53 protein-coding genes, 1 tRNA gene and 1 riboswitch (2 of these 55 only partly in view) are annotated in these 55,730 nt (G+C 71.7%); of the genes, 23 read left to right on the forward strand and 31 right to left on the reverse strand.

What is annotated here, in order from left to right:
* Positions 1–324, forward strand: the final stretch of a protein-coding gene (gene rlmB, locus ACWIGU_RS17525; RefSeq protein WP_454401800.1) for a 23S rRNA (guanosine(2251)-2'-O)-methyltransferase RlmB. It extends 621 nt beyond the left edge of the window; 324 of the gene's 945 nt are visible here — the last part of the coding sequence; its start codon lies off the left edge, out of view; the stop codon is at positions 322–324.
* A 91-nt stretch (positions 325–415) separates the two neighbouring features.
* Positions 416–2,077, forward strand: coding sequence for a DoxX family membrane protein (locus ACWIGU_RS17530; RefSeq protein ID WP_454402374.1), 1,662 nt, complete (start codon positions 416–418; stop codon positions 2,075–2,077).
* Positions 2,078–2,184: 107 nt separating this feature from the next.
* On the opposite strand, the gene ACWIGU_RS17535 is transcribed toward ACWIGU_RS17530, so the two are convergent.
* The 3 genes from ACWIGU_RS17535 to ACWIGU_RS17545 all read right to left on the reverse strand — a co-directional run bounded on the left by ACWIGU_RS17535 (position 2,185) and on the right by ACWIGU_RS17545 (position 4,793).
* Positions 2,185–2,931 (reverse strand): nucleotidyltransferase family protein, encoded by a 747-nt coding sequence (locus tag ACWIGU_RS17535; protein ID WP_454401802.1) that lies wholly within the window; start codon positions 2,929–2,931, stop codon positions 2,185–2,187.
* Positions 2,932–2,975: 44 nt separating this feature from the next.
* Entirely contained in the window at positions 2,976–3,431 is a 456-nt protein-coding gene (locus ACWIGU_RS17540) for a hypothetical protein (protein WP_356273882.1), read from the reverse strand.
* Between the two features lie 222 nt (positions 3,432–3,653).
* Entirely contained in the window at positions 3,654–4,793 is a 1,140-nt protein-coding gene (locus tag ACWIGU_RS17545) for an ABC transporter ATP-binding protein (protein WP_454401804.1), read from the reverse strand.
* Positions 4,794–5,012: 219 nt separating this feature from the next.
* Here ACWIGU_RS17545 and ACWIGU_RS17550 point away from each other — a divergent pair.
* Positions 5,013–5,087, forward strand: a tRNA-Thr gene (locus tag ACWIGU_RS17550).
* Positions 5,088–5,148: 61 nt separating this feature from the next.
* Here the strand turns inward: ACWIGU_RS17550 and ACWIGU_RS17555 are convergent.
* Both ACWIGU_RS17555 and ACWIGU_RS17560 read right to left on the reverse strand, forming a co-directional pair.
* On the reverse strand, positions 5,149–6,570 hold the full coding sequence (locus ACWIGU_RS17555) for an NAD(P)/FAD-dependent oxidoreductase (protein WP_454401806.1): 1,422 nt from the start codon (positions 6,568–6,570) through the stop codon (positions 5,149–5,151).
* Between the two features lie 11 nt (positions 6,571–6,581).
* A complete protein-coding gene (locus ACWIGU_RS17560) occupies positions 6,582–7,310 on the reverse strand; it encodes a rhomboid-like protein (RefSeq protein ID WP_454401808.1) in 729 nt (242 codons plus the stop codon).
* Between the two features lie 26 nt (positions 7,311–7,336).
* Here ACWIGU_RS17560 and ACWIGU_RS17565 point away from each other — a divergent pair, with 26 nt between their 5' ends.
* Entirely contained in the window at positions 7,337–8,218 is an 882-nt protein-coding gene (locus tag ACWIGU_RS17565; RefSeq protein ID WP_454401810.1) for an aminoglycoside phosphotransferase family protein, read from the forward strand.
* 82 nt (positions 8,219–8,300) lie between these two features.
* Positions 8,301–8,774 carry a GNAT family N-acetyltransferase gene (locus ACWIGU_RS17570; RefSeq protein ID WP_100595690.1) on the forward strand — a complete coding sequence of 158 codons (474 nt, stop codon included), beginning with the start codon at positions 8,301–8,303 and terminating at the stop codon, positions 8,772–8,774.
* Positions 8,775–8,817: 43 nt separating this feature from the next.
* Here ACWIGU_RS17570 and ACWIGU_RS17575 read toward each other — a convergent pair whose 3' ends face one another.
* Positions 8,818–9,822, reverse strand: coding sequence for a zinc-binding dehydrogenase (locus ACWIGU_RS17575; protein ID WP_454401812.1), 1,005 nt, complete (start codon positions 9,820–9,822; stop codon positions 8,818–8,820).
* Between the two features lie 88 nt (positions 9,823–9,910).
* Positions 9,911–11,086, reverse strand: coding sequence for an FAD-dependent oxidoreductase (locus ACWIGU_RS17580; protein ID WP_454401814.1), 1,176 nt, complete (start codon positions 11,084–11,086; stop codon positions 9,911–9,913).
* 118 nt (positions 11,087–11,204) lie between these two features.
* Here ACWIGU_RS17580 and ACWIGU_RS17585 point away from each other — a divergent pair, with 118 nt between their 5' ends.
* Positions 11,205–11,906 carry a pentapeptide repeat-containing protein gene (locus ACWIGU_RS17585; protein ID WP_454401816.1) on the forward strand — a complete coding sequence of 234 codons (702 nt, stop codon included), beginning with the start codon at positions 11,205–11,207 and terminating at the stop codon, positions 11,904–11,906.
* A 31-nt stretch (positions 11,907–11,937) separates the two neighbouring features.
* Here ACWIGU_RS17585 and ACWIGU_RS17590 read toward each other — a convergent pair whose 3' ends face one another.
* From ACWIGU_RS17590 to ACWIGU_RS17600, 3 genes are all read right to left on the reverse strand, one after another.
* Positions 11,938–12,447: a hypothetical protein gene (locus ACWIGU_RS17590; protein WP_356273939.1), complete on the reverse strand. Its 510-nt coding sequence runs from the start codon at positions 12,445–12,447 to the stop codon at positions 11,938–11,940.
* A 122-nt stretch (positions 12,448–12,569) separates the two neighbouring features.
* A complete protein-coding gene (locus tag ACWIGU_RS17595) occupies positions 12,570–13,211 on the reverse strand; it encodes a response regulator (protein ID WP_454401818.1) in 642 nt (213 codons plus the stop codon).
* Positions 13,208–14,341, reverse strand: a complete 1,134-nt coding sequence (locus ACWIGU_RS17600; RefSeq protein ID WP_454402376.1) for a sensor histidine kinase — start codon at positions 14,339–14,341, stop codon at positions 13,208–13,210. Before ACWIGU_RS17600 ends, ACWIGU_RS17595 begins: the two co-directional genes overlap by 4 nt.
* Before the next feature lie 340 nt (positions 14,342–14,681).
* Between ACWIGU_RS17600 and ACWIGU_RS17605 the strand changes: the two genes are divergently transcribed.
* The gene (locus ACWIGU_RS17605; protein ID WP_454401820.1) at positions 14,682–15,236 is read left to right on the forward strand and encodes a GlcG/HbpS family heme-binding protein; all 555 of its coding nucleotides are present in this window, start codon (positions 14,682–14,684) and stop codon (positions 15,234–15,236) included.
* A gap of 75 nt (positions 15,237–15,311) precedes the next feature.
* The gene (locus ACWIGU_RS17610) at positions 15,312–16,694 is read left to right on the forward strand and encodes a M1 family metallopeptidase (RefSeq protein WP_454401821.1); all 1,383 of its coding nucleotides are present in this window, start codon (positions 15,312–15,314) and stop codon (positions 16,692–16,694) included.
* 37 nt (positions 16,695–16,731) lie between these two features.
* Here ACWIGU_RS17610 and ACWIGU_RS17615 read toward each other — a convergent pair whose 3' ends face one another.
* The gene (locus tag ACWIGU_RS17615; protein ID WP_454402378.1) at positions 16,732–18,288 is read right to left on the reverse strand and encodes a M4 family metallopeptidase; all 1,557 of its coding nucleotides are present in this window, start codon (positions 18,286–18,288) and stop codon (positions 16,732–16,734) included.
* A 429-nt stretch (positions 18,289–18,717) separates the two neighbouring features.
* Positions 18,718–19,293 (reverse strand): TerD family protein, encoded by a 576-nt coding sequence (locus tag ACWIGU_RS17620; protein WP_100595698.1) that lies wholly within the window; start codon positions 19,291–19,293, stop codon positions 18,718–18,720.
* A gap of 180 nt (positions 19,294–19,473) precedes the next feature.
* Here ACWIGU_RS17620 and arfB point away from each other — a divergent pair, with 180 nt between their 5' ends.
* Positions 19,474–19,911, forward strand: coding sequence for an alternative ribosome rescue aminoacyl-tRNA hydrolase ArfB (arfB, locus tag ACWIGU_RS17625; RefSeq protein WP_356273952.1), 438 nt, complete (start codon positions 19,474–19,476; stop codon positions 19,909–19,911).
* Positions 19,912–19,940: 29 nt separating this feature from the next.
* Here the strand turns inward: arfB and ACWIGU_RS17630 are convergent, their stop codons facing one another.
* A complete protein-coding gene (locus ACWIGU_RS17630) occupies positions 19,941–20,579 on the reverse strand; it encodes a flavin reductase family protein (protein ID WP_454401823.1) in 639 nt (212 codons plus the stop codon).
* 333 nt (positions 20,580–20,912) lie between these two features.
* On the opposite strand from ACWIGU_RS17630, the gene cdgB reads away from it, so the two are divergent.
* Positions 20,913–22,619 (forward strand): diguanylate cyclase CdgB, encoded by a 1,707-nt coding sequence (gene cdgB / locus ACWIGU_RS17635; RefSeq protein ID WP_454401825.1) that lies wholly within the window; start codon positions 20,913–20,915, stop codon positions 22,617–22,619.
* A 98-nt stretch (positions 22,620–22,717) separates the two neighbouring features.
* Positions 22,718–23,680, forward strand: coding sequence for a carbohydrate-binding protein (locus tag ACWIGU_RS17640; protein ID WP_454401827.1), 963 nt, complete (start codon positions 22,718–22,720; stop codon positions 23,678–23,680).
* 61 nt (positions 23,681–23,741) lie between these two features.
* Here the strand turns inward: ACWIGU_RS17640 and ACWIGU_RS17645 are convergent, their stop codons facing one another.
* The 3 genes from ACWIGU_RS17645 to ACWIGU_RS17655 form a co-directional block, all read right to left on the reverse strand.
* Positions 23,742–24,674 (reverse strand): 1-phosphofructokinase family hexose kinase, encoded by a 933-nt coding sequence (locus tag ACWIGU_RS17645; protein WP_454401829.1) that lies wholly within the window; start codon positions 24,672–24,674, stop codon positions 23,742–23,744.
* A gap of 84 nt (positions 24,675–24,758) precedes the next feature.
* On the reverse strand, positions 24,759–25,904 hold the full coding sequence (nagA, locus tag ACWIGU_RS17650) for an N-acetylglucosamine-6-phosphate deacetylase (protein WP_454401831.1): 1,146 nt from the start codon (positions 25,902–25,904) through the stop codon (positions 24,759–24,761).
* A complete protein-coding gene (locus ACWIGU_RS17655; protein ID WP_454401833.1) occupies positions 25,904–26,851 on the reverse strand; it encodes an ROK family protein in 948 nt (315 codons plus the stop codon). The genes nagA and ACWIGU_RS17655 overlap by 1 nt, the downstream gene beginning before the upstream one ends.
* A gap of 208 nt (positions 26,852–27,059) precedes the next feature.
* Here ACWIGU_RS17655 and ACWIGU_RS17660 point away from each other — a divergent pair, with 208 nt between their 5' ends.
* The 3 genes from ACWIGU_RS17660 (at position 27,060) to otsB (ending at position 29,552) form a co-directional block, all read left to right on the forward strand.
* On the forward strand, positions 27,060–28,322 hold the full coding sequence (locus ACWIGU_RS17660; RefSeq protein ID WP_454401835.1) for an ABC transporter substrate-binding protein: 1,263 nt from the start codon (positions 27,060–27,062) through the stop codon (positions 28,320–28,322).
* Positions 28,323–28,410: 88 nt separating this feature from the next.
* A complete protein-coding gene (locus tag ACWIGU_RS17665) occupies positions 28,411–28,629 on the forward strand; it encodes a DUF3263 domain-containing protein (protein WP_454402380.1) in 219 nt (72 codons plus the stop codon).
* Positions 28,630–28,682: 53 nt separating this feature from the next.
* On the forward strand, positions 28,683–29,552 hold the full coding sequence (gene otsB / locus ACWIGU_RS17670) for a trehalose-phosphatase (protein ID WP_454401836.1): 870 nt from the start codon (positions 28,683–28,685) through the stop codon (positions 29,550–29,552).
* Here otsB and ACWIGU_RS17675 read toward each other — a convergent pair.
* From ACWIGU_RS17675 to ACWIGU_RS17685, 3 genes are all read right to left on the reverse strand, one after another.
* On the reverse strand, positions 29,549–30,964 hold the full coding sequence (locus tag ACWIGU_RS17675) for an alpha,alpha-trehalose-phosphate synthase (UDP-forming) (protein WP_454401838.1): 1,416 nt from the start codon (positions 30,962–30,964) through the stop codon (positions 29,549–29,551). The two genes, otsB and ACWIGU_RS17675, sit on opposite strands and share 4 nt — an antisense overlap.
* Before the next feature lie 110 nt (positions 30,965–31,074).
* Positions 31,075–33,183, reverse strand: coding sequence for a DUF7927 domain-containing protein (locus tag ACWIGU_RS17680; protein WP_454401840.1), 2,109 nt, complete (start codon positions 33,181–33,183; stop codon positions 31,075–31,077).
* Positions 33,184–33,220: 37 nt separating this feature from the next.
* On the reverse strand, positions 33,221–34,168 hold the full coding sequence (locus ACWIGU_RS17685; protein ID WP_454401842.1) for a glucosyl-3-phosphoglycerate synthase: 948 nt from the start codon (positions 34,166–34,168) through the stop codon (positions 33,221–33,223).
* Between the two features lie 180 nt (positions 34,169–34,348).
* A riboswitch (SAM riboswitch) is annotated at positions 34,349–34,480 on the forward strand.
* Between the two features lie 17 nt (positions 34,481–34,497).
* On the opposite strand from ACWIGU_RS17685, the gene thrC reads away from it, so the two are divergent.
* From thrC to groL, 4 genes are all read left to right on the forward strand, one after another.
* Positions 34,498–35,784 carry a threonine synthase gene (gene thrC, locus ACWIGU_RS17690; RefSeq protein WP_454401844.1) on the forward strand — a complete coding sequence of 429 codons (1,287 nt, stop codon included), beginning with the start codon at positions 34,498–34,500 and terminating at the stop codon, positions 35,782–35,784.
* Positions 35,785–35,822: 38 nt separating this feature from the next.
* Positions 35,823–36,098, forward strand: a complete 276-nt coding sequence (locus ACWIGU_RS17695) for a MoaD/ThiS family protein (RefSeq protein ID WP_100595710.1) — start codon at positions 35,823–35,825, stop codon at positions 36,096–36,098.
* A gap of 451 nt (positions 36,099–36,549) precedes the next feature.
* Positions 36,550–36,753 (forward strand): cold-shock protein, encoded by a 204-nt coding sequence (locus ACWIGU_RS17700; RefSeq protein ID WP_005315736.1) that lies wholly within the window; start codon positions 36,550–36,552, stop codon positions 36,751–36,753.
* A 349-nt stretch (positions 36,754–37,102) separates the two neighbouring features.
* Complete coding sequence (groL, locus tag ACWIGU_RS17705; RefSeq protein WP_100595711.1) at positions 37,103–38,728, forward strand: chaperonin GroEL; 1,626 nt, start codon at positions 37,103–37,105, stop codon at positions 38,726–38,728.
* Positions 38,729–38,800: 72 nt separating this feature from the next.
* Here groL and ACWIGU_RS17710 read toward each other — a convergent pair whose 3' ends face one another.
* Together ACWIGU_RS17710 and ACWIGU_RS17715 are read right to left on the reverse strand one after the other, a co-directional pair.
* Positions 38,801–39,076, reverse strand: coding sequence for a hypothetical protein (locus ACWIGU_RS17710; RefSeq protein ID WP_454401847.1), 276 nt, complete (start codon positions 39,074–39,076; stop codon positions 38,801–38,803).
* Between the two features lie 53 nt (positions 39,077–39,129).
* On the reverse strand, positions 39,130–39,666 hold the full coding sequence (locus tag ACWIGU_RS17715) for a hypothetical protein (RefSeq protein ID WP_454401849.1): 537 nt from the start codon (positions 39,664–39,666) through the stop codon (positions 39,130–39,132).
* 770 nt (positions 39,667–40,436) lie between these two features.
* Here ACWIGU_RS17715 and ACWIGU_RS17720 point away from each other — a divergent pair.
* Positions 40,437–40,898, forward strand: coding sequence for a suppressor of fused domain protein (locus ACWIGU_RS17720; protein ID WP_454401851.1), 462 nt, complete (start codon positions 40,437–40,439; stop codon positions 40,896–40,898).
* Positions 40,899–40,980: 82 nt separating this feature from the next.
* Here the strand turns inward: ACWIGU_RS17720 and ACWIGU_RS17725 are convergent, their stop codons facing one another.
* From ACWIGU_RS17725 to ACWIGU_RS17735, 3 genes are all read right to left on the reverse strand, one after another.
* Positions 40,981–42,516: a PTS transporter subunit EIIC gene (locus ACWIGU_RS17725; RefSeq protein WP_454401853.1), complete on the reverse strand. Its 1,536-nt coding sequence runs from the start codon at positions 42,514–42,516 to the stop codon at positions 40,981–40,983.
* Between the two features lie 117 nt (positions 42,517–42,633).
* Positions 42,634–43,587, reverse strand: coding sequence for an N-acetylmuramic acid 6-phosphate etherase (gene murQ, locus ACWIGU_RS17730; protein ID WP_454401855.1), 954 nt, complete (start codon positions 43,585–43,587; stop codon positions 42,634–42,636).
* 76 nt (positions 43,588–43,663) lie between these two features.
* Positions 43,664–44,584 carry a MurR/RpiR family transcriptional regulator gene (locus ACWIGU_RS17735; RefSeq protein WP_266671766.1) on the reverse strand — a complete coding sequence of 307 codons (921 nt, stop codon included), beginning with the start codon at positions 44,582–44,584 and terminating at the stop codon, positions 43,664–43,666.
* A gap of 130 nt (positions 44,585–44,714) precedes the next feature.
* Here ACWIGU_RS17735 and ACWIGU_RS17740 point away from each other — a divergent pair, with 130 nt between their 5' ends.
* Complete coding sequence (locus ACWIGU_RS17740; RefSeq protein ID WP_454401857.1) at positions 44,715–45,080, forward strand: hypothetical protein; 366 nt, start codon at positions 44,715–44,717, stop codon at positions 45,078–45,080.
* A complete protein-coding gene (locus ACWIGU_RS17745) occupies positions 45,077–45,352 on the forward strand; it encodes a DUF4031 domain-containing protein (RefSeq protein WP_454401859.1) in 276 nt (91 codons plus the stop codon). The genes ACWIGU_RS17740 and ACWIGU_RS17745 overlap by 4 nt, the downstream gene beginning before the upstream one ends.
* Here the strand turns inward: ACWIGU_RS17745 and ACWIGU_RS17750 are convergent.
* The 4 genes from ACWIGU_RS17750 to ACWIGU_RS17765 form a co-directional block, all read right to left on the reverse strand.
* Entirely contained in the window at positions 45,300–46,028 is a 729-nt protein-coding gene (locus tag ACWIGU_RS17750; protein ID WP_454402382.1) for an MFS transporter, read from the reverse strand. The two genes, ACWIGU_RS17745 and ACWIGU_RS17750, sit on opposite strands and share 53 nt — an antisense overlap.
* A 130-nt stretch (positions 46,029–46,158) precedes the next feature.
* Positions 46,159–46,659: a GNAT family N-acetyltransferase gene (locus tag ACWIGU_RS17755; protein ID WP_454401860.1), complete on the reverse strand. Its 501-nt coding sequence runs from the start codon at positions 46,657–46,659 to the stop codon at positions 46,159–46,161.
* Positions 46,660–46,690: 31 nt separating this feature from the next.
* A complete protein-coding gene (locus ACWIGU_RS17760) occupies positions 46,691–47,341 on the reverse strand; it encodes an HD domain-containing protein (RefSeq protein ID WP_454401862.1) in 651 nt (216 codons plus the stop codon).
* A 32-nt stretch (positions 47,342–47,373) separates the two neighbouring features.
* On the reverse strand, positions 47,374–47,598 hold the full coding sequence (locus ACWIGU_RS17765) for a hypothetical protein (protein ID WP_454401864.1): 225 nt from the start codon (positions 47,596–47,598) through the stop codon (positions 47,374–47,376).
* 265 nt (positions 47,599–47,863) lie between these two features.
* On the opposite strand from ACWIGU_RS17765, the gene ACWIGU_RS17770 reads away from it, so the two are divergent.
* Positions 47,864–49,903 (forward strand): HelD family protein, encoded by a 2,040-nt coding sequence (locus tag ACWIGU_RS17770; RefSeq protein ID WP_454401866.1) that lies wholly within the window; start codon positions 47,864–47,866, stop codon positions 49,901–49,903.
* A gap of 28 nt (positions 49,904–49,931) precedes the next feature.
* On the opposite strand, the gene ACWIGU_RS17775 is transcribed toward ACWIGU_RS17770, so the two are convergent.
* Both ACWIGU_RS17775 and ACWIGU_RS17780 read right to left on the reverse strand, forming a co-directional pair.
* The gene (locus tag ACWIGU_RS17775; RefSeq protein WP_454401868.1) at positions 49,932–50,627 is read right to left on the reverse strand and encodes a copper homeostasis protein CutC; all 696 of its coding nucleotides are present in this window, start codon (positions 50,625–50,627) and stop codon (positions 49,932–49,934) included.
* Between the two features lie 144 nt (positions 50,628–50,771).
* Complete coding sequence (locus tag ACWIGU_RS17780; RefSeq protein ID WP_454401870.1) at positions 50,772–51,710, reverse strand: hypothetical protein; 939 nt, start codon at positions 51,708–51,710, stop codon at positions 50,772–50,774.
* A gap of 194 nt (positions 51,711–51,904) precedes the next feature.
* Between ACWIGU_RS17780 and ACWIGU_RS17785 the strand changes: the two genes are divergently transcribed.
* Complete coding sequence (locus ACWIGU_RS17785; RefSeq protein ID WP_454401872.1) at positions 51,905–54,241, forward strand: heavy metal translocating P-type ATPase; 2,337 nt, start codon at positions 51,905–51,907, stop codon at positions 54,239–54,241.
* A 60-nt stretch (positions 54,242–54,301) separates the two neighbouring features.
* Here the strand turns inward: ACWIGU_RS17785 and ACWIGU_RS17790 are convergent, their stop codons facing one another.
* Positions 54,302–55,730, reverse strand: the 3' portion of a protein-coding gene (locus tag ACWIGU_RS17790) for a DNA repair helicase XPB (protein WP_454401874.1). 224 nt of this gene lie beyond the right edge of the window; 1,429 of the gene's 1,653 nt are visible here — the last part of the coding sequence; the start codon falls outside the window, past its right edge — the gene reads right to left on this strand; its stop codon occupies positions 54,302–54,304.

Genomic DNA, 55,730 nt, shown 5'->3' on the forward strand with positions numbered 1-55,730 from the left:
GCCTGGAAGACGTCCGCGGGCGCGGCGGCCCGTACGCCCGTCGCCCGCGCCACGAACCTGACGCGCGCTCTCGAGGGCTACAAGAAGGCCGGCATCGCCATCGTCGGTCTCGCGGCCGACGGCGAGCACACCGTCGGTGACCTCGAAGCCCTCGGCGGGCCCGTCGTCATCGTGGTCGGCAGTGAGGGCAAGGGCCTGTCCCGCCTCGTCGGCGAGACCTGCGACTACCGCGTGCGGATCCCGATGCCGGGCGGCACCGAATCCCTCAACGCCGGTGTCGCGGCAGGCGTCGTCCTGTACGAGGCGGCCCGCCGCCGCTCCTGACCGGGTGTCCGGGCCGCGATCTTGACGCGGTCCGGACATTTGCACGCGGTCAAGGCAGTGTCCTAAACACACATCACTCGGTTAGATGAGTGTGGACACCAGAACACCCCGCACACCTACGGGGGACCGCTCGCCCGGATTCGGCCCCGGATTCGATTCCGGATTCGACGACGGTCCCGCGCTGAGCATGGTGAAGGTGCCGTGCGATCCCGCGCAGGTCGTCGTCAATCACGCGAGTTTCCGCGTGCAGCTCCCCCGGGCACAGCAGACGCAGTCCCCCCGCATCGCCCGGCACCTGGGCTCGCTGGACCAGACCGCTCGCATCCCCGTCGTCGGCGCAGCCGCCGCGCGCCGCCGCGCCCCCGTCGTCTGGAGCGGCCGGTCCGCGCCCGGCGACCCCGGGGCCACCGGTCTCCTCCAGGCGGCCCGCAGAGCAGGCGAAGGCACGCTGCCCCGGCACGACTTCGAGGGCGGGGACGGCGGCGCCACCCAGGTCATCCCGCGCATCGACCTCGACAGCGACCTCAGGGACGACGCCACGGGCGAACTGCCCACGGTCACCGCACAGGGCACCCGCCTCCTCCCGAAGATGCGTCAGTCCGGCAGCGCCTTCGAAGAGCCGTCGTACGAGGAACCTCGTTACGACGACGGCGAGTTCGGCGACGACGAGTTCGACGACGGGGCCGGGAGCAACGCCTCCCGGCGGCACGGTTCCGACCCGGTGCGGCACGCGTACTACCCCGGCCGCCGGATGAACCTCGGCGTCGTCCTCCTCCCGCTGCGCGTCTTCCTCGGCTTCATCTCCATGTACGCCGGCATGGGCAAGCTCTGCGACCCCGTCTACTTCGACGGCGGCGACCGCGGCTCCATGGTCAAGTGGCTCAATTCGCTGCACCCGTGGGCCCTCGCCGAACCCCTGCGCGACTTCGCACTCCAGCACCCCGTCGGCGCCGGGCTGTGCATCGCCTTCCTCCAGGTCGTCGTCGGCGTGCTCACCGTGCTCGGCCTCTGGCAGCGCGTCGCGGCCGTCTTCGGCGTACTCCTCTCGGCCGCACTCATCGTCACCGTCAGCTGGAAGACGGTGCCCGCCTACGACGCGCCCGACATCATCTACCTGGCCGCCTGGTCCCCGCTGATCATCGCGGGCGCGCCCGTCTACTCCATCGACGGACGCCTCGCGGGCGGCGCCTGGCGCCGGCTCGGCCCGCGCGCCGAACTGTGGGAGCTGCGGCGGTACGTGCTGCGCCGCGGCACCGTCGTGACGACCGTCGTCGTCGGCCTGACCCTGCTCATCGGCTCGCTGCTCGGCGGCGCCGTGCGCGACGCGGGCCGCGTCACCGCGCCGGGTCCCGGAGAGGCCCCGCGCAACGAACTGCCCGGCTCCCCGCTCCCGTCGGAGCCCGGCCGCAAGCAGCACCGCTCGCAGAGCCCTTCGGCGTCCAACGCGCCTACGCAGGGCGCCACTTCGGCGAAGCCGTCCGGCGCCGCGAGCTCACCGGGATCCGCCCCGGCCGCGGATACCGCCAGTGGAGCTGGTCGGCCCAGCCAGACGCAGGGCACCGGCCAGGCGCCCCCGCAGTCGGCCCCGCCGGCCCAGCAGCAGCCCCCGGCGTCCAGCAGCGGGCCCGCCTCCAGCGGCGGCACGGGCACCGGCGGCGGCACCGGTACGGGCGGCGGCACCGGCGGGTCGGGTGGTTCAGGCGGCGGCGGGGACGACAAGGGGGGTCTCCTCGGCGGAGTACTCGGCGGCTGACCACACCCCGTAGACACCTGAAGGGGCCCGCACACGCCTTGTGTGCGGGCCCCTCCCGTATCGGGACATCCGGAGATGGAGAGATCGAGAGATCAGGAACGGCGGGCTCAACGTCCCAGCGCGGACAGCTCCTTGGCGGCCTCGGTGAGGTCCTTCGCCGTGTCGATGGCCCTCCAGTACGCGCCCTGCGGGATGGGGAAGCCGGCCAGGCGCTTCGCGCGGGCCAGGCGCGGGAACGTGGTGCGCTCGTGGTCACCGAGGTCCGGGAGCAGGCCCGTGAAACCGGGGGAGAAGACGTAGACGCCCGCGTTGATCAGATACGGGGACGGCGGGGCCTCGACGAAGTCCGTGATGTGGCCGAACGCGTCGGTCTCCACGGCACCCCACGGGATGCGGGGGCGGGCCAGGGCGAGGGTGGCGGTGGCGTCGCGCTCGGCGTGGAAGTCCGCCATCTCGCGCAGCGAGAACCGGGTCCAGATGTCGCCGTTCGTCGCGTACCAGGGCCGGTCGGGGTGCGGCAGGTGCGCGGCGGCGTACTTGAGGCCGCCGCCACGGCCGAGGGGTTCCTTCTCGACCACCGTGGTGACACGCAGCGGGAGTTCGGCGCCGTCGAGCCACTCCTGGAGCACCTCGGCGAGATGCCCGCAGGAGACGACCGCGTCCGTCACGCCCTCTTCGGCGAGCCAGGCAAGCTGATGGCCGATGATCGGGGTCCCCGTGCCGGGGATCTCGACCATCGGCTTGGGCCGGTCGTCGGTGTAGGGCCGCAGGCGCGAGCCCTGGCCGCCGGCCAGGACGACGGCCTGTGTGGGGTGGTGCCGGCTGTGCGGGTCCGGGGCCTGGGCGCTCGTCATGCCCGCACTGTACGTCGGCCCCTTCCCGGCCGGCCGTGAGGGCGTCAGCCGCGCGCTGCCGTGGCGACGCCCGTCGCGAACGCGGTGTCGCAGACGGGGCGGGCGAAGGACTGGGCGCGGGAGGGCCCGTAGGCCTGCACGGCGGCGCGGCCCAGGGCGCGGGCGATGGAGACGCAGTGCTTGGCGAGGGACGGCCGCTCGTGCATCTCCTGCTGGAGGTGGGTGAGGGCGATACCGGGGTCCTTGTCCTGGAGTTCCAGCAGCAGCTTGTCGCGCAGGACGTCCTGGGGCGCGCGCGACTTGGCGCGCGCGGAGACGTTCTGCGAGGAAGCGGTGAGGATCGAGTCCGGTGAACTGCCGGACCAGTTCACTCGGGTGACCGCGAGTGTGCCGGAGAGCACCAGCATCACCGGCAGGACGAGAGCGAGGGTGCGGCCGACGCGGCGGGCGGGGCCCCGGCCCCGGCGCGGCTTCTGGGTGTGGTTGGCGGAGTGCGTCACGCGTGTGAGCGTAGCGGTCGGTGATGATTTGGCGACATTTAGTCACTCGGTCGAGGGATGGGTAATCCCGTTTTGTTTCACGCGTGTTGACGTACAGGGGTCGAAATGACGGGTGTGCCGGGGTATTTGTCGACAACGCGGCCTGCGTTCCGGGTGGGGGAGCGGCCGGGAACGCGAGGAGCCCCGCACCGAAGTGCGGGGCTCCACTGCGGAACGGGGGTGTCAGTCGGTGAGGCGCTCACCGGTCGACGAGGAGAAGACGTGGGTCTCGCCCGGGCGGGGCACGACGTGGAGCTGGGTGCCCTTCTCGGGGACCTGGCGGCCGTTGACCCGGACGACGAGGTCCTTGGCCTCGCCACCGACCTGCGCGGTGCCGTAGACGTAGCCGTCGGCGCCGAGTTCCTCGACGACGTTCACCGAGACGGCGAGGCCGGCCGGGGCGTCCGCGGTGTCCTTGGAGAGGGACTTCGCGGCCTCGCCGCCGCCCGCCTCGACGATGTCGAAGTGCTCGGGGCGGACACCGACGGTGACGGTGCGGTCGCCGGCGTCGGAGGCGGCCTTCAGCGCGTCGCGGTTCACCGGCACGACCGAGTTGCCGAACTTCACGCCGCCGTCGGTGATCGGGACCTCGACCAGGTTCATGGCGGGGGAGCCGATGAAGCCGGCGACGAAGAGGTTGGCCGGGCGGTCGTACATGTTGCGCGGGGTGTCGACCTGCTGCAGCAGACCGTCCTTGAGGACCGCCACACGGTCACCCATCGTCATGGCCTCGACCTGGTCGTGGGTGACGTAGACGGTGGTGATGCCGAGGCGGCGCTGGAGCGAGGCGATCTGCGTACGCGTGGACACACGGAGCTTGGCGTCGAGGTTCGACAGCGGCTCGTCCATGAGGAACACCTGCGGCTCACGCACGATGGCGCGGCCCATGGCCACACGCTGGCGCTGACCGCCGGAGAGGGCCTTCGGCTTGCGGTCCAGGTACTCGGTGAGGTCGAGGATCTTCGCGGCCTCTTCGACCTTCTGCCGGATCTCGGCCTTGTTCACGCCGGCGATCTTGAGGGCGAAGCCCATGTTGTCGGCGACGGACATGTGCGGGTAGAGCGCGTAGTTCTGGAACACCATGGCGATGTCCCGGTCCTTGGGCGGCAGGTGGGTCACGTCGCGGTCGCCGATGCGGATCGCTCCGCCGTTCACGTCCTCGAGACCCGCGAGCATGCGCAGGGAGGTCGACTTGCCGCAGCCGGACGGGCCGACGAGGACGAGGAACTCGCCGTCCTCGATCTCGATCTCCAGGCCGTCGACGGCCGGCTTGGTGGAGCCCGGGTAGATCCGGGTCGCCTTGTCGAACGAAACAGTTGCCATGGCTGTGAAGCCCCCTTCACCGGCAGGAACGTGCCGGACGATCCGAGTAAAGGTGGTGATCCGCTACGGCTGATGCCGCAGTGGTTTAGTCCACACGGGTGAACTGTTTCTGGACGGTACCTGTCCGGTGTCGGGTCTGTCAGTAGCCGGAGCGAAGTGACCTTCGACGAAATATTCGACGGGGTGCCGCCCGTCGTTGGTTACACTGCTCGGGCTGCTGCCTCCTTAGCTCAGTCCGGCCAGAGCAACGCACTTGTAATGCGTAGGTCGTCGGTTCGAATCCGACAGGGGGCTCCCACGGGACGAAGGCCCAGGTCACGGGTGTGACCTGGGCCTTCGTCGTGTGTGGAGGGTGTCAGCCGCGGCCCGCCACCTTGTCCGCGGCTCGGGCCAGGCGGGAGGAGTCTGTCGTGTGGGTGGTGAGTTCGCGGTGGTCGGCCGCGTTGTACGTGGCGTACATGCCGTGGACGCCCAGCCAGCGGAAGGGTTCCGGCTCCCACTTGCGGACCTTGTGGTTGACCCAGGGGAGGGTCGTGAGGTCGGTGGGGCCGGACTGGCCCGAGTCCTGCTGGACCAGGTCGCGCAGGGTGCGGGCGGCGAGGTTGGTGGTGGCGACGCCCGAGCCGACGTAGCCGCCCGCCCAGCCGAGGCCCGTCGCGCGGTCGAGGGTGACCGTGGCGCACCAGTCGCGGGGGACGCCGAGGACGCCGGACCAGGCGTGGGTCACGGCGACGCCCGCGAGCTGGGGGAAGAAGCGGGTGAGGAGGGCGTGCAGGGACTCGATCGTCGCCTGCTGGGTGCGGCCGTCGTTGTCGGTCCTGGAGCCGTAGCGGTACGGCACGCCCCGGCCGCCGAGCGCGATGCGGCCGTCGGCGGTGCGCTGGGCGTACATGTAGGCGTGCGCCATGTCGCCGAGGGTCTCGCGGCCCTCCCAGCCGATGGACTCCCATTGGGCGGGGGTGAGGGGCTCGGTGGCGATCATGGAGGAGTTCATGGGGAGCCAGGTGCGGCGCTGGCCCTTGAGGGACGCGGTGAAGCCCTCGGTGCAGCGCAGGATGTAGGGCGCGCGGACCGTGCCGTAGGGGGTGACGGCGTGCTTCGGCTTGATCTCTGTGACGGGCGTCGACTCGTGGATGGTGACGCCGAGCGCCTCGACGGCCGCGGCCAGGCCCTTGAGGAGCTTGACGGGGTGCAGGCGGGCGCCGTGCGGGGTCCAGGTCGAGCCGACAGCCCCGAAGACGCGGACGCGCTCGGCGGTCTCGCGGGCGCCGTGCAGGGTGCGGTCCTTCTCGCCGTAGGCGAGCTCCGCCGCGTGGAAGGCCTTGAGGCGGGCCAACTGGGCCGGTGTGTAGGCGATTTCGAGCACGCCGCCCTGGTGGATGTCGGCGTCGATCTCCTCTTCGGCGGCTGCGCGGATCACCTCGGAGACCGTGTCGTTCATGGCTTCCTGGAGGCGGACGGCCGCGTCGTGGCCGTGCAGCTTCGCGTAGCGGTCGCGGCCGGCGATGCCGTTGTAGAGCCAGCCGCCGTTGCGCCCGGACGCGCCGTAGCCGCAGAACTTCTGCTCCAGGACGGTGATGCGGAGGAAGGGCGCGGCCTTCTTCAGGTAGTAGGCGGTCCACAGGCCCGTGTAGCCGCCGCCGACGATGACGACGTCGGCGGACGCGTCACCCGGCAGGGGTTCGCGGGCGGTGGGGATGCCGTCGTCCGCGTACCAGAACGATATGCCGCCATTGACGGTGGCCTGGGTGCCGTGGGTGCCGTTCTTACTGCTCATGGCCCCGGACGTTAGCGCTCCGCAGGGGGGTTCGGGCAGGGGGGACGGCCGTCTTCCTGGGTTTGGGGGTGATCGCTGCGCCTCGCTGTCCGGTCCCGCCGCAGGAGCGTCCGGGGATTCAGGGGATCGCCCCGGTCGCGTACCAGGGGGTGGCAGGCCAGGCCGATGAGGACCGAGACGAAGTGTCCCAGGCCGGTGAAGGTGCGGTCGGTGAGCAGCGGGCTGCCGTAGACGGTCAGGACGACGGCCAGGTAGACGTAGCGCCAGGGCGGGGCGAGCCGGTAGGTGAGGACGCCGACGACGCCCGCGAGCGCGTAACTCACCCCTACGTCAAGGGTGTCGACCGATGAGGCGGGCGCGTGGCCCTCGCGGATCGCCCAGAGCAGCGCGCCCTCGCTGATCAGCGTCGCGAGGACGTGCGCCGCCCCCGCGACGGCCAGCCAGCGCCAGGTGTCGAGCCAGCGCTCGGCCTGTGCGTGGAACACCGTGTAGAGGACGGCGTACGGCCACCAGCTGCTGTCGTCGATCCAGAACAGGGAGGCGACGAACACGTGGACCGGGTTCGTCGACAGTTCGTGCAGGTTCGTGGAGCGCTGGCGCAGGAACTCGTGCTCGAAATGCGGGTCCATGTGGTGCATGGCGACGGTGGTGAAGAACAGGGCGGCCAGCCAGAGGTAGGTGCCGGGGGCGTGCCGTACGTACGACCGCACGGCGAGGAGGAAAGGGCGCATGGACTGCATTCAGGCACGCACGTAGGGTCGTTCGGGTGATCGACATTCCGGACGGCCTGGTCGAGTCCCAGTACACCTATGCGGGTGAACCCGGTCGCGCCTTCATCGCCGGGCTCCCCGCGCGCGTGGAGGAGTTCGTCGAACGCTGGGATCTGCGCGTCGACGGTCCGGCGATGCACGGCATGGCCGCCCTGGTCCTGCCCGTGGTGCGGGGTGACGGGACGCCCGCCGCGGTCAAGTTCCAGATCCTCGACGAGGAGACCGAGGGCGAGCCGGTCGCGCTGCGCGTCTGGGGCGGCGACGGTGCCGTCCGGCTGCTCGACCACGACGACGCCACCGGCACGATGCTCCTCGAACGGCTCGACTCCGGGCGGATGCTGGACTGCGTGGAGGACTCCCGTGAGGCCGTCCTCGTCATCGCCGAACTGCTCGCCCGGCTCACGTCCGGGCCCGCCCCGCAGGGGATGCGGCGGCTGGCAGACATCGCGGCGGACATGCTCGCCCAGGTGCCTTCGGCGCTCGCGGCCGTGGCCGACCCGGCCGACCGCGCGCTGCTCGCGGACTGCGCGGCGGCCGTGCGCGAGGTCGCCGGCGAGGCGGGCGACCGGCTGCTGCACTGGGATCTGCACTTCGAGAACGTGCTGGCCGCCGGGCGGGAGCCGTGGCTCGCCATCGACCCGAAGCCGCTCGCGGGCGATCCGGGCTTCGACCTGAAGCCCGCCATCGACAACCGCTTCGACGCGGACGAGGTGGTGTGGCGGTTCGATGCGATGAGCGGGGTGCTCGGGCTCGACCGGGAGCGGGCGCGCGCCTGGACGCTCGGGCGGGTGCTTCAGGACTCCCTGTGGGAGATCGAGGACGGGCGGCCTCTGGCGCCGGATCACATGGAGACGGCTCGCAGGCTGCTCGGGCGGTGAGCGGGGCCGTGCGGGGCGGGCCGCGGTGAGTGGTGAACCGGCCCGTCCGGGCGGTCCCGCGGTGACTGGTTAGCCTGCCGTCATGATTCGTACCGCCACGTCCGCCGATGTCCCCGTCATCCACGCCCTGGTCCGTGAACTCGCCGACTACGAGGAGGCGCTGCACGAGGCGCGGGCCACGGAGGAGCAGCTGCGCGAGGCGCTGTTCGGGGAGCGGCCCGCCGCGTTCGCCCACATCGCCGAGGACGACACGACGGGCGAGCCCGTCGGCTTCTGCCTCTGGTTCCTCAACTTCTCCACGTGGCGCGGCGTGCACGGGATCTACCTGGAGGACCTGTACGTACGGCCCGAGGCGCGCGGCGGCGGTCACGGCAAGGCGCTGCTGACCGAGCTTGCGCGGATCTGCGTCGAGCGCGGGTATGCGCGCCTTGAGTGGTCGGTCCTCAACTGGAACGAGCCGTCGATCGACTTCTACAAGGCGCTCGGCGCGGCGCCGCAGGACGAGTGGACGGTGTACCGGCTGACGGACGGGGCGCTGGCGCGGCTCGGGTCGTAACGCGCCCAGGGGGCCCAGCGCGCCATTGGACCCGGGCTGCGGGTCACGGGATCAGGACCACCTTGCCGATCGTGCCGCGGTTCTCCAGGGCGCGGTGGGCCGCGGCCGCCTCGGCGAGCGGGAAGCGGGTCACCGCGGGGCGCAGGCGGCCGGCCTCGGCCTCTTTGAGGGCGGCGAGTTCCAGCGTGCGGACGGGGTTGTCGCCGCCCGCACGCCGCATCATCGGCGGGCCGAGCACCTGTTCCTGGGTGATGCCGCGCCGGGTGAGTTCGTCCTCGGAGAAGGTGAGGGGCTCGCCGTCGTGCAGGCCCTTGCCGGACCAGCCGAAGACGACGTGGACGCCGCCGGGGCCGAGCAGGTCGACGGCGGCCAGGCCCGCGTCGCCGCCCACGCCGTCGAAGACGACGGTCGCGGTGCGGCCGCTGAGGAACCAGCGGACCTGTTCGGGCCAGTCGGGGGCGGTGTAGTCGACGGCCAGATCGGCGCCGTTCGCGCGGACGCGGGCCACCTTCTCGGGGCCGCCCGCGAGGCCGACGACGGTGGCGCCCGCGTGCTTCGCCTGCTGGACGAGCAGGGTGCCGATGCCGCCGGCCGCGGCCGGGATCACGGCCACCGACGCGGGGCCGAGCGGCGCGAACTGCAGGATCCCCATCGTCGTACGGCCGGTGCCGATCAGGGCGACGGCCTCGGCGAAGTCCAGGCCCGGCGGGAGTTCGTGCAGGCGGGCCGCGTCGATGACGGCGAGCTCGGCGTAGCCCCCCGGGGCGAATCCGAGGTGGCCCACGACGTGCTTGCCGAGCCAGGACGCGTCGGTGCCCTCGCCGAGCGACTCGACGGTGCCGGCGACCTCGCGGCCGGGGACGGTGGGCAGCGCGGGCGGCTCGGGCGCGGGGCCCTTCATGCCCTTGCGCAGGGCGGTGTCCAGGAGGTGCACGCCTGCCGCGGCCACGGCGATGCGGACCTGGCCGGGGCCGGGCAGGGGGTCTTCGGTCTTCTCGTAGGTGAGGTTCTCGGCGGGGCCGAAGGCGTGCAGTCGTACGGCGTGCATGGTGGGCTCCCTCGGGCGTGCGGCCTCTTGCTGGGCCAGGTGTGCACCACCTTTCAACCTCAAGCTCACTTGAGGTCAAGCGCACGGGTCAGGCCGCGCGGAGGCCCCGGCGGGACGCGGTGAGCGCGAGCGTGGTCGCCTCGATGGCGCTGTTGAACGACACCTCGGAGAGCACGCCGGGCGCCGCGACCTGGTCACCCGCCAGATAGACGCCGTCCCCGCGGTCGATCGCGGGCCGGTCCCGCCAGGTCGTGCCGGGCAGGTCGACCGCCCCCGTACGCCCGTTCGCGAGCGCGTCCCTGCGCCACACCACACGGTCGCGCCAGCCGGGGAATCCCAGGTCGAGCAGGCGTTCGGCGCGTGCCGTGCCGTCGGCCTTCGACTCGTGCGGCGCTACGGGGACATGGCCCTGGACGAGCTGCTGCCCGTGCGGCGCGAGGCTCCGGTCCTGGGCCGTGAACCGCTCGAGCCAGGCCGGGAAGTCGAGCCCGGACACGGCGAAGGCGTCGCCCCGGCGGGTGCGCACGGCCAGGTCGATCAGCGTCGTACGGCCGCTGTCCCACGTCAGCGACGAGTCCCCGAGGATGCGGCGCGCCGAGTCGAGGGACGTCGCCACGATCACCGGGCCGCCGTCCGCCGGGAGGGTGTCGACGCGGGACAGCGTCTCCACGCGCACGCCCAGGTTCCAGGCGCGGGCCGCCATCCGGTCGATCACGGAGGCCCAGCCGCCGCGCGGATAGTGCGCCTCCGGCGGCACCTTCGCGGCGCGGCGCAGGCGCTCCTGGACGAAGGCGGCGGACAGGGAGCCCGGGTCGTGGTGGAAGAGCGCGACGGACGTGTAGTGGGCGGCCGCGCGGGCCCCTTCCTCGCCGACGTGGCGCGTCGCCCACGTCATGAAGTCGAGGTCCGCGGGCGCGTGTTCGGACCGGTGGCGAAGGAGGCGCAGGAGGGCCAGGGGCGGGGTGCGGCGCAGGGCTCCGCGGTGGTGGAAGCGCAGGCGGGAGCCCTCGACGGGCGGGATCGGGGCGAGCGGGCCGAGCAGGTCGCGCTGCTTGAGCCAGGTCCAGTGCGGGCCGCCGTTGTAGAGGGCGTGCGGTCCGTCGTTCGTGCGGTACGCGCCTTCGGCGGTGCGGGCGCGGCCGCCGAGGGTGTGGTGCGACTCGTGGACGGTGACGCGCGCTCCGGCCTCGGCGGCGGTGACGGCCGCGGTGAGGCCGGCGAATCCGCCGCCGATGACGGTGAGGTCGGGCTTGGTCGTTGCCATACCGCTCTTCCCTTCGGGCTGCCTTTGTCTGTACGACGGCTGCCAGTGGCGGAATGTGACATGGGCGAGGGAGAGGCGGCGGTCACCGATTGTCAGTGGGGGCGGGCAGCATGGGGGCATGGCGGAGAAACGAGTGGTGCGGCCGGCGAAGTCGTCGTCGGCGAAACCGGCGGCGGTGAAGAAGGCGCGGCGGCCCGAGGTGCGGCTGCCCCCGCTGGCGCCCTGGAGCGGCGGCGGCCTCGAGCCGGACGGGGACTACGACGGGGTGGAGTTCACGGCGGCCGACTTCTCCGGGCAGGACGGCGGGGGCGCCCGCTTCATGGACTGCGCGCTCGAAGGGTGCGGGCTCGACGAGACGCGGCTGACCCGCGCCCGGATCCTCGATTCCACGCTGACGGGGATACGGGGTGTGGGCACGGACCTCGCGGAGGCGACGCTGCGGGACGTCGAGGTGGTGGACGCGCGCCTCGGCGGGGTCCAGCTGCACGGGAGCGTGCTGGAGCGGGTCGTGGTGCGCGGCGGGAAGATCGAGTACCTGAATCTGCGCAAGGCGCGCCTGAAGGATGTCGTCTTCGACGGGTGCGTGCTGGTGGAGCCGGACTTCGGGGGCGCGCGTCTGGACCGGGTCGAGTTCCAGGGCTGCGTCGTGCGGGGTGCGGACTTCACGGGCGCTGTGATGGCTGACGTGGATCTGCGGGGCGTGGCCGAGCTGGCGATCGCCCGCGGAGTGGACCGGCTGGCGGGGGCGGTCATCAGCCCGGCCCAGCTCTTCGACCTGGCACCGGCGTTCGCGGCGCAGATCGGGGTGCGGGTGGAGTAGCCGGAGGGGGGCTTGCGTGCGGGTTTCGGGGCTAGCGCTCGTCCGGGATGCGGGGGAAGCGGGCCTGCAGGTCCCAGATCGCCGGGTTGTCCGCCAGGTCCTCGTGCATGTCGGTGAGGTCGGCGATCAGGTCGTGGAGGAAGTCGCGGGCCTCGCGGCGCAGCGCGGTGTGGGAGAACGTCAGGGGCGGCTCGTCGGCCTCCATCCAGTCGGCCTCGATGTCGACCCACCCGAAGCGGCGCTCGAAGAGCATCCGGTCCGTCGACTCGGTGAAGTCGAGCTCGGCGTACTGCGGCCTCGACGCGCGGCTGCCTCGCGGGTCGCGGTCCAGCTGCTCGACGATGTCGCACAGCGCCCACGCGAAGTCCAGGACCGGCACCCATCCCCAGGCTGTGGACAGCTCCCGGTCGGCCTTGGTGTCGGCGAGGTAGACGTCGCCGGCGAACAGGTCGTGCCGCAGCGCGTGGACGTCCGCGCGGCGGAAGTCCGTCTGCGGAGGGTCGGGGAAGCGGCGGGAGAGGGCGTAGCCGATGTCGAGCACGTAAGTGATGGTGTCACGGGTGCGAGGGGGTGCCGGTCACGGGCGGGAGGGGGCGCGCAGGGCTGTCATGGTCACCGCGGCCGTCACGCTCACGCCAGACGGCCCCAGTGCCGTGCACGCGCTCAGCCCAGCAGCCGCTGTTCCTTCGCCACCGCCACCGCGCCCGCCCTCGTGTCCACGCCGAGCTTGTCGTAGATCCGGCCGAGGTGGGTCTTCACCGTCGCCTCGCTGATGAACAGGGCGCGGGCGATGTCCCGGTTGCCCAGGCCCTGGGCGAGCTGGGCGAGGATGTCGCGCTCGCGGTCCGTGAGGGACGGGCGCGGGCTGCGCATGCGGGCCATGACGCGGCTCGCGACCGGCGGGGACAGCGTCGTACGGCCCTCGGCGGCGGCCTGGATCGCGGCGAACAGCTCCTCGGGACGCTCCGCCTTGAGGAGGTAGCCCGTGGCGCCCGCCTCGATGGCCCGGGTGATGTCCGCGTCCGTGTCGTACGTGGTCAGTACGAGGACGTGCGGGTGCGGGCCCGCCTCGGGCGGCGCGGCCGTGATGCGCCGCGTCGCCTCCACGCCGTCGATGCCCTCGCCCAGCTGGAGGTCCATCAGGACGACGTCCGGCGTCAGCTTCGCGGCGAGCACCACCGCCTCGTCGCCCGTGCCCGCCTCGCCGACCACCTCGATGCCGGGCGCGCTGCCGAGCAGGGCGAGCAGTCCCGCGCGCACCACCACGTGGTCGTCGCAGACGAGCAGTCGTACGGGGTCACTCACGAGGCCTCCAGCGGAATCGCCACCGACAGCACCGTGCCCTCGCCCGGCGCCGACTCGATCGTCAGGGTGCCACCCAGCTGCCGCGTGCGCGCCCGGATCGCCGGGAGGCCGTGCCCGCGCACGCCGCCCTCCCGCGGGGGCTCGGGCGTGAAGCCGCGGCCGTTGTCCGCGATGTCGAGGACGACCTGGTCGCCGAGGTGCGTCAGCGTGATCGCGGCGGCCGTCGCGTCCGCGTGCTCCCGTACGTTCGCCAGGGCGCCCTGCGCGATCCTCAGCAGCGCGGACTCGACCCGGTCGGGCAGCGGCGCCGGGGTGCCCTCCGCGTGGAAGCGGACCGCGAGTCCTGCCTCCGACTCCCGCGCCGCCAGCGTCCGCAGCGCCTCGTCGAGGCCGCCGCCCGCGAGGTCCGCCGGCGCCAGGTCGTGCACGAACCGGCGCGCCTCCACGAGGCCCCGCTCGGTCACCGACTCCGCGGTCCGCACATGGACGCGGGCCCGCTCGGGGTCGGCGTCCCACAGCCGGTCCGCCGCCTGGAGCAGCATCTGCTGGCTGGACAGGGACTGGGCGAGCGTGTCGTGGATCTCCATCGACAGGCGCTGCCGCTCGGCGAGCGTGCCCTCGCGGCGCTCCGTCGCGGCGAGTTCCCTGCGGGTGCGCCGGAGGTCGCCGATCAGGGCGCGCTGGCGTTCCGCCTGGCGCTCCATGTGGACGAAGACGGCGGTCGCCAGGGCCGCGACGGCCGGCGGTGCGAGCAGCAGGTTCGGGTCGAAGTTCCCCGCGAGGCGCAACTGGGCCGCGACGACGAACACCGTGAGCACGCCGATCAGGACGAGCGCGGCGCGGGCGGGCAGGGTGCGCAGGCCCGTGTAGAACAGCGGGACCGCGCACCAGGCGAAGCTCGGCGCGAGGACGACGAGGACCACCCACACGGCGACGACCAGGGCCAGCCAGGTGATGCGGCGCGGGGTGGGACGGGCGCCGCGGCCCGGGCCGAGCGCGGGGCCGAGCACGTACAGGGCGGCCAGGACCACGGACAGCGCGATGATCCACGGGGTGCGGGCCTCGCCGGGGTGGCGCAGCAGGAACCGGGCGAGGGCCCCGCCGAGCAGCAGGAAGAACGCGGTGTGCATGACCGCGGCCAGCCAGCGGGCGTCCGGATCCCGCGTCTCGTGTGCCACGCCCGTACCCCTCTCCGCTTGCGCCGCTGCCCGGCTGTCGCGCCGCGGAAGCTTCCGCCGCTGTGCCGTCACCACACCGCTCTCGCGCTGCTGAACTGGTCAAACACCCCCATTGTGGCCCCCTCGGGCGGTACGCGGGTCAACCGATCGGCTGACCCGGACGTCAGCCGAGCCGCGCTCCGGTCGCAGCCGGTACGCCGACGGTGCGGGCCTGTTTCCGGCCGGAGGATCGATGGCAGAGCGACTCACCGACCGCCTCTGACCGACCCGACCGCCTCCAAGGAGCACCGTCATGAAGAAGATCTCGAAGCGCGCCCGTGTCCTGACCGGTGGCGCCGTCCTCGCCGGCGTCGTCGCCGGTACCTTCGGCGCGGTCTCGGCCAGCGCCGACGCCCCGGCCGCGGCCCCCGCCGCCGTGACCGCGGACGCCCCGGCCGAGAACCTCACCCAGTCGACGCACCTGACGACGGCCGCCGCCACGAAGGCCGCGCAGGCCGCCCTCGACGCCGCGAAGAAGGAGAACCAGCGCGTCTCCGTCGCCGTCGTCGACCGCAACGGCAACACGATCGTCACCCTCCGCGGCGACGGCGCCGGCCCGCAGTCGTACGAGTCCGCCGTGAAGAAGGCGTACACCGCGGTGTCCTGGAACGCGCCGACGTCCGAGCTCGTCAAGCGCCTCGAGCAGGCCCCGAACCTGAAGGACATCCCGGGCACCCTGTTCCTCGCGGGCGGCGCGCCGGTCGCGGCGAAGGGCGCCCCGGTCGCGGGCGTCGGCGTCGCGGGTGCGCCCTCGGGCGACCTGGACGAGAAGTTCGCCCAGGCCGGCGTCGCCGCGCTGAAACGCTGAGTACCGCCATGCCCCCCGTGGAGGCGCCCGCCCGCCGGCAGGCGCCTCCACGGCGTTCGCCCCTACGATCATTCAGTGCCCCACAGCCCGCGATCCGCCCCCGCCGCCCTCGCCCTCGTCCTGGCCCTGGGCGCCTGTTCCGCCGCCGGGGCACAGGGCACGCCCGGTGCCGCGGGTGTGCGGGACCCGTACTTTCCGAAGCTGGGCAACGGCGGCTACGACGCCACGCACTACGACCTCACCCTCGATGCCGACCGGCGGCGGCTGACCGGCACGGCCGACATCACCGCGAAGGCCACCCAGGACCTCAGCGCGTTCAATCTCGACCTCAAGGGCCTCACGGTCGACGGCGTCACCGTCGACGGTCACAAGGCCCGGTTCGAGCGGGCCGGGCACGAGCTGACGATTCGTCCGGCCGGGACGCTGCGGAAGGGCTCCGCGTTCCGCACGGTCGTGCGGTACTCCGGGAATCCCGTGACCATCACCGACCCGGACGGCTCCGAGGAGGGCTGGCTCCCCACGCAGGACGGGGCCCTCGCGCTCGGCGAGCCGACGGGGTCCATGGCCTGGTTCCCCGGGAACAACCACCCCTCCGACAAGGCGTCGTACGACCTCCACGTCACCGTCCCCGAGGGCCTGAAGGCCGTGTCCAACGGGGAGCTGACGAAGGAGCGGACGGCCGGCGGGCGGACGACGTTCGACTGGCATGTCCCGCAGCCCATGGCCAGCTACCTGGCGATGCTGGCGATCGGGAAGTTCGAGACCAAGGCATACAAGACGCCCGACGGGCTGCCCGTGTACACCGCCGTGGACCCGGTCGAGGCGGCCGCGAGCGCCAAGGTCCTGGCCAGGATCCCGGACGTCGTGGCGTGGGAGTCCAAGACCTTCGGCCCCTACCCCTTCTCCTCCACCGGCGCCGTCGTCGACCGGCACGGCGACGCCGGGTACGCGCTGGAGACCCAGAACAGGCCCGTCTTCCCCGGCACCCCGCCTCTTTCCACGCTCGTCCACGAGATGGCCCACGAGTGGTACGGGGACTCCGTCACGCCGGATTCATGGCGCGACATGTGGCTCAACGAGGGCTTCGCGACCTACGCCGAATGGCTCTGGCGGGAGCAGCACGGCGGCGACAGCGCGCAGAAGACGTTCGACTCCTACTACGCGAAAGGCAGCGACAGCCCGATCTGGGCCTTCCCGCCCGCCAGGCCGTCGGGCGCCGCGCACATCTCGGCTCCGCCCGTCTACGAGCGCGGCGCGATGGTGCTGCACAAGATCCGTGAGACGGTCGGGGACGCCAAGTTCTTCGAGCTGCTCAAGAGCTGGCCCGCCGAGCACCGTTACGGCAACGCGGACACCGCCGACTTCACCGGGTATGTGGAGAAGCAGAATCCGGGCAAGGATCTGCAGCCGGTCTGGGACGACTGGCTGTACGGAAACGGAAAGCCGGACCACCCGTAGTCCCGGATGGCCCGGCCGGACTTCCCTGCGGTGAGGGCTACTTCACGTTCACCGCGGTCCAGGTCGCCGCGACGGCCTGCTGTTCGGCGCTGTTCGCGCCGTACAGGTCGCTCGCCGCCTGGAGTGTGGCGGTGCGGGCGGCCGCGTAGTTCGTCGTCGACGTCATGTACGTCGAGAGGGCCTTGTACCAGATCTGTTCGGCCTTGGCCCGGCCGATGCCGGTGAGCGAAGAGCCGTCGGAGGTCGGGGAGTTGTACGTGACCCCGTTGACGGTCTTCGTGCCGCTGCCCTCGCTCAGGAGGTAGAAGAAGTGGTTGGCGACGCCCGACGAGTAGTGCACGTCGAGGCGGCCGACCGTCTTGGACCAGTAGTCGGCGGAGCCGCCGTCCTTGCTGGGCTTGTCCATGTAGCGCAGCGGGGTGCCGTTGCCGTTGATGTCGATCTTCTCGCCGATGAGGTAGTCGCCGACGTCGCTGCTGTTGTTCGCGAAGAACTCCACCGACGTGCCGAAGATGTCGGAGGTGGCCTCGTTCAGTCCGCCCGACTCACGGCTGTAGTTGAGCTTCGCGGTGGCCGCGGTCAGGCCGTGGCTCATCTCGTGGCCGGCCACGTCCAGCGAGGTGAGCGGGTGCTGGTTGTTCGAGCCGTCGCCGTACGTCATGCAGAAGCAGGAGTCCGACCAGAAGGCGTTGACGTAGGCGTTGCCGTAGTGGACGCGGGAGTACGCGGCCTTGCCGTCGCCCGCGATGCCGTTCCGGTTGAACGCGCTCTTGTAGTAGTCCCACGTCTCGGCCGCGCCGTAGGCGGCGTCGACCGCGGCGGTCTGCCGGTTCGCCACCGTCCCGTCGCCCCACTGGTCGTCGGCGTCGTGGAAGAGCGTGCCCGTGCCGGACGTCCCGCCGTTCAGGTCGTACGTCTTGTGGCCGCCGCGCCCGCCGTCGGTGAGGTCGAACCCGCCGCCGGCCGACGCGGTGCTGCCGACCGTGACGGTGCCGCTGTACTCGCTGGTGCCGGTGCCGTTCTCGATGCCCTCGTACGAGTACAGCTTCTTGCCGGTGGCGGCGTCGGTGACGACGTGCAGCTCGCTCGGTGTCCCGTCGGCCTGAGTGCCGGTCACGACCGTCTCGTACGCGAGGACCGGCGTGCCGGAGGCGGCCCAGACGACCTTGCGGACGTTCTTCGCGGCGGCGCTCTTGGCGTCCGAGACGGCGAGGGCCGACTTCTTGGCGGCGGCGGGGGCCAGGGAGGCGTCCGTCGACGCCACGGATATCGCGCCCTTGTGCGCCTTGGAGACGCCCTTGAGGTCGCCGTTCTTCGCGGTGTGCGTGACGAGGTCGCCGCCGAGCACGGGCAGACCGTCGTAGGTGCGCTCGTAGCGGGTGTGGGTCGTGCCGTTCGCGTCCTTGACGACGTCGCGGGCGATGAGCTTCTCCCCGCTGCCGAGCCCGAGTCGGCGGGCGGCGGCGGGGGCGCCGGCCTGTGCGTCCTTGAGGGCCGTGGCCCGCTGGGAGGCGCTGAGCGGAAGGGCGGTGGCACCGGCGGTGCGGTCGGCGGCGGTCGCCGCGGTGCCGCTCTGCAGAGCCAGGACGACCATCGCGGCCGACGCCGCGAGCGCGGTGGCCCGTGCGGCGGTCCTGCGGCCGGCGGTACGGGGAGCGGGGGAGCGGTGTGTCACTCGGACTCCTTGTGTGTCCAACGACCCGTGGGTGGTGACCCGTCGGGGGTGGGGGGTGCGGGGAGAGAGTGACACTGGGCGCGCCCTGTTTGACAGAGCGCCGTCAAAGATTTGCCAGTTCGTGTCCGAATGCGGGTGGTGACTGTCCGTTATTCGCCGCTTGGCAGGGAAGTGCTGGCCGGGAGGGTGCTCGCTGAGCGCACGCAGAAGGGCCCCGGCCGGATATCCCCCGGCCGGGGCCCTTCAACTGCCTTGCTGCGGACGTCAGGTGGTCAGGCCGTCAGGCCGTCAGGCCTCCTGCGTCCCAAGCGAGAGCGTCCTAGGCCGGACGCTCAGTCAGACGTTCCATCAGACGTTCACGCCGAAGTCCTGCGCGATGCCGACGAGGCCCGACGCGTAACCCTGGCCCACCGCGCGGAACTTCCACTCCGCGCCGTTGCGGTACAGCTCGCCGAAGACCATGGCGGTCTCGGTGGCGGCGTCCTCGGAGAGGTCGTAGCGGGCGATCTCGGTGCCGCCGGCCTGGTTGACGATGCGGATGAACGCGTTGCGCACCTGGCCGAAGTTCTGCGAGCGGTTCTCGGCGTCGTAGATCGAGACCGGGAAGACGATCTTGTCGATGTCGGCCGGGAGGCCCGCCAGATTGACGTTGATCTGCTCGTCGTCGCCCTCGCCCTGGCCCGTGACGTTGTCACCGGTGTGGACGATGGTCTGGTCCGGCGTCGCCTTGTTGTTGAAGAAGACGAAGTGGCCGTCCGAGTAGACCTTGCCCTGCGGGTTCACCGCGATCGCGGAGGCGTCGAGGTCGAAGTCGGTGCCGGTGGTGGTGCGGACGTCCCAGCCGAGGCCCACGGTGACGGCGGTCAGGCCCGGAGCCTCCTTGGTGAGCGAGACGTTGCCACCCTTGGACAGGCTTACTGCCATTGTTGGGAGTCCTTCCCTCGTTAGCGATGCGTGCGCTTCGTAGACGAAGCTACTCGTACCCCTATGAACGCCAAGGGGGGATCCAGGGTTCCAGGTGTCTTTACTTTCTTTACCCGCTTTCCCCGGGATGGGTGTGCCGCCGGGAAAAGGGGGTGACGCGGTGCGTGTCCAGGCGCGACCATGGAACCCATGTCCGGTCCTTACGTCATCCGCGGCTCGGTGGTCCTTCCGGAGGCCGAGCTCCTCTGGCGATTCTCGCGGTCGTCCGGGCCGGGCGGCCAGCATGTGAACACCAGCGACTCCCAGGTCGAGCTCCGCTTCGACCTCGCCGGGACCGAGGCGCTGCCCGAGGTGTGGAAGGCGCGGGCCCTGGAGCGGCTCGCCTCCCGGCTCGTCGACGGCGTCATCTCCGTACGGTCCTCGGAGCACCGCTCCCAGTGGCGCAACCGCGAGACTGCCGCCGTGCGCCTCGCGTCCCTCCTCGCGGAGGCCACCGCCCCGCCGCCCAAGCCGCGCCGCGCGACCCGCATCCCCCGGGGGATCAACGAGCGCCGCCTGCGCAACAAGAAGGCACGGTCCGACACGAAACGGGGCCGGTCGGGGCGTGGCTGGGACTGAACGGCCTCAGGGGGTCAGGGCGTCGGGCATCAGCCCAACTGCCGGTACTTCCCCTTGAAGTAGGCCAGCGGTCCGCTCTCGCCGCTGGGCAGCGACGCCGTGAGCACCCGGCCGATCACCAGCGTGTGGTCCCCGGCCGGCACCCGCTGCTCCGTGCGGCACTCGAGCGTCGCGAGTGCGCCGCCCATCAGGGGCGCGCCGGACACCTCGCCGCGTACGTACGGGAGGTCCTCGAAGAGCAGGCGGTCGCTGATGCGGCCCTTCATCGCGAAGCGGCCCGCGATGTGGCGCTGGCTCTCGGAGAGCACGGACACCGCCCACAGGGGCTGTTCGTCGAGCAGGTCGTCCATGCGGGAGCCGTTGCGCAGGCTGACGAGGACGAGCGGCGGGTCGAGGGAGACCGACAGGAACGCCGTCGCCGTCATGCCGACGTCCTCGCCCAGGGGAGCCGACGGGTCGTCCGGGTCGAGCGGCACCTCGCGCGCGGTCACCAGGACCACGCCCGCGGCCAGTCGGGACATGGCGGCGCGGAACTCGTCGTTGCTCACCCCCTCAGCATGCCCGGCCGAGGCGGGCGCGGGGACGAAAGCGCCAGTGGGGGATGTGGGGGTCGTGCGGGCGGTGGGGGAGAGCGGGGAATTCTTCAGCAGCGGGGGAGTCTTCAGCACGTCTCGACGCTAGCTTCGGTGCCGTGCCCGCCACATCGGGCCTTGGGCCGAGGCCGGTCCTAGGACCTGTGGTGGATCTCGTCCCGATATGGAGGTGTCCGGGTGTGTTTTTCGTTCAGGAAATGCAGGGGGCGTGCGCCGGAGTGCTCCTCAACCCTTCATCTCCTCCTGTGACTTGAGTCACAGGAGCCATATTTTGTTGACCCTGTGTACCGAGTGGACAGCTCGCTGTGATTCAGTGGCGGAGACACTGCAACAAGAGCGTGCATACGCACGTGCGGAATCGGCGATCAGAATTCTGGAGTGCTGTCGAGGTCTCGGGGAGAGCTGAGCATGGAGACCGAGTCGGAGCCGTACGTCCGTCTTGCGACCCTGCGGCAGCTTCACCAGGTGATGGCGGACATGAACACCGCCCGCAGCCTGGCCGACACCCTGCAGACGGTCTCCGACGGAGTCGTGAACGGCCTCGGATTCGAGCTGGCCTGCGTCAACCTCGTACGCCCCGACGGTGACCTCGTCGTCGCCGCCTTCTCCGGCGACTCCTCCGCCGAAGCCCTCATCACCGGCCGGGTCGGCTCCCGCGCCTCCTGGGACCGCCGTCTGTCCATGGGCGAGGCCTGGGGCGACCTGCGGTTCATCCCGCACACCGAGGGCTGGGTCCTCGACGAGGACGACGTACCGCAGTGGTTCACCGACGGGCCGCCGCCCCGCTTCGAGGACGAGTGGCACCCCGCGGACCGCCTCTTCGCCCCGATGTACGCCACCGGCGGCTCCGGCGGCGAACTCCTCGGCGTGATCTCCGCCGACCGCCCGCGCAACGGCAGGCGCCCCGGCGCCTGGGGCCGCGAGGCCCTGCAGATGTACGCCTTCCAGGCCGCCATCGCCATCAGCAACGCACGGCTGCGCGCCAACATGCAGCGCGCCCTCGTCCGGCTCGAACGCGAACAGCAGGCCCTGCGCGCCAGCGAGGAGTCCTTCCGCCAGGCCTTCGAGTACGCGCCCAGCGGCATGGCCATCGCCGAGATGGGCGGCGACCAGCACGGGCGGCTCCTGCGCACGAACGACGCCCTGTGCCGGCTGCTCAGCCGCCCGGCGTCCGCCATGCGCCGCTACTCGTTCTCCGACCTCGTTCACCCCGAGGACATCGGCACGCTGCTGCGCACCTCCGCCGAGGGCGGCCGCGCCGAGCTGCGCCTCGGACGGCGCGACGGCACCTATGTATGGGTGTCCCTGCGGAACTCGGTGGTGGCCGACGCCGCCGACGGGCCGCGCTTCCTGCTCACCCACGTCGAGGACATCGAGGAGCGCAAGCGCCGCGAGCTGCACCTCGCGCACCGCGCGTCCCACGACTCCCTCACCGGCCTGCCGAACTCGGCGGAGCTGCGCTCCCGCCTCTCGGCCCGCCTGTGCCGCCGCCCCCAGCTGCCCGAGCCGAGCGCCGTGGACTCCCTGGACGCGGCGTACGGGGACCGCACCGGCGGCTCGTACGACACGAACGGGCACGGATTCGACTTCGCGGGGGCCGCCGCCGCGGCCGGACAGCAGAGCGGCGGGTCCGGGCCCTCCGGCGGGATCTACGACGACTATGGCTTCGATCACCACGTCCACATCGTCGCGCCCGAGGGGGAGGCCGACGACGGGACGAAGGGCCTGGCGGTCCTCTTCTGCGACCTGGACGGCTTCAAGTCGATCAACGATCGGTTCGGGCACCACACCGGAGACGCCGTCCTGATCGAGGTCGCACGGCGTCTGACCAGCGGTGTCCGTGACGGGGACACCGTCGCGAGGCTCGGCGGCGACGAGTTCGTCGTGCTCGCCGACGGGCTCGGCCGGGCCGACGCGGAGGACCTCGCCGTCCGTCTGCGGAACGCGATCATTCCGCCCATCCGGGTCGACGGAAGAGCGGTTCGTGTGGGCGCGAGTTTCGGCATCGGATGGGCCCACTGCGGGATGACGGCGGACGAGGTGTTGAAATCCGCTGACCAGCGGATGTATATCGAGAAACGCTCGCGTGCCAAGCAGCACCGACGGGCCGGATGATCTCCTTCCGCGGGTATCGGTGAGGTCAACGCCACCCCTTCGGACCACTCCCACCGGGTACGCTCGCCCGGTAAGCGATACGTAGGGAGTGATCAGGGATGGCGCCCGCTGACAACGGCGAGGGCACGCCCGCGGACGACGATCCGTTCGGCTATCTGTACGCCGACGGGCAGGCGGCCGGGGCGACACCGCCCAGCGGGGGCGGCGGCTACGGCTACCCGGGTCCCCGGTCCTACCACCAGGTCCGGCCGGTCGGTGAGCGCCAGTACGGGCAGCAGCCGCAGCAGGCGCCGACCGCCGCGTACGGGCAGGCGCCCCAGCAGCAGCCCCAGGCCTACGGGCAGCCGAACGCGCACTACTCGGCCCCCGAGACGCTGCCCGGTGGCGCGCCGACCACGGTGACGCCCGCGCAGCACGGCGGTGGCGGCGGCCGTGGACGCGGGCCCAACACCAAGGGCCTCCTGATCGGCGCGCTCGCCGTCGTGGCGGCCGTGGTCATCGGCATCGGCGTCGCGGTCCTCGGCGGCGACTCGAACGACGACGCGAAGAACGACGCGGGCGGGCAGCCGTCCGGCGGCTCCCAGTCGGTCCAGCCGAGCGAGACGGCCACCAAGAAGGCCGACAAGCCGGTCGACCTGCCGAAGACGGACGCCAAGGCGCTGAAGCTCGAGGGCGGCACGGCCACCGCGTCGGACGTCCAGGGCGCCAAGGCCGACGGCGGCACGTACGTGGCGGGCTTCAACCAGGTGGGCGCCAAGCTCACCTGGACGGTCAGCGGCATCCCGAAGGACGGCGCGTACAGCCTGCGCGTCAACTACGGCGTGCCCGGGAAGGACGCCAACGCGACCATCACGGTCAACGGCAAGGCGCAGACCCGCCCGCTCAACATGGAGAACTTCTCCGGCGCCAAGGAAGGCGACTGGGAGAAGGGCTGGAGCAACACCTGGTCCGTCGTCCAGCTCAGCAAGGGCACGAACGCGATCACGATCTCCTGCGAGCAGGGCAACCAGTGCGACGCCAACTTCGACCAGATGTGGCTCGTCAAGGGCAGCAACGGCTGACCCGCACAGCCGGCGACTCAGTCGGCGACACAGACTTGCCGACAGCGGCCTGGGGCGTGCCCTAGGCCGCTGTCGTCGTCTGTTGGGTCACCGCGACCCGGCCGAGCAGTTCCTCGTACGCCGCGCGGTCGAACTCCCCTGCCACCGGGGCCAGTACCGTCGCCGCGGACAGGGCGACCGCGCGGGCCAGGCGGTCCGGCCACGGCAGGTCTTCCACGTACCCCGAGAGCAGGCCCGCGACCGCCGAGTCGCCTGCGCCCGTCGGGTTGCCCTGCACGCGGTCCGGGGCCGGGGCGCGCCAGCTGCCGTCCGGGGTGACCGCGAGGAGGCCCTCCGGGCCGAGTGAGGCGACCACGGAGCGCGCGCCGCGGCGGCGGGCGTCGCGGGTGGCGCGCAGCGGCTCGTGGGAGCCGGTGAGCTCGGCGAGTTCGTCGGAGTTCGGCTTGATGACGTCGGGGCGGGCCGCGAGCCCTCGGCGCAGGGGTTCCCCTGACGAGTCGAGCAGTACGGGCACGGACGCGGCGCGGGCCGCGCGGACCAGCTGGGCGTACGCGCCGACGGGGACGCCCGGCGGGAGGCTGCCGCACAGGGCCACCGCGGACGCGGACCCGAGGAGCTCCTCGTAGGCCTCGGTGAACGCGGACCACTCGGCGGGGGCGACGAGCGGGCCCGGCTCGTTGAGCTGGGTCGTGTCGCCCGTCGTGGCGTCGACGACGGCGATGGTGCGGCGGGTGGCGCCCGCGACCGGGACGAGCGCGTCCCGGATGCCGGGGGAGTCCAGGAGCTGTTCCCTGAGGGCACGGCCGGTGCCGCCGCCCGCGAAGCCGGTGACGGTCACGTCGTGGCCGAGCGCGGCGAGCACGCGCGCGACGTTGAGGCCCTTGCCGCCGGGGCGTTCGGTGACCTCGGTGACGCGGTGCGACGCGTGCGGGTGCAGCGCCGGCACGTCGTACGTGATGTCGAGCGCGGCGTTCAGTGTGACCGTGAGGATCACGAGACCCCAGCCCACCCCTCAGTTCGGGACTACCTTCAGTAACGCGGCCTGATCATGCCAAAGACCGGGCGGTAGGCCCAGACCTCACGCGAGCTGGGGTTCCACGATCCACCGGCCCTTGCGCATGACGCCCTTGAGGTCGAAGTCCTCGTCCAGGACGACGAGGTCGGCGTCCTTGCCGGGCTCCAGCGAGCCCACCCTGTCGTCCACGCCGAGCAGGCGGGCCGGGTTGGCGGAGATCGCGCGGACGATGTCCTCGACGGGCAGCTTGTCGACGGTGGCGGCGCGCTTGAACGCGCGGTCCAGGGTGAGCGTCGAACCGGCGATGGAGTTGCCCTCGACGAGCCGCGCCACGCTGTCCTTCACCTCGACCTCCAGGGTGCCGAGCATGTAGCGGCCGTCGCCGAAGCCCGCCGCGTCCATGGCGTCGGTGATGAACGCGACGCGCCCGCTGCCCACATGATGGAACGCCAGCTCCAGGGCGGCCGGGTGCAGATGCGTGCCGTCGTTGATGAGCTCGACGGTGATCCGCTCGTCCTCCAGGAGCGCCGAGACGGGGCCCGGGGCGCGGTGGCCTATGGCCGGCATCGCGTTGTAGAGGTGCGTGGCGACGGTGGCGCCCGCGTCGACGGCCTTGACCGTCTGCTCGTACGTGGCGTCGGTGTGGCCGATCGCGGCGATCACGCCGTGCTCGGCGAGGAGGCGTACGGAGTCGATGCCGCCGGGGAGTTCGGGGGCGAGGGTGAGCATCTTGGCCTGGCCGCGCGCCGCGTCGAGCAGCTTGCGGACCTCGGCCGGGTCGGGGTCGCGCAGGAGCGTTTCGTCATGGGCGCCCTTGCGGCACGGGGAGATGAACGGGCCCTCGAAGTGGATGCCCGCGATCTCGCCCTGCTCGGCCAGCTCGGACAGCAGGCCCGCGCGCTGGGTGAGGAAGTCCGTCGCGCCGGTGACGAAGGACGCGACGACCGTCGTGGTGCCGTGCAGGCGGTGCGTGCGGACGCCCTTGAGGATGTCGTCGATCGATCCCGAGGTGAAGGAGGCCCCGCCGCCGCCGTGGTTGTGCATGTCGACGAAGCCGGGCACGACCCAGTGGCCGGTCAGATCGGTGGAGGGGGCGCCGGCCGGCGCGCCGCCGGCGATCCTCGCGCCGTCCACGATCACGCGTCCGTTCTCGACGACGCCGGCCGGCAGGACGACGCGGGCGCCGGAGAGAACATTCAGAGCGGCCATCAGGCGACTACCTCCGTGGAATCGGTGGACCGGGCGAGCAGGTCCCAGGCGAGCAGGCCCGCGCCCAGGCAGCCGGCGGTGTCCCCGAGGGCCGCCGGGACGATCGTGGGCAGCTTCTGGAACGTCACGCGTTCCTCGACGGCGGCCCGCAGTGGTGTGAACAACGTTTCCCCCGCCTCGGCCAGACCGCCACCGATGATCAGGGTGCGCGGGTCCAGCAGAGTGAGCGCCGTGACGAGCCCGTCGGCGAGCGCGTCCACGGCCTCCAGCCAGACCTGCCGCGCCCTGGGGTCCCCGGACTCGACGGCCTTGGCGCAGTCCGCGGCGTCCGCCTGCGGGTCGCCGGTGGCCTCGGCCCAGGCGAGCGAGACCGCCGAGGCGGAGGCGTAGCGCTCCAGGCAGCCGCGCTGCCCGCAGCCGCAGTCCGTGCCGCCGGGGCGTACGACGATGTGGCCGATCTCCCCGGCCGAGCCGTGCGCGCCGGGTTCGATGCGGCCGCCGATGCCGATGGCGCCCGCGATGCCCGTACCCAGCGGCACGAACAGGAAGCGGTCCGCGCCCCTGCCCGCGCCGAGCCGCCCCTCGCCGAGGCCGCCGGTGCGCACGTCGTGGCCGAGGGCGACGGGGATGCCGTCGAGCCGCTCGCTCAGCAGCCTGCGCATCGGCACGTCGCGCCAGCCGAGGTTCGACGCGTACAGGGCGATGCCGTGCTCGTCGTCGACGATGCCGGGCACCGCGACGCCGGCCGCGGCGGCCGGCTCCCCGAGGTGCTCCTCGCCGTACGCGCGCAGGTCGGCGGCGAAGCCGAGTATGGTCTCGACGATCGCGTCGGGCCCCCGCTCGCGGCCGGTGGCGCGCCGCGCCTGGTGGAGCAGGGTGCCGTCGGCCCCGACCAGGGCGGCCTTCATTCCGGTGCCGCCCACATCGAGGGCGATGACGTGTCTCACGGGGACAGTCTCGCGCCTCAACCCGCGAGAGGTCTAGTCCACTTGCATGGATCTTGCGTCGATGTGTACGGATGACGCGTTTCCGCTTTCCCGGCGAAGGCCCGTTGCGGGTGCGAAACCCGGGTGGTGTAGACCTTATGGCCGGGCCTCGTGAACAATCCGGGTCCGAAATCTGGACGAGAGACTTCAAGAGGGTGGGAAACCGGCTGTGCAGCGGCGCATGACAGGTCTGACGGCGGCGGTGGCCGCGCTCGGCATGGCGGCGACGCTGGCCGCCTGCGGAGGCCCCGGCTCCGACGACGTGACCCTGAAGTTGGTGGCCGCCGACTACGGCGACTCCCCGGCGAACAGCTCCCAGAAGTACTGGGACAAGCTGGCCGCCGCCTTCGAGAAGAAGAACCCCGGCATCAAGGTCGACGTCAGCGTCTACTCCTGGAGCGACGTCGACGCCAAGGTCAAGAAGATGGTCGCGGACGGCCACGCGCCCGACATGGCGCAGATCGGCGCGTACTCCGACTACGCCGCGAGCGGCAAGCTCTACAGCGCGAACGACCTGCTCTCCATCCCCGTGCAGTCCGACTTCCTGCCGCAGCTCGCCGCCGCCGGCGAGGTCTCCCGTGTCCAGTACGGCATGCCCTTCGCGTCCTCCACGCGGCTGCTGTTCTACAACAAGACGCTCTTCGACCAGGCGGACCTGACCCCGCCGCAGACCTGGGCCCAGCTCCAGGCCGACGCCAAGGCCCTCAAGGCGCGCGGCGTGAAGATCCCCTACGCGCTGCCGCTGGGCCCCGAAGAGGCGCAGGCCGAGACCATGATGTGGATGCTGAGCGGCGGCTCCGGTTACACCGACGACGTCGGCACCTACAGCCTCGACTCCCCGCAGAACGTCAAGACCTTCGAGTGGCTGAAGAACGACCTGGTCGGCCAGGGACTCACCGGACCGACGCCGCCCGCCAAGCTCGACCGTGCGCAGGCCTTCGCGGCCTTCACGCGCGGTGACGTCGGCATGCTCAACGGGCACCCGACGCTGATGCAGATGGCCGCCAAGAAGGGCGTGAAGTTCGGCACCGTGCCGATGCCCGGCATCAACGGCAGGGCCCGGTCCACCATGGGCGTCGCCGACTGGATGATGGCGTTCCGGCAGAACGGCCACAAGGACCAGGTCGGCAAGTTCCTCGACTACGTCTACAGCGAGAAGAACGTCCTCGACTTCTCCCGCGAGTACGACCTCCTGCCGGTCACCAACTCCGCGTCGAACACGATGGCCGACGACAAGCGTGACCAGAAGCTCTGGAAGTTCCTCGGCGCACTGCAGAACTCGGAGCTCTACCCCGTCGGCAAGACGTCCTGGGCCCAGGTCAGCGCCGGCGTCAAGCGCGAGATCGGCTCGACCGTCGGCCCCAACGGCAACCCGGGTGCCACCCTCGGCCGGCTGGAGCGGGCGGCCGACGCGGCGGAGAACGCGGAGTAGCGTCGCTGCCGTGAGCGAACCGCCGTACGCAGAGCCCGAACCGCCCGCCGAGGACGCGCAGGACGCGCAGGACGCGCAGCCCGTCGGCCTGTCCTCCCGTGAGCAGGGCGTTCTCGCCCTGGAGCGGCGCGGGTGGGCGTCGGCCGGGGCCAAGGAGCGCGCCGTGCGCGAGGAGCTGGGTCTCGCCCCGGTGCGCTACTACCAGCTCCTCAACGCGCTCCTCGACGACCCGAGGGCCCTCGCCCACGACCCGGTCACGGTCAACCGGCTGCGCCGGATACGCGAGGCCCGCCGCGAGGAGCGCTGACCCGCCCCCGCGCATCGGGAGTACGGTCCGCCTCCCGCGGATAGGCTCGGCGCATGGGCAGCCCACAGCAGCACGACCTGCCGTCGCCTGTGACCTCCGCCGGGCGTGACGGCCTCGACGCACTCCTCTCGGACCCCGCGCGGGCCGTGATCGCGCTCGACTTCGACGGCACGCTCGCGCCGATCGTGCCCGACCCCGAACAGGCCCGGGCGCACCCGGACGCCGTCCGCGCGCTCGCCGCGCTGGCACCCCAGGTCGCCTCCGTCGCCGTGATCACCGGCCGCCCCGCCTCCGTCGCCGTGCGCCACGGCGGTTTCGCGGGCGTCCCCGGCCTCGAACACCTCGTGGTTCTCGGCCACTACGGCGCCGAGCGCTGGGACGCCGTCACCGGCACCGTCCACGCCCCCGCCCCGCACCCGGGCGTCGCGGCCGTCCGCGCCGAACTGCCCGGAGTCCTGGAGTCCGTGGGGGCCTGGCGCGGTACGTGGGTGGAGGAGAAGGGCCGTGCCGTCGCCGTCCACACGCGCCGCGCGGGGGACCCGCAGGCGGCGTTCGAGGCGCTGCGCGCGCCCCTGTCCGACCTCGCGGCCCGCCACGGCCTGATCGTCGAGCCCGGCCGCCTCGTCCTGGAACTGCGCCCGCCCGGCATGGACAAGGGCGCGGCGCTCACGTCGTACGTACGCGAGGTGGGCGCGACGTCGGTGCTCTACGGGGGCGACGACCTCGGCGACCTGCCCGCGTTCTCCGCCGTCGACAAGCTCCGCAAGGACGGCGTGCCGGGCCTTCTGGTGTGCAGCGGCAGCTCGGAGGTCACGGAACTGGCCGAACGGGCGGACGTCGTGGTGGACGGGCCGCAAGGAATGGTGGGACTCATGTCGGACCTGGCCCGCGCGATGGACACCCCTGGCCCCCTGGCCCCCTAGCCCCCCAGCGCCCGCAGTGCGCCCAGCTGGTCGAGGAACCACTGGGCGGGCGGCAGCGCGGTCGCCGCGGCGGCGAGCCGCTTCGCGCGCTCGCCGCGCTCCCCGCCGCCCATGACCAGTGCCGCGTGCAGCGCCCCGGCCGTCGCCGACACGTCGTACGGGTTCACCACGAGCGCGTCCTCGCCCAGCTCCTCGTACGCCCCCGCCTCCCGCGACAGGACCAGCGCGCACCCCTCGTCGGAGACGACCGGGACCTCCTTGGCGACGAGGTTCATGCCGTCCCTGATCGGGTTGACCAGCGCCACGTCGGCCAGCCGGTACGCGGCCAGGGAGCGCGCGAAGTCGTCCTTCACATGGAGCACGACCGGGGTCCAGCTCTCCGTACCGAAGCGGGAGTTGATCTCCTCGGCGACCCGGGACACCTCGTCGGTGTACTCCCGGTAGACCGCCAGGTCCTGCCGTGAGGGGTAGGCGAAGGCGACGTGCACGACCCGCTCGCGCCACTCGGGGTGCTCATCGAGGAGGAGCTGGTACGCGCGCAGGCCGCGCACGATGTTCTTCGACAGCTCGGTGCGGTCCACGCGGACGATCACCTTGCGGTCCGGGCCGCCGATCTGCTCCCGCAGCGCGGCCAGCCGCTCCTCGACGTCGGGGCGGTGCGAACGCTCCCGCAGGAAGTCCGCGTCAGCGCCGAGGCCGTGCACCCCGATCTCCGTACCGGACGTGCCGCCCACCACGGCCTCGCAGCACGCCGTGAACGTGTCCGCCCAGCGCCGCGTCAGGAACCCCAGCCGGTCGGCGCCCAGCATCCCGCGCAGCAGCTGCCCCGCGATGTCGTCCGGCAGCATCCGGAAGTAGTCGACCGGCGCCCACGGGGTGTGCGAGAAGTGCCCGATGCGCAGGTCGTCGCGCAGCTCCCGCAGCATCCCCGGCACGAGCGCCAGGTGGTAGTCCTGCACGAGGACCGCCGCGCCCGGCCCGGCCTCCGCGGCCAGCGCCTCGGCGAACGCCCGGTTGTAGGCCTCGTACGACGCCCACCGCGCACGGAACTCGGGTCCGAAGACCGGCTCAAGAGGCGTCTGGTACAGCATGTGGTGGACGAACCAGAGGACCGAGTTGGCGATGCCGTTGTACGCGTCGGCGTACACCTCGGGGTCGATGTCGAGCATCCGCACCCCCGGCTCCGCGACGCCGCGCCGCACCGCCTCGCGGTCGCCCGCGCCGAGGGCCGCGCACACCCACACCGCGCTCGCGCCGTCCGGGTCCTGCCCGATCGCGGAGAGCCCGGAGACGAGCCCGCCCCCGCCGCGCCGCGCGCCGAGCGTCCCGTCGGCCCCGAGCTCGTACGAGACCGGACCGCGGTTGGACGCGACGAGGATCTGTGCACTCTGCCTAGAAGACGCTGAAGCCATACGGGCAAACGTAGCCCGGCCCGTAAACGCTCAAACGTACGGCCGGACTCCGTGGGAGCCCGGCCGTATACGATCCGCCGTTCGGCTGTCCTGACACCTGCCCCTGCGCGTCAGTAGCGCCGGCTGCGCGCCGCCGCCACCGCGAGGACGCCGAGCCCCCACAGGGCCGCCGCGAGACCGCCGTACAGGAGCGTGTGCGAGCCGCCGGCCGTGGCCATCTCCGCGCCCTGCGCAGGCCGGTGCGGCCCGTGCGCCCCCTGCGGCGGGACGGGGCGGGCCTGCTGCCGCCCGGCCGTGATGACCGACGTGCACGGGTCGCCCTCGCCGCCATCGGCCTTCGGGCAGTTGGTGCGCGGCACGTCCGCCGTCACGGTGATCACGGTGGTCCCGCCCGTCGTGCAGGACGCCTTCACACGTTGCGTGATGACGACCTTTCCATGGGTGGCGACGTCACCCTTCCAGACGTAGACCGACCCCCGCTTCGTGACGGTCCCGGTGGAGGCGACCGGGGCCGAGCCCGCCGTCACGGGCCACTCGACGGCGGCGCCGGTGCGGGTCCTGGCCGAGAAGTCGGCGATCGTGATGGTGTTCCCGCTCTCCTCGCAGGGCGGCACGACGGGCCGCTCCGGCACGTTCGTGATGTGCAGGGCGGGCGGCGCCGCGGGCGGCGGCTTCTCGACCTCGGGGGCGGTCCCGCAGCTCGGGTCGGTGCTGCCGGCCTCGCAGTTGGAGCGCGGTGAGTGCACCTCGACGCCGCTGGGCAGCTTCCCGTCGCCCTGGACCGGGTCGTGGACCTTCACCGAGTACGTGATGGTGGCGGTCTTCCCGGCCGGAATGCCGCCGGTCCAGCCGATCATCGGCGCGGTGTACGAGGCGTGCCCGAGGTCCGTGCGCACGTCGCCGTTGTACGTCGCGTCGTCGAGGTTGCCGGTCAGGTCGTCGCTGAACTCGGCGTCCGGGTAGTCGAGCGAGCTGTTGTTCTTCGCCTTCACCGTGTAGGTGATGGTGTCGCCGGGGCCCGCCGCCTTCGGGATCGCCGTCTTGGTGACCTCCAGGTCGGGGACCGGGACGGACAGGGCGAGCGCCGAGGGGACGTAGGTGTCGCCCCTGGCGGTGAACATCAGCTCGGTGGAGGTGGCGCCCGGCGGGACGGTCCCGTCGGGGAGCGCGAACTCCTTCGCGTCGATGCTCAGGTTGTTGACCGTCTTCGGAGCGACGGCGCCGTCGTCCGCGCTGATGAAGAAGTTGTCGGCGTTACCGGTGTGGGACTCGGCGACGTTCTTGCCGTCGACCAGGAACCGGTCGCCCGGCGTGTTCGAGTTGCCCCCGTAGGCGGTGACGCCCGCCCGCACCTTGCCGTCGCCCGCGCGGTGGAAGCCGTTCACGCCGATCGTGGTCGCGGGCGAGGCGGAGCGCTGGCGGACGTGCCCGCCGTAGACGTACACCTTGCGCCGGTCCGGGGCGTACGTGGGGTGCGGGGCGTCGTACTTGTAGACGACGGTCATCGACCAGCCGGCCACGCAGCCCTTGCCGTTGGGTGCCCAGACGCCGCCGACCGCGACGGGGACGGGCGCGCCGGTGCCGGTGACGTGGGCGAACATGCTCGTGACGTCGGCCTCGCCCGTGTAGTAGTGCGGGCCGCCCGCGGCCGCCGGGTCCCGGACCAGGTCCTCGGTGGAGACCCTCGCCGCGGCCTTGCCGTTCACGGCGACCACGGGCACGGCGGCGAGCGGGGCGCTCGGCGAGGGCTCCGCATCGGCGCCGGAGACGTCGCACCGCGCGAGCTGCGCGCCGCCCGGACTCTTGTACGTGCCGTCGCTGCCGCCGAAGAACAGGCGGGCGTACGCCACTTTCGCGCCCGGCGGGATCGTCACCCGGCCGGTGCTCGAGCCGTAACCGGCCGTCGTACCGGCCGTGTTGACGCGCCGCATCACGAACGCGCCGGTGTGGTCGCTGCCCCGGCCGTCGGTGGCGGCCGCGCAGCGCGCCGCAAGGCCGGCCGGCGCGGCCGGACAGCCCATCACGGTGTTGCCGATGGTCACGAAGTCGCCGTACAGCGATGCGCCGTAGCGCTGGGCGAACGGGGCGACCACGTCGGCCGAGGCGGGGGTCGCGGCGCCGAGCGCCGTCAGCGCGGTGGCCGTGGCGACGAGCGCCCCGGCGGTGCGGGTCGCGGCTGCGCGCAGCCGTCGCCCACCCGAAACTTGTCTGAGCCACATAAGGGGAAATGTAGGCAAAACATACGATTACCCCCGGCTACGCCACGCGGCGCTGCGCGTACTCGGCGATTTCGGTCATCGGGGGGCGTTCCTCGGTGTCCACGTCGTGGGTGCGCGGCTCGAATCCCTGTTCCCCGCGCTCGAACTGGGTGAGCACGGGACGTACGAGGTGCCCGCGCGCGAGCCGGAGCTGCGCGGTGCGGTAGATCGCCGCGGCCATCCGCCCGAGCGCCTGCCCGTCCTGGTGCCGGTGCTTGCGCACACCGACGTCGACCTGCCCGAGCGCGTCCAGGCCCACCGTGTGCAGAGCGTCGACGAGAAGGCCCAGCTCGACCCCGTAACCGACGGGGAACGGCAGGCGTTCCAGGAGCGATCTGCGGGCCGCGTACTCGCCGCCGAGCGGCTGCACGAACCCCGCGAGGAGCGGCCAGTGCAGATTGAGGACCGGGCGCGCCACCAGCTCCGTGACCCGGCCGCCCTGGCCCGCGGCGGACCCGAGCGGACGGTCGTACATCGCCTTCACGAAGTCCACGCCGGGATCCGTGAGCAGCGGGCCCACGATCCCCGAGACGAAGTCCGCGGAGAACTCCTTCAGGTCCGCGTCGACGAAACAGACGATGTCGCCGCTCGTGACGAGCAGCGAGCGCCACAGCACCTCGCCCTTGCCGGGCGCGGCCGGGATCCTCGGCAGGATCGCGTCCCGGTGCACGACCCGCGCCCCGGCGGCCCGCGCGACCTCGGCCGTACGGTCCGTCGAACCCGAGTCGATCACCACCAGCTCGTCGACCAGCGGCACCCGCTCCGTCATCAGGGCGCGCCGGATCTCGGCGACGATCTCGCCGACCGTCTCCTCCTCGTTGAGCGCGGGCAGTACCACGCTCACCGAGGTGCCCGAGGCACGCTTCGCGGCGATCAGCTGAGGGAGCGGGCGGTCCGACACCGACCAGGAACGCCTGCTCAGCCAGCGCTCTACTTCTTCCAGCACGGTGCGCGGCTCCTCACTGTCTGAACTGTCCGGTCACGAACTGTGATCCATCTCGCGGTTCGGACGACTATCTCAAGCGTCCAGGCCTTCGGTTACAGTCTTGAACAACGCCGGTGACCATCGCATGTCGGGGTCGCCGCCGCGCTTGAGTGATCAAGTGACAGCTCAACAACCGAATAGCGCTCATCCAGAGGGACAGAGGGATACGGCCCGTTGAAGTCCCGGCAACCCTCCCGCCGACCTTGCCGAGGTCCAGGTGGGGAAGGTGCCAATTCCGTCTCGTGGCGAGATGCGCCGCGAGGAAGATGAGGAGAAAGGGCCTCGCCATCATGGCTGCGCAGACTGTCGCCACCACCACTTCCGTTGATCTCGGACCCGCCTCGGCGCTTTCCTGCCGCGAGTGCGGCACCAGCTTCCCGCTCGGACCGATCTTCGCCTGTGCCGAGTGTTTCGGGCCGCTCGAAGTCTCCTACGACCTGCCGACGGGCGACCCCGAGTCGCTGCGCAAGGAGATCGAGGCCGGCCCCGCCAACATCTGGCGCTACGCCCCTCTCCTGCCCGTCCCGGCCGACGTCGCCGAGAAGCCGAACCTGAACCCCGGCTGGACCAAGCTCGTCAAGGCCGACAACCTCGCCCGTGAACTCGGCGTCGAGCAGGGCAAGCTGTTCGTCAAGGACGACTCGGGCAACCCCACGCACTCCTTCAAGGACCGCGTCGTCGCCCAGGCCATCGAGGCCGCCCGCGCCTTCGGCTTCACCACCCTGTCCTGCTCCTCCACCGGCAACCTCGCCGGCGCCGTCGGCGCCGCCGCGGCCCGCGCCGGCTTCCGTTCCTGCGTGTTCATCCCGCACGACCTGGAGCAGGGCAAGGTCGTCATGGCCGCGGTCTACGGCGGTGAACTCGTCGGCATCGAGGGCAACTACGACGACGTCAACCGCTTCTGCTCCGAGCTCATCGGCGACCCGCTCGGCGAGGGCTGGGGCTTCGTCAACGTCAACCTGCGCCCGTACTACGGCGAGGGCTCCAAGACCCTGGCGTACGAGATCTGCGAGCAGCTCGGCTGGCAGCTCCCGGACCAGCTGGTCATCCCGATCGCGTCCGGCTCCCAGTTCACGAAGATCGACAAGGGCCTCCAGGAGCTGATCAAGCTCGGCCTCGTCGAGGACAAGCCGTACAAGCTCTTCGGCGCCCAGGCCGAGGGCTGCTCGCCGGTCTCCGTCGCCTACAAGGGCGGCCACGACGTCGTGCGGCCCCAGAAGCCGAACACGATCGCCAAGTCGCTCGCCATCGGCAACCCGGCCGACGGCCCGTACGTCCTCGACATCGCCCGCCGCACCGGCGGCGCCGTGGAGGACGTCAACGACGAGCAGGTCGTCGACGCGATCAAGCTGCTCGCGCAGACCGAGGGCATCTTCGCGGAGACCGCGGGCGGTGTGACGGTCGGCGTGACGAAGAAGCTGATCGAGGCCGGCCTGATCGACCCGACGCTCACCACCGTCGTCCTCAACACCGGCGACGGCCTCAAGACCCTCGACGCGGTCGCCGGGACGTCCCAGGCGACCGCCACCATCCGCCCGAGCCTGGACGCGTTCCGCGACGCGGGCCTCGCCCACTGAAGACCCGCACACTCCCGCACGGAAAGGCTGCAGCCCCCATGAGCGTCAACGTCCGCATCCCCACCATCCTGCGCACCTACACCGGCGGCAAGGCCGAGGTCGCCGCCGAGGGCGCCACCCTCTCCGAGGTCATCGCCGACCTGGAGAAGAACCACACGGGCATCGCGGCCCGCGTCCTGGACGACCAGGGCAAGCTGCGCCGCTTCGTCAACGTGTACGTCAACGACGACGACGTGCGCTTCGAGCAGGGCCTCGAGACGGCGACGCCGGCAGGCGCGGGCGTCTCGATCATCCCGGCCGTCGCCGGAGGCTGACCGTCGAGCACCGTGCCGGCGGCCGATCGGCCGGCCTGACGAGGCCACACAGAGTTACCTGAATTGCCCCCTCCGCGAGAGAAGCGGAGGGGGCAATTCAGCAGGGTTGAGCGCGGTAGAGTTGGGAACCGCGCTTCGCGCTTGTGCCGAGCGCATATATGAAGTCGGCTCCGTTCCGACAAGAAGCAGCCAAAGTGCCCAGCCCTTATCGGGTGTTCGCGGCATTTGTCGGGCCCGAGTTGCCCCGGAATCCAATGGCTCCGCCGCTTATTACCGCTCTGCCGTGCCCAGATTTCTCGTCCGATTGACCTGTTGCAGACGGCAGTTGGGCAGATACATTCAGCCGCGGTCGACGCGTTCCGGCGCACACCCCCAACCAATGGGGGGTGAGGTCTGACCCGGGTCCGCGAAGTGCGGGCCTGTGCAAGGGCCAGTAATAGGGGAGTTAGACATGGCTCAGGGCACCGTCAAGTGGTTCAACGCGGAGAAGGGGTACGGCTTCATCGCGGTCGACGGTGGTGCGGATGTATTCGTCCACTACAGCGCCATCCAGATGGACGGATACCGCACCCTTGAAGAGGGTCAGCGAGTCGAATTCGAGATCTCGCAGGGCCAGAAGGGTCCGCAGGCGGACATGGTCAAGCTCGCCGTCTGATCTCGGCGCGATCGGCCACCGACACACTCACGCCGAGAGGCCCGTACCCCGCGAGGGGTACGGGCCTCTCGTGCGTGCGCGCGCACCCCGCGCACACCGCCCGCGAGGGCCGCGCGCCTGCCGGAGGCGCTTGCACTCTCCTAGGTCGAGTGCTAATCATTGCGTTAGCACTCTGAAGGTGAGAGTGACAGAACTTGGATCGGGTCGGTGAGGCTCGCAGGCCGGGTGGAGCAAGGAACCACACGGCACGCAGGCCGTCCGTCGCGGGCACCAGCACGGTCCGCTGCGTTTCCTCCCCCAAGCTCTTAAGGAGCAGGGGGACCCCCTTCGTCCGGGAGGACCACTTCACATGGCCAAGATCATCGCGTTCGACGAGGAGGCACGGCGCGGCCTCGAGCGCGGCATGAACCAGCTCGCCGACGCCGTCAAGGTGACCCTGGGCCCCAAGGGTCGCAACGTCGTCCTCGAGAAGAAGTGGGGCGCCCCCACGATCACCAACGATGGTGTGTCCATCGCCAAGGAGATCGAGCTCGAGGACCCGTACGAGAAGATCGGCGCCGAGCTGGTCAAGGAGGTCGCGAAGAAGACGGACGACGTCGCCGGTGACGGCACGACGACCGCGACCGTCCTCGCCCAGGCGCTCGTCAAGGAAGGCCTGCGCAACGTCGCGGCCGGCGCCAACCCGATGGCCCTCAAGCGCGGCATCGAGAAGGCCGTCGAGGCCGTCTCCGCCGCCCTGCTCGAGCAGGCCAAGGATGTCGAGACCAAGGAGCAGATCGCTTCCACGGCCTCCATCTCCGCCGCCGACACTCAGATCGGCGAGCTCATCGCCGAGGCGATGGACAAGGTCGGCAAGGAAGGCGTCATCACCGTCGAGGAGTCGCAGACCTTCGGGCTCGAGCTTGAGCTCACCGAGGGCATGCGCTTCGACAAGGGCTACATCTCGGCGTACTTCGCCACCGACATGGAGCGTATGGAGTCGTCGCTCGACGACCCGTACATCCTCATCGTCAACTCGAAGATCGGCAACGTGAAGGACCTCCTTCCGCTGCTCGAGAAGGTCATGCAGTCCGGCAAGCCGCTGCTGATCATCGCCGAGGACGTCGAGGGCGAGGCCCTGTCGACCCTGGTCGTCAACAAGATCCGTGGCACCTTCAAGTCCGTCGCCGTCAAGGCCCCGGGCTTCGGTGACCGCCGCAAGGCCATGCTCGGCGACATCGCCATCCTCACCGGTGGCACCGTCATCTCCGAGGAGGTCGGCCTCAAGCTGGAGAACGCCGGTCTCGACCTGCTCGGCCGCGCCCGCAAGGTCGTCATCACCAAGGACGAGACGACGATCGTCGACGGCGCCGGTGACAGCGACCAGGTCCAGGGCCGCGTCAACCAGATCCGTGCCGAGATCGAGAACAGCGACTCGGACTACGACCGCGAGAAGCTCCAGGAGCGCCTCGCCAAGCTCGCCGGCGGCGTGGCCGTCATCAAGGCGGGCGCGGCCACCGAGGTCGAGCTCAAGGAGCGCAAGCACCGCATCGAGGACGCCGTCCGCAACGCGAAGGCGGCCGTCGAAGAGGGCATCGTCGCCGGTGGCGGCGTGGCCCTGCTCCAGGCCTCCGCGGTCTTCGAGAAGCTCGAGCTCGACGGTGACGAGGCGACCGGCGCCAACGCCGTGAAGCTCGCCCTTGAGGCCCCGCTCAAGCAGATCGCCGTCAACGGTGGTCTCGAGGGTGGCGTCGTCGTGGAGAAGGTCCGCAACCTTCCCATCGGCCACGGCCTGAACGCCGCGACCGGTGAGTACGTCGACATGATCGCCGAGGGCATCCTCGACCCGGCGAAGGTCACGCGTTCCGCGCTGCAGAACGCCGCGTCCATCGCCGCGCTGTTCCTCACCACCGAGGCCGTCATCGCCGACAAGCCGGAGAAGGCCGCCGCGGGCGGCGCTCCGGGCGGCATGCCGGGCGGTGACATGGACTTCTGATCCTGACGGATCGGTAAGTACATCTCCGTCGGCCCCCGGGACCATCTGGTCCCGGGGGCCGACGTCGTGTGGTCAGACGGCCTGCTCCTCGTACGTGCGCCACGCGTCGCGCCCCGCCTGGGCGGCGGTCTGCGCCTGGTGGAGGGTCCGGGCGGCGAGCTCGCCGGGTGGCACCTCCCAGCTGCTGGTCCAGGTACGGCCCGCGCGGACCAGCTCGAAGACGAGCAGGCCGACACCGGCCGCGGCGACCAGCATCCCGGCGCCGGTCAGCGCGGCGCCGGTGGTCAGCCGCCCCTGGTCGGGACGGAACTCGGTCCAGGAAATCTTCGAGAACGTGCTCTCAGCCATAAATTCAGGATGCGCGAGTGTGCGCGCAGCCGCATGTGGAGCGCCGCGCGCCGTCAGGGCGCCCCATTCGTCTCTCCAGGGCAGCCCCCGTCGTCGACGGCGAAGTCCACAGCGTCGTACCCCATCGCCTTCGGCCGCTGCACCGCATGCACGTGCAGGCAGAAGGCGGTGTCGGTGCCGCGGGCCTTCACCGAGAAGTCGGCGTCCTCGGTGCCGCCGTACCAGACCGTGGATTCGGGCGGATCGGAGGCGAGCGTGACGGTGAGGGCGTCCTCCGGACCCTTTCCGTGCTGCGCGATGTCCTGCGTCAGGATGTCCTCGTAAAGCCCGGTGTCGGTCCCCGGCCCGGTCCTGTCCTGCGACAACTGCGCCGTCGCGCCGGTCACGGCGGTCCGCAGATCGTCACCGTCCCAGCCGCCCCGGAACAGGTCCGGATGGGACATCACATAGAGCCCGCCCACCGCGAACAGCAGCGAGCCGACGATGAGGACGCGGCCGACGGGGTTGTGCGGGTTGTAGACGTACCGGTTGGTGCCCCAGTTGCTCCGGACGAAGACGCGGTCGTCCGGGTGTTCGCGGTCGTGGCTCATGAGGCCATTCTGGTACGGCAGTTGAGTCGCCGGGCGAGCCCATGGCCCGAATCTGCCAACCCCGCCGGGATCCCGCCACAGAGGGCTGGCGGAGCCCGCTCCGGCCCTGCCTGCCCCCGCCCTCGACAGGCTGATAGGCAGATCCCGGCCACTCAGCCTCGCTTCCGGGAAACTCCTCCGCCACGCCAGGACTCCGCCCGCCCAGGACCCCGCCCCCCCAGGACCCCACCCGCCCCCCGGACCCGCCCGCCCGCGCCTGCCGCGACCGCCGTCCGCTTCCCCCCACCGACCCCTGTTGCTGCCGCTGCTCCTTCGCAGTTGCTCGTCTGCGCTCTCGCGAAAGAGACCGGGGCGCTGAACTCGTACCCCCTCACTGACCGTCATGGGGGAAAGCCGGCCCTCACTAGTCCGCGGCCGAACGGAAAACTGATGGAGGCTCCCGCAACCCCCCACCCTCACCAGCCACGCAATCCGCTTGTGATCGCGAGTCGCCGGGGCGGCCGGTCGGCCGGACACGCCCTGGCGCTCCCCCTTGAGATCGGTGATGAACGCCGACCAGGTCGCGTTCAGGAACACGGGCTTCGGCCCGCGGCGGAGACCGTGGACGACCTGCGCGGGACCCCTTGTCGCGGCCTGAGGACTGGGATGATCGCGCGGTGAGTGATGCGAGGCGGGCCGCGGAGGCCGTTGAGTCACATGTCCGGGGGTTCTTCGAGGGGCATTCCGTGGAGGTCGTCGTCTGCGACCTCGGGCCGGACAGGCGCGAGGTCGTGCCCGAACTGCGGGTTCTCGTTGTAGGCCCTGGTCCGCGCAGCGACAGCTGGGCCTTTGTGACCGCCGGGTGCTGGACCGGGACGGAGATGGATGGTCACGGGCTCGAGTTCGTCATGACCGCCCATGTCAGGGACCAGCGGTTCATCGACCTCATGGCCGTGATCACGTACTACCACCGCGGAGGGCATCGACTCGGCCTCGAGGACAGCATGCCGATCGGTGAACCATGGGTGCCGGGCTCGACCTGCGACCACCTGCTGATCAGCCTGCCCTATCTCCACGGACCTGACCTCGAGCACTGTCCGCTGCCCGGGGGACACGCCCGCATTCTGTGGACCCTGCCGGTGACGGCTGCCGAGATCGAGTTCCGCAGACGCCGGGGTCATGAGGCGTTGGAGCACCTGTTTGACGAGGCGGAGATCGTGCCCACTGATCCTTTCCGGACATCGGTCGTCTGAGGATCAGCGCCGAGGGCGGCCCCTGTGTGGGGGCCGCCCTCGGTGGTTCGGGCCGACAGGAGGGGGCGGTCGGACGGCTCGGTCAGACTCCTGCCGGCTCCTTGCCGGAGGCGGGTCGGGCCGTGGCCGTCCTCGGTTCCGCCGACTCGCCCGCGCCCGCGCCCGCGTCCACGTCCACGGTCGCGCCCGCGCCCGCGTCCACGTTCAGGTCCACCAGCATCTGCTTGCTGAAGCCGAAGAAGTACGTGGCCGCGAAGCCCACGATGTAGCCGACCAGGAGGCCCGCGCCGTAGATCGCGACCGTCGTGCCGAGGCCCTTGTTGCCGTCGAGGAGGGGGAACAGGGCCCAGCCCGAGGGGCCGATCGCCGTCGAGCCGACCTTGTCGCCGATCATCGAGAAGAAGCCGACGAACGCGCCGCCCGCCGCGCCGCCCACGCACGCCGTGATGAACGGGCGGCCGAGCGGGAGCGAGACGCCGTAGATCAGGGGTTCGCCGACGCCGAGGAAGCCTGCGGGGAGCGCGGACTTGATCGTCGTACGGATCGACTTGTTGTGCTTGAGGCGCTTGAAGACCGCGATCGCACAGCCGACCTGGCCCGCGCCCGCCATCGCGAGGACGGGGAGGAGGACGGTGTAGCCCTGCTGCTCGATGAGGGTGGTGTGGATGGGGATGAGGGCCTGGTGCAGGCCGAGCATGACCAGGGGGAGGAAGAGCCCGCCGAGGACGAGGCCCGCGAACGCGCCGGTGTTGTCGAGGAGCCAGTTCGCCGCGGTGCCGATACCCGTGGAGACCTCACCCGCCACGTACATCAGGCCGAAGATCGTGACCAGGCCGGAGACCAGGACCGTGAGGGTGGGCGTGACCAGCACGTCCACGGCCTCCGGGACCCACTTCCTGCACCACTTCTCGATGTACGTCGCCAGGACGGCCGCGCCCAGCGCGCCGAGGACACCGCCCTGCCCGGGCGAGAGCTTCTGGCCGAACGCCTCGATGTTCGCGACGCCCGCGTACACGATGATCGCCGCGACCGCGCCGCCCAGGATCGGCGTACCGCCGAACTCCTTCGCGGTGTTGTAGCCGACGAACACCGCGATCAGCGCCATGAAGCCGGAGGCGATGGCGGCCAGGGCGGGGGTGACGCCCGGCAGCCAGTGCAGGTTGATCAGCAGGCCGTTGATGCCGGCGATGATGCCGCAGCCGATCAGCGCGGGGATCAGCGGCACGAAGATGTTCGCGATCCGGCGCAGGAACAGCTTGAACGGGGTGGCGTTCTTCGCCTTGCGGGCCGCCTTCAGCTCGGCGCCCTGGGCGGCGAGTTCGTCAGCGGTCACCGCGTGCGGCTCCGGTGCGGCCGTCCTGCCGTCCTGCACCAGCTCCTCGAACTCCGGGGTGACCCGGGCGACCTTTCCCGGTCCGAGGACGATCTGGTACGTCTCGTCGTCGACCACGCCCATGACGTCGGGCAGCGCCTTCAGCGCGTCCTCGTCGACGAGAGCACGGTCGGCGAGGCCGAGACGGAGCCGGGTCATGCAGTGGGCTACGGACGTGACGTTCGATGAGCCGCCGACGAGAGGAAGGATCGCGGCGGCGATGGCGCGGTTCTTTGAGTCAGCCATGGGTCGTGGTGCCTTGCTGTGCGTGGTGCGTGGGGGGGTGGAGCAATACGGGACTGCCGGATTACGGGCCTACGGGCTTACGGGCCTATGGGCTTACGGGCCTGCTGGCCTACGGGACTACGCGGTCGTGGCCGATGCCTGGAGCGCGGCGCGCAGATGGCCCTTGCTGTCGGTCAGGAGGCGGGCGGCCGTCGGGCCGTCGACCGAGCCGAGGATCACGAGGATGGCGTTCTTCACCTCCCCGTCCGTCGCGGCGAGCGCGGCCTCGATGGCGGCGTCGTCGGCGCCGGTGGCCAGGGCGACGATCCGGCGGGAGCGGGCGCGCAGCTTCTCGTTCGAGGCGCGTACGTCGACCATCAGGTTCCCGTACGTCTTGCCGAGCCGGATCATGGTGATCGTCGACAGCATGTTGAGGACGAGCTTCTGGGCCGTGCCCGCCTTCAGCCGGGTGGAGCCGGTGAGGAGTTCGGGGCCGACGACGACCTCGATGCCGTGGTCCGCGGCCGCCGCGAGCGCGCTGTCCGCGTTGCAGGACAGGCCGATCGTGAGGGCTCCCCGGCCGCGCGCGTGCTCGACCGCGCCGATCGCGTACGGGGTGCGGCCCGAGGCCGAGATGCCGACCACGACGTCGTTCGCCGTCAGACCCAGCGCGTCCAGGTCCTCGGCCGCGAGTTCCTTGGAGTCCTCGGCGCCCTCGACCGCCTTGACCATGGCGCTCGGGCCGCCCGCGATCAGGCCGACGACCTCGCTCGGGTCGGTGTTGAAGGTGGGCGGGCACTCGGACGCGTCCAGGACGCCGAGCCGGCCCGCCGTGCCGGCGCCGGCGTAGACGAGGCGGCCGCCGCGGGCCATCCGCTCGGCCGTGCCGTCGATCGCGGCGGCGATCTGCGGGAGCTGCTCGGCGACGGCGGTGGGGACGCTCGCGTCCTCGCCGTTCATGATCTGCGCGATCTCCACCGTCGGCAGCTGGTCGATCTCGGAGAGTTCCGGGCGGAACGCCTCGGTGGTGAGCGTGGCGAGCTGGGCGCGCAGTTCGCTGTAGTTGTCGGCAGCGTCGGTCGTGGAGGTCATGACGTGTGCGGCTCTTTCCGGTGCGGCGGTGGGGTCCGGTGCGGCAGTGGCTTCAGGGGGAGTGCGGGCGCGTCGTCTAGCGGGAGCCGCGCGGCGTGTGACGGTGTGCGAGCGCCTCGTACGAAGCGGACAGGGCGGGGGCCGCCGTCTCGTACGTACGCTGCGCGACGCCCACGAACAGGCAGTCCACGACGAGCAGCTGGCTCGTGCGGGACGACATCGCGGCCGGCCGCAGCTCGCTCTCGCGGGCCGTGGACGTGGTGAGTATGTGGTCGGCGTACTGCGAGACCGGGCCGTCGGGGCGGCCGGTGATCGCGATCGTGGCGGCCCCGTGCTCGAAGGCGACGCGCAGCGGCTCGATCACGTCGTGGGTCGATCCGGAGTGCGTGATGGCGATGGCGACGTCCTTGGCGCGCAGCTGCACGGCGTTGGTGATCGCCAGGTGCGGGTCGCCGTGGGCGTGGGCGATCAGCCCGATGCGCAGGAGCTTCTGGGCGAGGTCCTGGCCGACGAGGCTGGACGCGCCGATGCCGTAGATGTCGATGCGGCGGGCGCCCGCCAGCGCGTTCACGGCCGCGCCGAGCTGCACGGTGTCGAGTCCGGCCGCGGTGTCGGCGAGGGTCTGCTGCTCGTCGTACGCGAGCTTCGCGACGACGTCGGCGATGGGGTCGTCGACCGCTATGTCGGCGGTGACGGCGGGGGCGCGGCCCGACTGCTGCTGGGCGGCGAGCCCGGCGAGGGCGAGGCGCAGGTCCCGGTATCCGGGGTAGCCGAGGAGGCGGGCGGTACGGACCACCGTCGCCTCGCTGGTGCCGGTGAGCTCGGCCAGGCCGGTGACCGTGAGGGCCGCGCAGCCGGCCGGGTCACCGGCGACGGCCTCGGCGACCCGCTGCATGGAGCGGGTCATCGACGGCGCGAGGGTCCGCACCTTGGCCGCGAGGGCGGCCGGGGCGGGCGGCGCGTCGCCCGCGAAAATTTCCTTCACGTTGCTGGTCACATTTGAAAGATATTTTCAGGGGGGTGCGGCGTCAAGAGTCCTTCGGCTGTGCCGTACGGCACGTCTTCCGGGCCTTTCGGCCGTGCCGAAGGGTACGTGGGCGCGTGCGCCGAGGGAGCACAATGGCTACATGGAGATCAGCCCCCTCGAACAGGCACTGCACGCGGCCCGCGCCCTCGTGCTCGCCGACCTCGTCTCGGGTGAGGTCGCCCACGCCGACGTCGTGTCCCTCGTCGAGGACTCGATAGTGCACCGGCGCTGGTGGGTCGAGCAGTGGCCGGAAGGGATCGACTACGTCGCCGGGCTCGTCGCGCAGGACGTCCAGGACGGACTCCTCGAACGCTCCGGCCGCTGGCCCCTGTGCCCGGTGTGCGGCTCCGGCGAACCCCACGCCCTCGATGTGGAACCGGAGTTGGGCCCCGACCCGCACTGGGTGTGCAGCGAGGCGGGCGTGGTCGTGGCGCCCGTGGGGTCCCTCGGCACCATCGTGCGATGACCGTCTACATCGATCCGCCGACCTGGCCCGGGCACGGGCGCATGTGGTCCCACCTGGTCAGCGACGTCTCCTTCGGCGAGCTCCATCTCTTCGCCGACCGGCTCGGCATCCCGCCCCGCGCCTTCGAGCGCGACCACTACGACCTGCCGTCGCACCGCTACGAGGACGCGGTGCGGGCCGGGGCCGTGCAGATCGGCTCGAAGGAGCTGGTGCGCAGGCTCACCGAGGCGGGGCTGCGGAGGCCGAAGGGGCGTCCTGCGGTGGGCAGTTGAGGCCCGTCTTGGTGGACGTGGCGATCACCTTCGTGGACGCCGCCGTCGTCGTCGCCCCCGCGAGCGCGGGGGCCGCGCCCGCCACGTTGAACATGCGGGCGTTCAGCGCCGGCGCCGTGTAGAACGCCGAGAAGCCCATCAGGAACGACAGCACCACCCCCACCAGCGCGATCGCCGAGGCCGCGCCCACCGCCCAGAACGCCGCCCGCCAGCCCAGACCGTCACCGAGGAACGCGCCCGCCGGGACGCCCAGCACGTTCGCGATCGACAGGCCGCCGGTCATCACCGCCATGGCCCTCGCCCGCTGCGTCACCGGCACCAGGCCGATGGCCACCGCCGCGCCCACGGCCCAGAACCCCGCGCAGGCCAGCGCGCTCACGATCCGCGACGCGAACAGGACGGCGTACGTCGGCGCCAGCGCGCCCGTGACCTGGCCCAGGCCGAACACCGAGATCAGCGCGATGAGCGTGGTGCGGCGCGGCAGGCGCAGCGTCGCCACGGCGAGCAGCGGCGCGCCCGCCACCATGCCGAGCGCGAACGCCGATATCAGCAGGCCCGCCTGCGGGATCGTGACGTCCATGTCGTCGGCGATCGCGGGCAGGATGCCCGACAGCATGAACTCGGACGTGCCCAGCGCGAACACCGCCAGGCCCAGGACGTAGACGGCAAGCGGCATGCGGGTGGGGACGTCCACGGGGGCGTCCGCAGGGGCAGCCGCGGCGGTGTCCGCGGGGTCTTCGGCGGGGTCTTCGGGAGCTTTTCGAGCAGAGTCACGCGTGACGTGACACAACGCGACGCAGCGTTGCCTAAATTCGCGGCAGTTCGTACGCGCAGAGGTCCTGTGTCGTCGGAATCCGCACGAAACCGGCCCGCTCCAGCACCCGTTGGGACGGGCCGTTGTCCAGGTCCGTGTTCGCCGTCACCGCGGTGACGCCCGGCTGCGACAGCGCCCATGCCGCTATCGCCCGCACTGCCTCCGTCGCGTAGCCCCGGCCGCGCGCCCCCTCCGTCACGTCGTAGCCGATCTCGACGCGGCCCTCCTCGTCCGGAGCGCTGTGGAAGCCGATCCCGCCGACCGCGCGTCCGTCCTCGGTCCGCACGATCGCGTACGTTCCCCAGCCCTCGCGGTACGTGCCCGCCGCGTGCGCCTTCACCGTGATCCCGGAGCCGGTCCGGGTGCCGTCCGGTGCGTCGCCGTCCAGCCAGGCGAAGCCGCCCGACCCGCTGTCCGCGTTCAGGTCCCTGGCCGACTCCAGGGACAGCTCGTGCAGGTGTACGCGGGCGGCCGCGAGGGTGAGGAGTGTCATGGGGCGAGGATGCGGCAGCCGCCCGCGCCGATCAACCGGTTTGGGGAGTCAGCAGGTCCAGCTCCGCCGTGAGGTTCTCGCGGGCCCGCTCCTCCCAGTGCGCGGCGCCGTACGGGGTGCGGAACAGGCGGGGCAGGGCGAGGAGTTGGCGCAGGACGGCGGCGCGTCCCTCGCGGAACGGTTCGTCCGGTACGAAGCCGTACTCCTCCCGGACCGCCGCCGCGTAGGCCGCGTACGCGTCCGGGGCCGCCGCCAGGATCGCCAGGTCCGCGTCGCACAGGACCTCGCCGTTGTGGTCGTCCTCGTCCGGGTCGTGCGTCACCGTGAGCAGGACCAGGCGGCTCACCTCGCCGATCTGCCGGTCCGTCAGGCCCGCTTCCGTCAGGGCCCGTTCGGCCAGGCGCGCGGAGCGTTCCTCGTTCGTCGAGCGCTCGGGGAGGTACACCGCGTCGTGGAACCAGGCCGCGAGGCGGACCAGGGCCGGGTCGTCGGCGTGGCCCTCCAGTACGTCGATGTGGTCCAGGACCGCCTTGAGGTGCGTCGTCGTGTGGTAGCGGCGCTGTGGCTCCGACCAGCGGGCCAGGAGGTCGTCCGCGTAGGCGTCCGGAGCGGTGGGTGTGGCTGTCGTGGGCTGGGCCGTGGTGAGTGTCTCGGCCCAGGCTTTCCTCAGGTCGTCCCGCATGCGGCGACCCTAGACCCTGCCGGCGGACCCCGTCAGACCCTGCCGGCGGACCCCGTCGGCACTCCCTGGTCCGGGGGTGGCCGGTACGGGCCCGATCGTCTCTGTACGCCGGCCTCCTCGTCGTACTCGCCCAGAAGGGCCACGCCGAGCGCCGAGGTCACGATGACCTTGGCCGCTCGCAGGACGTTTCCGAGGCGGTGGGGGTGGTGGGTCTCCGTGGCCGCGGTGGCACCGTGAGTGAAGGTCATGGCTGTCATGCCTCCATGGTGGAATACGGGCATTCCGTGCACATCGGTCCGGAGGTGTAGGTTGCGGCGGCGGGCCTGCGTCCGGGGGGTGACTCCGTCCCCCAGGGCCCTCACGGCTCCCCGGGAAACGGGAAATAAATGTGTTGGCCGTGTGTCGGGGCGGGAGTAAGGTGGTCCGCCTTGCCCGCCTCCCTCCGTGGAGCGCCGCCGCCCGGACGGAAACCGGCCGGCTGCCGTGTGTAACCGAACCCCCCGGAGCCCGGAGGCATCGCCCGTGTCCCTCGACGACCCGCTCTCCCGCGAGCGCGCCCACCTCACGTCGTCCCGTTCCGCCCTGCGCGCCATGCGCGAGGACGTGGAATCCCTCGACATCGCCGACGTCACCGCGAACTGGGTGAACGCCGCCGTTCTGCAGCGCCAGATCGACGACCGGATCAAGGCCCTGGCCGACCTGTCGCACACCCCGTTGTTCTTCGGGCGGCTCGACTACCTGCACGCCCCCGGCGCCGACCAGGCGGAAGGGGCCGGCGGGGAGCGGTTCTACATCGGGCGGCGGCATGTTCATGACGCGGCCGGCGATCCGATGGTCATCGACTGGCGCGCCCCCGTCTCGCAGCCCTTCTACCGCGCCTCGAAGAAGGACCCGATGGACGTCGGGCTGCGCCGGCGGTTCGGGTACACGGGCGGGGACCTCACCGCGTACGAGGACGAGCGGCTGTCCGATCCCGCCGAGGCCGAGGTCGTGAGCGCGCTGCTCCAGGCCGAGATCGAGCGCCCCCGCGTCGGGCCCATGCGCGACATCGTTGCCACCATCCAGCCCGAGCAGGACGAGATCGTGCGCAGCGGGCTCTCGGGGTCCGTGTGCGTCCAGGGAGGGCCCGGTACCGGAAAGACCGCCGTCGGCCTCCACCGTGTCGCGTATCTGCTGTACGCCCACCGCGAGCGGCTCGCCCGCACCGGGACCCTGGTCATCGGGCCGAACCGGTCCTTCCTCCACTACATCGAGCAGGTGCTGCCCGCGCTGGGTGAGCTGGAGGTCAAGCAGGCCACCGTCGACGACCTCGTCGCCCATGTGGAGGTGCGGGGCGCCGACGGCGCGGACGCCGCCGTGGTCAAGGGCGACGCGCGGATGGCCGAGGTACTGCGGCGGGCCGTGCGGTCGCACATCACGCTGCCCGTGGAGTCCGTCGTGGTCGTGCGCGGGTCCCGGCGGTGGCGGGTGCCCGCGTACGAACTGGAGGAGATCGTGCGGGAGTTGATGGCGCGCGACATGCGGTACGGCGCCGCCCGCGACGCGCTTCCGCAGCGCATCGCCCACGCCGTCCTCGTACAGATGGAGCGGTCGGGGGAGGCCCCCGACGACCGGGTGCAGGACGCCGTGGCCAGGAACGCGGCCGTCAAGGCCGCCGTGAAGGTCCTCTGGCCCGCCGTCGATCCCGCGAAGCTCGTGCTGCGGCTGTTGTCCGACGCCGAGTTCCTCGCCGAGCACGCGGAGGGCGTGCTCAGCGAGGACGAGCAGAAGTGCGTGCTGTGGGAGCGGCCGGTGCGCAGTGTGCGGGCCGCCAGGTGGTCCTCCGCCGACGCCGTGCTGATCGACGAGGTCACCGATCTCGTCGCCCGTACGCACTCCCTCGGGCATGTGGTGCTCGACGAGGCGCAGGACCTCTCGCCCATGCAGTACCGGGCCGTCGGTCGGCGCTGCACCACCGGGTCCGCCACCGTCCTCGGAGACCTCGCGCAGGGCACGACGCCCTGGGCCACGCGCAGCTGGGCCGAGGCGCTGCGGCATCTGGGCAAGGAGGAGGCCGTGGTCGAGGAGCTGACCGTCGGATTCCGCGTGCCGCGCGACGTCATCGCGTACGCGTCCCGGCTGCTGCCTCACATCGCGCCCGGACTCGCGCCCGTCTCGTCCGTCCGTGAGAACCCCGGCGCCTTCGAGGTCCGGGAGGCCGCGCGCGGGACCGGCGACGTGGTCGCCGCCTGCGTCGAAGCGCTGGAACGCGAGGGGTCCGTGGGCCTCATCGCCGCCGACGCCCGCGTCCCGGACCTGGCCGCGGCCCTCGCGGACGCCGGGCTCACCTACCTGGGCCCGGGCGAGGAGACCACCGCTCGGACCCGTCTCACCCTCGTACCGGCCTCGCTCGCGAAGGGCCTCGAATACGACTACGTGGTCCTCGACGAGCCCGCCGCCGTCGTCGACGGCGAACCCGACGAGCGGACCGGACTGCGGCGTCTGTACGTGGCGCTGACCCGGGCCGTCTCCGGTCTGGTCGTGGTCCACGCCGCGGAGCTGCCGGAGCAGCTGGCGGGGTGACGGCCGTCCGGGCTCCGGCGCCGGCAGCCTAGGCTCCGGCGTCGACCGCCTCGCGCCACGTGCGGACCGCCTCCGTCGACACCGGGGCCGTCCAGCCCCGGGGGCGGGCCGCGCCGCCGATGTGGAAGGCGTCGATGCCCGCCGCCTTCAGGCGCGGCAGGTGGTCGAGGCGGAGGCCGCCGCCGACCAGGATCTGCTGCTCGTAACCGGGTTCGCCCGAGCGGGCCGCCTCCGCCGCCAGGACGTCGAGCCCGGCGTCCACGCCGTCCGGCGAACCGGCCGTCAGGTAGGTGTCGAGGCCCGGCGCGTGCGCGAGCTGCTTGCGCAGGGCGTCGCGGTCCGCGGTCCGGTCGATCGCGCGGTGGAAGGTCCAGCGGCAGCCGTCCAGCTCAGCCGTGATCCGTTCGACCGCCGCGAGGTCGGGGCCGCCCGCCGGGTCGAGGAAGCCGAGCACGAACTCGTCGGCCCCCTCCGCGCGCAGCCCGCGCGCGGTCCCGGCCAGCGCGTCCAGGTCGCCCGCGGCGAAACCGTCCGTGAGCCGGATCATGACCCGCAGCGAGATGCCGACGGCCGCGCGGATCCGGCCGAAGGTCTCGCGCGACGGGGTGAGCCCGTCCGCCGCCATGTCGGTGACCAGCTCGAGGCGGTCGGCGCCGCCCGCCTGGGCCGCGACGGCGTCCTCGGCGCCGAGCGCGATCACCTCCAGGACTGCACGCTTGCTCATGGGACCCCTTTGTCGGTTTTGCCGGTTGCGAAGGCGGGTGCGGATGCGGTGGCGGCCGGGCCCCGGGGCCCGTCGTCACAACAGGGCCTAGAGGTCTAGTCCAATACGCCAGCCTACGCGCACACGGCCCGCGCCGACAGACGATCAGTGACCGTGCCCCTCCGAATGACCACCCGCGCTCTTCCCGGCGTGCACCGTGAATTCCGCCGTCCGCACGGTGCCCTTGTGCTTGAAGTCCAGGAAGAGGCGGTACGTCCCGTTGCTGGGCGCCGTCGCCGTGAACGAGACCTCCGGCCCCGGCCCGCCCTTGTTCGGGTGGACGTGGAGATACGCGAGGTCGCCGGAGCGCAGGGCGACCAGATGCCCGTACGAGCCGAGATAGGGCTGGAGGTCGGTGACCGGCTTGCCGTTCTTCGCGACGCTCAGGGTCAGCTCGTGCGCCGATCCCGCGCCGAGGTCCCCGCCCAGCCGCACCTCGTAGCCGTCGCCGGCGTCGGCGGTCCGTGAGGCCGCCGGAAGGTCCCGGGGCGCGTACTCTCCGGCGACCGACAGGTCCGCCCCGAGGGTGAGGCCCTCCTTCTCCGCCTGCGGGGTGAAGTCGGCGAAGACCCGGTAACCGCCCGCCTTCGGCAGCTCGACCGGCGTCTTCCAGGTGCCGTCCGCCGCGCGGGCCGGGTGCAGATGGCGGTAGACCGTGAGGTCCCGCGAGGCCACGATCAGGTGCAGCTGCTTGCCGTGCTCCGTCCGGTACGCGGTGACCTTGCGCCCCGTGTCGTCCTTCGTGATCGCGAAACTCAGCTCGGTGCGCTCGCCGGCGGCGGCGATGCGCCGGGTCCGCAGGTAGAGCGTGTAGCCGCGCTCGGAGATCTGCAGCCCGCCGGGGACGGCGGCGGCCGCGGTGTCCGACGCGCCGTGGCCGGCGTGCCCGTCCTGCGCCTCCTCCGTACGTCCTCCCTGCGCATGCCCTGCCGTCTTCTGTTCGCCCCCGGCTATGGGGTCGACGCCCCTGCCCACCCCGTACGCGGTGCCGAAGGTCGCGGCGACGGCGGCGGCGAAGGCGGTGATCTTCAGTCCGGTCTTCATGACGGCTCCTGGTGTGCGGACGTGCGTGACGTGCGGACGGTGTCGGTGTCCGGTGGCTGATAGGTCGACGATACCCCTAGGGGGTATGAAGTCAAGCGAGGGGAACGCTTGCGTCTGATACCCCCCATGGGTATAGATTGGATCTCGTAAGCGATACCCACCCCGGGTACCGGACCCGCAACCGAGGAGGCCTCATGTCGGCGCACCCAGCCGCCACCGCGCCCTCCGCCGCCCAGGCGGCAGAGGTGGAACTCGCCATCGGCGGCATGACCTGCGCCTCGTGCGCCGCCCGGATCGAGAAGAAGCTGAACCGGATGGACGGCGTGGCGGCGACCGTCAACTACGCGACGGAGAAGGCGAAGGTCACCTTCACCGACGGGGTGGCCGTGGCCGACCTGATCGCGACGGTCGAGGCCACCGGGTACACGGCCCAGGAACCGCCCCGACCCGTCGAGGGGAAGGCGGAAAAGGCGGAGGGGGCGGAAGCGGACGCGGCGGCCGACGCGCTCGCGCCGCTCCGCCGGCGGCTGGTCACCGCCGTCGTACTCGCCGTGCCCGTCGTGGCGACGGCGATGATCCCCGCCCTCCAGTTCGAGTACTGGCAGTGGCTGTCCCTCACGCTGACGGCACCCGTCGTGACGTACGCGGCCTGGCCCTTCCACAAGGCCGCCTTCACCAACGCGCGGCACGGCGCCGCGACGATGGACACGCTCATCTCCGTCGGCACGTCGGCCGCGTTCCTCTGGTCGGTGTGGGCGCTGTTCTTCGGGACCGCCGGCATGCCCGGCATGACGCACGCCTTCGAGCTGACCATCGCCCGCAGCGACGGCGCCGGGAACATCTACCTGGAGGCCGCCGCCGGAGTCACCGCCTTCATCCTCGCCGGGCGCTACTTCGAGGCCAGGTCGAAGCGGAAGGCCGGCGCGGCGCTCAAGGCGCTGCTCGAACTCGGGGCCAAGAACGTCACGCTGGTGCGCGAGGGAGGACGTGAAGAGACCGTCCCCGTGGCCGAGTTGAAGGTCGGCGACCGGTTCCTCGTGCGGCCCGGCGAGAAGATCGCCACCGACGGTGCCGTGGTCGAGGGCGCCTCCGCCGTCGACGCCTCGATGCTGACCGACGGTGCCGTGGTCGAGGGCGCCTCCGCCGTCGACGCCTCGATGCTGACCGGCGAGTCCGTGCCCGTGGAGGTCGCCGTCGGGGACGCCGTCACCGGAGCGACGCTGAACGTCGGCGGACGCCTCGTCGTCGAGGCCACCCGCGTCGGCGCCGACACGCAACTCGCCCGTATGGCACGCCTCGTGGAGGACGCGCAGAACGGCAAGGCCGCCGCGCAGCGCCTCGCCGACCGGATCTCCGCCGTGTTCGTGCCGGTCGTCATCGCCCTCGCGCTGGCCACGCTCGGGTTCTGGCTCGGCAACGGCGCCGGGATCACGGCCGCCTTCACCGCGGCCGTCGCCGTCCTCATCATCGCCTGCCCCTGCGCCCTGGGCCTCGCCACACCGACGGCGCTGATGGTCGGCACGGGGCGCGGAGCGCAGCTCGGCATCCTCATCAAGGGCCCGGAGGTCCTGGAGACCACGCGCGCGGTCGACACGATCGTCCTCGACAAGACCGGAACCGTCACGACCGGCCGGATGACGCTGCTCGCCACACACGTGGCGGACGGTACGGACACGGGTGAAGTCCTCCGTGTCGCGGGGGCGTTGGAGCACTCCTCGGAGCACCCGATCGCGCGGGCCGTCGCGGACGGGGCCCGCGAGAAGGTGGGCGAGCTCGGTGTCGTCGAGGACTTCGCGAACCTTCCCGGGCTCGGCGTGCAGGGCGTCGTGGACGGGCGCGCCGTACTCGTCGGCCGCGTGAAGCTGTTGGGCGAGTGGGAGATCCGGCTGCCGGCGGAGCTGGAGCGCGCGAGGTCCCAGGCCGAGGCGGCGGGACGTACGGCGGTCGCGGTGGCCTGGGACGGGGAGGCCAGGGCGGTCCTCGAAGTCGCGGACGCGGTGAAGGAGACCAGCGCGGAGGCGGTACGGCGACTGCGGGGCCTGGGCCTGACGCCCATCCTCCTCACGGGCGACAACGAAGCCGTGGCCCGGTCGGTGGCCGCCGAGGTGGGCATCGACGAGGTGATCGCGGAGGTCATGCCGCAGGACAAGGTCGACGTCGTCAAGAGGCTTCAGGGCGAAGGGCGTTCCGTGGCCATGGTCGGCGACGGCGTCAACGACGCGGCGGCCCTGGCGCAGGCCGACCTGGGGCTCGCGATGGGCACGGGCACGGACGCGGCGATAGAGGCCGGCGACCTGACGCTGGTCCGGGGCGACCTGAGGGCGGCGGCCGACGCGATCCGCCTGTCCCGGCGGACGCTGGGGACCATCCGCACCAACCTGTTCTGGGCGTTCGCCTACAACGTCGGCGCGCTGCCGCTGGCCGCGGCGGGCCTGCTGAACCCGATGATCGCGGGCGCGGCGATGGCGTTCTCGTCGGTGTTCGTCGTGGGCAACAGCCTGCGCCTGAGGAACTTCAGGCCGCAGGCGTAGCGGCGACCGGCAAGGCGAGGGCCCGTCCACACACGGTGGACGGGCCCTTGTCGCCGGTCGTCAGCTGCCCTGCTCGCCCGCGAGGAGTTCGTCGGCGTCGATGATGCGGTACGCGTAGCCCTGCTCGGCGAGGAAGCGCTGGCGGTGGGCCGCGAAGTCCTGGTCGATGGTGTCGCGGGCGACGACGGAGTAGAAGCGGGCCTCGTGCCCGTCGGCCTTCGGGCGCAGGACGCGGCCGAGGCGCTGGGCCTCCTCCTGCCGGGACCCGAAGGTGCCGGACACCTGGATCGCGACCGTGGCCTCGGGCAGGTCGATGGAGAAGTTGGCGACCTTGGACACGACGAGGACGGAGATCTCGCCGTTGCGGAACGCGTCGAACAGCTTCTCGCGCTGGGCGTTGCTGGTCTCGCCCTTGATGACGGGGGCGTCCAGATGCTCGCCGAGCTCGTCGAGCTGGTCGATGTACTGCCCGATGACGAGGGTCTGCTCACCCTGGTGCTTGCGCACGAGGGCCTCCGTCACCTTCCGCTTGGTCGCCGTCGTGGCGCAGAAGCGGTACTTCTCCTCGGCCTCCGCGGTGGCGTAGGCGAGCCGCTCGCTGTCGGTCAGATTGACGCGCACCTCGACACAGTCGGCGGGCGCGATGTACCCCTGGGCCTCGATCTCCTTCCACGGAGCGTCGAAGCGCTTGGGGCCGATCAGCGAGAACACGTCCGACTCGCGCCCGTCCTCACGCACCAGCGTCGCGGTGAGGCCGAGGCGCCGCCGGGCCTGGAGGTCGGCGGTGAACTTGAAGACGGGCGCGGGCAGCAGGTGCACCTCGTCATAGATCACGAGCCCCCAGTCGCGGGAGTCGAAGAGCTCCAGATGCGGATAGATGCCCTTCCGCTTCGTGGTCAGCACCTGATACGTGGCGATGGTGACGGGACGGATCTCCTTCTTCGTCCCGCTGTACTCGCCGATCTCGTCCTCGGTCAGGCTCGTCCGCTTGACCAGCTCGTGCTTCCACTGCCGGGCGGAGACGGTGTTGGTGACGAGGATGAGCGTCGTCGCCTTGGCCTCGGCCATCGCGCCTGCGCCCACGAGCGTCTTGCCGGCGCCACAGGGCAGCACGACCACGCCGGACCCGCCGTGCCAGAAGCCCTCGACGGCCTGCTTCTGGTACGGGCGCAGCGCCCAGCCGTCCTCCGCGAGATCGATCTGGTGCGCCTCGCCGTCCACGTAACCCGCGAGGTCCTCGGCGGGCCACCCCAGCTTGAGGAGCGTCTGCTTGATCTGGCCGCGCTCCGAGGGGTGCACGGCGACGGTGTCGGCGTCGATGCGGGCGCCGACAAGCGGGGCCACGCGCTTGGAGCGGAGGATCTCCTCGAGGACCGGCCGGTCCGTGGTGGTCAGGACGAGGCCGTGCGCCGGGTGCTTGGACAGCGTGAGACGCCCGTACCGGTCCATGGTCTCGGCGATGTCGACCAGGAGCGCGTGCGGGACGGGG

This window comes from Streptomyces sp. NPDC055400 (assembly GCF_053644375.1).

Bases quoted from the DNA above. Each gene is read 5' to 3' on its own strand.
- ACWIGU_RS17580 (WP_454401814.1), bottom strand. From the start codon at position 11,086: ATGGCAACGACCAAGCCCGACCTCACCGTCATCGGCGGCGGATTCGCC.
- ACWIGU_RS17555 (WP_454401806.1), bottom strand. From the start codon at position 6,570: ATGAGCAGTAAGAACGGCACCCACGGCACCCAGGCCACCGTCAATGGC.
- murQ (WP_454401855.1), bottom strand. From the start codon at position 43,587: ATGACCTCCACGACCGACGCTGCCGACAACTACAGCGAACTGCGCGCC.
- ACWIGU_RS17570 (WP_100595690.1), top strand. From the start codon at position 8,301: ATGATTCGTACCGCCACGTCCGCCGATGTCCCCGTCATCCACGCCCTG.
- ACWIGU_RS17695 (WP_100595710.1), top strand. From the start codon at position 35,823: ATGAGCGTCAACGTCCGCATCCCCACCATCCTGCGCACCTACACCGGC.
- ACWIGU_RS17605 (WP_454401820.1), top strand. From the start codon at position 14,682: ATGAAGAAGATCTCGAAGCGCGCCCGTGTCCTGACCGGTGGCGCCGTC.
- ACWIGU_RS17725 (WP_454401853.1), bottom strand. From the start codon at position 42,516: ATGGCTGACTCAAAGAACCGCGCCATCGCCGCCGCGATCCTTCCTCTC.
- otsB (WP_454401836.1), top strand. From the start codon at position 28,683: ATGGGCAGCCCACAGCAGCACGACCTGCCGTCGCCTGTGACCTCCGCC.
- thrC (WP_454401844.1), top strand. From the start codon at position 34,498: ATGGCTGCGCAGACTGTCGCCACCACCACTTCCGTTGATCTCGGACCC.
- ACWIGU_RS17715 (WP_454401849.1), bottom strand. From the start codon at position 39,666: ATGAGCCACGACCGCGAACACCCGGACGACCGCGTCTTCGTCCGGAGC.
- ACWIGU_RS17775 (WP_454401868.1), bottom strand. From the start codon at position 50,627: ATGAGCAAGCGTGCAGTCCTGGAGGTGATCGCGCTCGGCGCCGAGGAC.
- ACWIGU_RS17700 (WP_005315736.1), top strand. From the start codon at position 36,550: ATGGCTCAGGGCACCGTCAAGTGGTTCAACGCGGAGAAGGGGTACGGC.
- ACWIGU_RS17755 (WP_454401860.1), bottom strand. From the start codon at position 46,659: ATGACACTCCTCACCCTCGCGGCCGCCCGCGTACACCTGCACGAGCTG.
- cdgB (WP_454401825.1), top strand. From the start codon at position 20,913: ATGGAGACCGAGTCGGAGCCGTACGTCCGTCTTGCGACCCTGCGGCAG.
- ACWIGU_RS17765 (WP_454401864.1), bottom strand. From the start codon at position 47,598: ATGACAGCCATGACCTTCACTCACGGTGCCACCGCGGCCACGGAGACC.
- ACWIGU_RS17760 (WP_454401862.1), bottom strand. From the start codon at position 47,341: ATGCGGGACGACCTGAGGAAAGCCTGGGCCGAGACACTCACCACGGCC.
- ACWIGU_RS17535 (WP_454401802.1), bottom strand. From the start codon at position 2,931: ATGACGAGCGCCCAGGCCCCGGACCCGCACAGCCGGCACCACCCCACA.
- ACWIGU_RS17620 (WP_100595698.1), bottom strand. From the start codon at position 19,293: ATGGCAGTAAGCCTGTCCAAGGGTGGCAACGTCTCGCTCACCAAGGAG.
- ACWIGU_RS17680 (WP_454401840.1), bottom strand. From the start codon at position 33,183: ATGTGGCTCAGACAAGTTTCGGGTGGGCGACGGCTGCGCGCAGCCGCG.
- nagA (WP_454401831.1), bottom strand. From the start codon at position 25,904: ATGGCCGCTCTGAATGTTCTCTCCGGCGCCCGCGTCGTCCTGCCGGCC.
- ACWIGU_RS17745 (WP_454401859.1), top strand. From the start codon at position 45,077: ATGACCGTCTACATCGATCCGCCGACCTGGCCCGGGCACGGGCGCATG.
- ACWIGU_RS17780 (WP_454401870.1), bottom strand. From the start codon at position 51,710: ATGAAGACCGGACTGAAGATCACCGCCTTCGCCGCCGCCGTCGCCGCG.
- arfB (WP_356273952.1), top strand. From the start codon at position 19,474: ATGGAACCCATGTCCGGTCCTTACGTCATCCGCGGCTCGGTGGTCCTT.
- ACWIGU_RS17575 (WP_454401812.1), bottom strand. From the start codon at position 9,822: ATGCACGCCGTACGACTGCACGCCTTCGGCCCCGCCGAGAACCTCACC.
- ACWIGU_RS17560 (WP_454401808.1), bottom strand. From the start codon at position 7,310: ATGCAGTCCATGCGCCCTTTCCTCCTCGCCGTGCGGTCGTACGTACGG.
- ACWIGU_RS17585 (WP_454401816.1), top strand. From the start codon at position 11,205: ATGGCGGAGAAACGAGTGGTGCGGCCGGCGAAGTCGTCGTCGGCGAAA.
- ACWIGU_RS17785 (WP_454401872.1), top strand. From the start codon at position 51,905: ATGTCGGCGCACCCAGCCGCCACCGCGCCCTCCGCCGCCCAGGCGGCA.
- ACWIGU_RS17675 (WP_454401838.1), bottom strand. From the start codon at position 30,964: ATGGCTTCAGCGTCTTCTAGGCAGAGTGCACAGATCCTCGTCGCGTCC.
- ACWIGU_RS17545 (WP_454401804.1), bottom strand. From the start codon at position 4,793: ATGGCAACTGTTTCGTTCGACAAGGCGACCCGGATCTACCCGGGCTCC.
- ACWIGU_RS17740 (WP_454401857.1), top strand. From the start codon at position 44,715: ATGGAGATCAGCCCCCTCGAACAGGCACTGCACGCGGCCCGCGCCCTC.
- ACWIGU_RS17710 (WP_454401847.1), bottom strand. From the start codon at position 39,076: ATGGCTGAGAGCACGTTCTCGAAGATTTCCTGGACCGAGTTCCGTCCC.
- ACWIGU_RS17750 (WP_454402382.1), bottom strand. From the start codon at position 46,028: ATGCCGCTTGCCGTCTACGTCCTGGGCCTGGCGGTGTTCGCGCTGGGC.
- ACWIGU_RS17600 (WP_454402376.1), bottom strand. From the start codon at position 14,341: ATGCACACCGCGTTCTTCCTGCTGCTCGGCGGGGCCCTCGCCCGGTTC.
- ACWIGU_RS17640 (WP_454401827.1), top strand. From the start codon at position 22,718: ATGGCGCCCGCTGACAACGGCGAGGGCACGCCCGCGGACGACGATCCG.
- ACWIGU_RS17615 (WP_454402378.1), bottom strand. From the start codon at position 18,288: ATGGTCGTCCTGGCTCTGCAGAGCGGCACCGCGGCGACCGCCGCCGAC.
- groL (WP_100595711.1), top strand. From the start codon at position 37,103: ATGGCCAAGATCATCGCGTTCGACGAGGAGGCACGGCGCGGCCTCGAG.